This is a genomic window from Paenibacillus medicaginis, from assembly GCF_042138635.1.
Lineage (GTDB): Bacteria > Bacillota > Bacilli > Paenibacillales > Paenibacillaceae > Paenibacillus > Paenibacillus medicaginis.
Window position 1 is genome coordinate 115,344 of sequence record NZ_JBHIRY010000007.1, and the last position, 57,671, is coordinate 173,014.

Consider the following 57,671-nt stretch of genomic DNA (forward strand, 5'->3'; position numbering starts at 1 on the left):
TATGCTTTTACACCGGCTATATGGTCTGCCATTGAGAGGCTTACTCCTTCAGCGCGTGGAGAATACGAAATTACGGATGCCATCCAAATGTTAATTTCTGAAGGCGGACATGTTGCATACAGCATCACAGAAGCTCCCTTTTTTGATATCGGAACTCATGAACGTTGGCTTAAAGCCAATCGTTACAAGATGGACCATGATCCCCAAAATTTCAAGATACCGTCCGGTATGAGTTCCTCTGTAAAATGGATTCCCCCGGTTCGGGTGGATCCGACCGCCCGTGTGGAGAATAGCGTCATTGGTCCTCATGTGTATATTGGCCCGCACAGCGTCGTCGAAGAGTGTATTCTTAACAATAGTATTTTAACGGATCAGGTGCATCTGTTTAATATTCATGCGGAAGGAAGTGTGTTCGGGTCTAATGTTCAGCTCTCTGAACAAGAAATCCAGGATCTGCCGGCCCGTCACATTCTCGGCGATCGTGCATCTGTAACCAGAATCACTTCCCAATCACAGACGGATTCAAAATAAATGGAAGACCACTGGGGAATAGTCCAATCCGGTCCCAAGGGCGAACATACACTTAAAGTAGTCTTGTGCAACAGGCGACTTGCCACATGATACTTTAAGAGGTAGGTGATCCTTGAGAATGGTTGAACTGGTCTTGGCGCTCAATGACCGAAGCGGAAAATATGCACAGCATGCTGGTGTTGTTCTTGCATCCATCTTTTCCAATACTCAGCAAACGGTTAATGTACACATTTTGCATGATGAAACCTTAACCGAAGAAAACAAATTTAAGCTTGCTCAGCTCACAGAGGGGTTTAATCACAACATCTATTTTTATTCTGTTTCAATTCCTGAGGATATGCTTCAGGCTTCGGCCCAGGTTCATAAAATCGACCACTGGACCATGGCCAGCATGTATCGTTTATTGCTGCCGAACATTATTCAGGCCGAAAGAGTTCTGTATTTGGACTGCGACATTTGGGTCAATATGGATATTGATGAATTGTGGAGTACTGATTTGGGAGATCACTATCTGGGTGCAGTACTGGATCAGGGGTCAAACCTGGATGAATATTTCCTCTCCATGGGGCTAAACGGGGCGGTGTATTTTAATTCGGGCGTTATTCTGTTTCATTTGGACAATATCCGCAGTAAAGAGACGTGGTATGATGAATTGCTTTATTTCCTGCGCAATTACCCTGCTACGACCATGCCTGATCAGGATGCTTTGAATTTCATGTATAGCTCCAACTACATGCAATTAGATCAGCGCTTCAATACATTCGTTCACGAAGGTCTTGATACGGACAACAAAATTATGCATTTCGCCGGGGAAGACAACAAGTGGTGGACTGACCATTCACCCTCAGCACCGCTCTATCATTCATTCCTTGCCATGACCCCTTGGGTTGGAGCATTTACATCAGCGCCCGTGGCTTACCCGAAATCCGAGCTGCCAGCTCCGAGCATACAGCCTGTAGAAGTCCAGCCCATGGACATCCGGCTTCCGGCGCATCCGATTCCCGTACACCCTGTTACGTTCCAGCCGCCAATTCCGGTAACCCCTGTTAGACGGAAACGTCGCAGATCGTTACGGGTGCGCTTACGACCAAGACTGCGGAAGAAAAGAACAACCCGCGGCAGATACCGTTCCATAAGAAGAGTAAAACGGATCAAGCGCCAATTTTTGTTAAGAAGAAAAGTGCTGAAATCGTTAGTGAAGAGGGTGCAGATTGTAAGGAAGAAGCGCAGCTCATAATTACACTGCAGCTATTTAATGATTCAAGGGAGCAGATCTGGCTAAGCCGCCTAAAGGCGTTTTTATTGCCGAAACGCCCTCTCTAAAAATATCCTCAAACATACACTAAACCATATCATCAAACAAAGGAGGAAAAAAGATGAGTGCAATCGGAGGAGCTTGTGGTGGAGGGCTGTGGACTTCTACAGGTGCTATCTTGGTTTTGTTTATTCTGCTGGTTATTATCACCAGATCTTTCTTGATCTAAAAGTAGAAAAGTTATTCTTTTTGAGATTATAAAAGCATGAAGATGATGGCATCTGCAATATGTCCCCGATCACGCTGATCTGTGGCATACTGCAGATGCATTTTTGTGTTGTTTAAAATTTTTTCCGCTTACCCCATCTATTTCAGTGGTCAACACAGCTCAGTTTACATAAAATGCCGATAAAGAAAGCGCTTGCATTCGGGGGGTGCTTTTTTTATCAGGCAGGCTTTACCAGCATGAATTGCCACAAATGGAGGGGATATAGTGAAGCGTAAACTGAATTTCAGACTGATGTTCACAGTGTTGGCAGCTTTAACTATTGTCATTACAGGTTGTGAGAACGTACAGCCGCCGGCCGCATCCGATACAGGGAACAAGCCGGAAGCCACACAGCCTGGCACCGGGGGAGGTGCGGGCGATGTTCAGGAAACTCCACGCAATGAGACGTTATATGTGAATGGAATCCAGTGGGGTCCGCCCACCAATTTCAATCTGCTGAGCGGAAATCCTGCTTTTCCGGTAAACTACGGCAACTCCAGGGAGCTTATTTACGAAACGCTGTTCATGATTAATCAGTTGAACGGTGAACTGGAACCGCTGCTCGGGACGAAATATGAGTGGAAAGACGACACCACCCTGCATATCGAGCTAAATAAGGATGCCAAATGGAATGACGGGAAGCCTTTCACTTCGGACGATGTCGTCTATACGTATGAGCTGGGCAAGAAATACGACATTAACTGGAGCTCTTTCTGGACCTATATTTCCTCGGTCACTGCCGACGGGCCGAATGCGGTGGATATCCAATTAAACCCGACGAACCCGAACAAGCTCACGGTGCTGGACAGTATCGAGCTGATTCCGATGCTGCCGAAGCATATCTGGGAAGAAATTGAGAAGAAGACGGGCAACAACCTGTCCGCTATACGGCAGGAGGTTAATGCCGATCCGGTTGGCACGGGGCCGTATAAAATGCACTTTTATAATGACCAGAAAATTACAGTTGCTCGCGATGACAACTACTGGGGCAAGTCTTTATTTGGCAAGCTACCGGCTCCGAAGTACATTACCCATGTCATTTACAAGGATAATGCGGCTGGCGATCTTGCGTTCAAAAGCGGCCAGGTAGACATATCCCAGCAGTTTATTCCACAAGTGCAAAACATGTGGAAAGGCGGAGCTCCAGTCAAAACGTATTTGAAGGAGGCGCCGTATTATGTGCCAGGCTCCATGCCGTCGATCTTCTTCAATACGACGAAGAAAGGGCTGGACAATCCGGATGTAAGAAGAGCGATTGCGATGAGCATCGATTATCAGAAGATTGCGGAGCTGGCCATGAGCGGATATTCGGAGCCTATGCAGCCTTCCTTGACGCTGAATACAGAGGCGGAAGCCAAGTATGTGGATCAGGCGGCCATTAAATTGCTGCAATGGCAGACAGATGTCGAAGGGGCGAATGCGCTGCTGGATCAGATCGGAGCGAAGAAGGGAAATGACGGCATTCGCGTGCTGAACGGTACCAGACTCGGGCCTTATGAGATTGAGTGTCCTTACGGGTGGTCTGACTGGAACGCTGCGCTTGAGATCGTTGCTCAGAACGCCAAGGCGGTGGGTATTGAAATCCGGACCAAGTTCCCTGAATCCCCGGTGTGGACGAATGATCTGCAGACAGGCAAGTTTGACATTATTATGAACACGCCTGCCGGCAGTGTCAGCCCAAGTCAGCCCTGGAACCGGGCAATGACGATCATGTACTCCAAAGGCGTGGCTCCCATGGGCGAGATGGCGTTCTGGAATTGGGGCAGATACAAAAACGAGCGGGCAGACGAGATTATCGAGAAAATTCCGACTGTTTCGGATGAAGCAGAATTGAAAGCGCTTTATACGGAGCTGACAACCATTTGGCTGAAGGACATTCCGTCCATTCCGCTGATGTACCGTCCTTGGGTGTTCCATACGGTCAATGAATCGGTATGGAAAGGCTTCCCGGCGGAAGGGGAAGGCAGCAATATCCCGCCACAGATTGCCATGGATGGAGCAGGGGTGCGAGCATTGTACGAAATTCACAACTAACCGGATGAGAGGCCTGAGGTGAACCGAATGAACGCTTATGGCAAATATATTTTCCGCAAAGCGCTATGGTATTTGCTGACATTGATCATTGCCGTCAGCCTGAACTTTTTTCTGCCAAGAATGATTGAGGGCAACCCGGTCAGCATGATTGTATCGGAGATGACGCAGGGCATGACCGACAGCGATACGATCAAGCGGGTGTACGAGACGTTTATGGCTGAATTCGGCGTTGATCAGCCGCTCTACATCCAGTTTTTTATCTATATCAAAAATCTGTTCACAGGCAATCTCGGCACGTCATTCGGATTGTATCCGAAGCAGGTAACGGACATTCTTGCTTCAGCCGTACCATGGACCATCGGGCTGCAGCTGCCCGCGATTTTGACCGGCTGGCTGCTGGGCAACATTCTGGGAGCCGTTGCTGCTTACAAGAAGGGCGTCTTCGACAAGGTGATTTTTCCGGTAGCGCTGTTCGTGAATTCGATTCCTTTCTTTACGCTGGCGATTATTATGCTCTACGTGTTCGCGCTTACGCTGGGCTGGTTTCCGCTGCATGGCGGTTATGATTATCAGATGGTCCCACAGCTCAGTCTGGAATTTATCGGCTCGGTGATCCGGCATCACACCCTGCCTTTCCTGTCGATTGTGCTGGTGACGATTGGCGGGCAGGCCATCGGCATGAGGGAGATGTCCATTTACGAGCTGAATTCCGACTATGTCCTGTACAGTAAGTTGCTTGGGATCCGGGATTCCAAAATCTCCAGATACGTCTTTCGCAATGCCATGCTGCCGCAGATTACAGGTCTTGCCCTGTCAATCGGCACGATGGTGGGAGGCTCGCTCATTTGTGAAATCGTTTTCAGTTATCCGGGCATCGGCACCTGGCTGTTTACGGCCATCCGCCAGCTCGATTATCCGCTGATCTCCGGCTGTACACTGCTGATTGCGGTATCCGTGCTGTTGGCCAATTTCACCATCGACATTATCTATGGTTTCATCGACCCGCGAATCAAGTCTGCGCAGATGGAGGATCACTGACATGAACCAATCCTTTCGCATACTGGTAAAATCGCCGAAGTTCATGGTCGGGGCCATCATGTTCCTGTTGATGATCGGTGTGGTGACCATCTATCCGCTCATCAACAGGAACGATCCGCTGGAGATGATTGCGATGGCCTTCCAGCCGCCGGATTCCAAGCTGCTGCTGGGATCGGACAATTTCGGCAGAGATCTGTTTCTGGAGTTAATCTATGGCATCCGGACCTCCATCCAGGTCGGATTGATTGCCGGTGTATTCGCTACGTCCATCGGGCTGGTTGTTGGGCTCACTTCCGGTTATATCGGCGGCATGGTTGACAACCTGCTGACTGCGCTGACCAACATTTTTATTGTTATTCCTTCGTTCATTATTCTGATTCTGATCTCCGTAAGCATCGATTCACGCAGCTCGCTCGTCACAGCCATTATCATCGGCATCACAAGCTGGCCCTGGACCGCAAGGGCCGTGCGCGCCCAGACTACGTCGCTGCGCAACCGGGATCACGTCCATATCGCCAAAATATCCGGGCATAGCACACCACGCATTATTGTTTTTGAAATTCTTCCATATATAGCTTCATATGTAGTGATGGCCTTTGTGCTGCAAACGGCTTCAGGCATTCTTTCGGAGGCTTCCATCTCGATGCTGGGACTCGGACCCTATAATACCATTTCGCTCGGTATCATCATGAACTGGGCGCTGGTGTTTGAAGCGCCGGTGGCAGGAGCATGGTGGGCATTCATTCCGGCTGCGATTTCCATTGCTTTCATTACGTTCTCCCTGTATTTGATGAATACCGGCATGGATGAAATCTTCAATCCGAAAATAAGGAGCTGACCGTATGACAACGACCATTCTGGAAGTCAAGGATCTGAAAACCTATTACCGGACCCGGCTGAAAGAGCATGTGTACGCGGTGGATGGCGTGAGCTTTACGCTGGAGGCAGGCAAAACGCTTGGCATTGCCGGCGAATCCGGCTGCGGCAAATCGACGCTGGCGCTAAGCCTGATGGGCTTTTACTTTCCACCCCTGCATTTTGGCAGCGGCTCCATCGTTATCAACGGTACGGACATCATGAAGCTGAATAAAGAGCAGCTGCGCAAGCAGGTGTCGGGCAGAGAGATTGCCTATATTCCGCAAGCGGCAATGAATGCCCTTAATCCGACGCTGCGCATCATCCGCTTTATTGAAGATATCATGAAAGAACATCGTCCTGAGCTGAGCAAACAGCAGGTATGGGAGCTGGCCGCCGAACGGTTCGAGACCTTGAACCTGTCAACGAAGGTGCTGAACTCGTATCCGAATGAACTGTCCGGAGGCATGAAGCAGCGCACGGTGATTGCGATCTCCACCATTTTAAATCCGAAGGTGCTTATTGCGGATGAGCCAACTTCCGCGCTGGATGTGACGAGCCAGAAGGCGGTCATCAAGTTAATGAAGGATTTGCTGGATAAGGGCTTCATTCAATCACTGGTGTTCATCACCCACGAGCTGCCGCTGCTCTATCATGTGACGGATGATATCATGGTGATGTATGCGGGGGAAATCGTCGAGCGGGGGACGGCGGAGCAGATGATCTTTGATCCGGTTCATCCGTATACGAAGAAGCTGATGGGGTCCATCATCGTGCCCGAGAAAGGCATGAAGGAGCATAAGCTGGCAGCCATTCCGGGCACACCTCCCAATTTGAAAAACGTGCCTGCAGGCTGCAGATTTGCCGACCGCTGTTCGTATGTGCATGATGAATGCAGACAAGGCAAGGTTGAGAGCAGGCCGGAAGGTGATCGAATCTACCGCTGCATTTTCGAGCCAGGTACGTTAAAGGAGTGGTACGCCAATGAGCCGGAATGACGTATTGATCAGCGGATCACATATTACGAAGGTCTTTGGATATGGCAAGCAAAAAACGACGGCTGTGGACGATGTGAATTTTACCTTTCATGAGGGGGAGATCATTTCCATTGTCGGCGAAAGCGGCAGCGGCAAAACGACCCTGGCCAAAATGATTATGGGCCTGCTGAAGGAAACAGAAGGCAGCGTCAAATACCGGGGCATACCGAGGTATCTTAAACGGCATGCTGACCGGAAGAGTTACTGGAAGGATATCCAGGCGATATTTCAGGACCCTTTTTCGTCCTTCAATCTGTTCTACAGGGTGGAGCGGCTGCTGCTGGACTGCATCAAACTGAGGGGGCTGAAGCTGTCCAGGGAAGAACAGTTTCATAAAATGAAGGAAGCGTGCTCCTTCGTCAATTTGAAGTTCGAGGAGCTGTATAATAAATACCCGTTTGAGCTGTCCGGCGGACAGATGCAGCGTCTGATGATCGCCCGCATTTTCATGCTTCATCCCAAGCTGCTGATCGCGGATGAGCCGACCTCCATGGTGGATGCGTGCTCCAGATCTACCATTTTGGATATGCTCCTCAAGCTGCGGGATGAGAACAATATGACGATTATTTTCATCACCCATGATGTCGGGCTTGCTTATTATGTCAGCGATACGATTTATATTATGGAAAAAGGAAAGATTGTGGAAAGAGGCAACGCGGAGGATATTATTTTAAATCCACAGCACAGGTATACACAGCAGCTTATATCCGACGTGCCCAAAATTCATTCTGAGTGGAACTTGAGCTCATCATGAAATGAAGAGCAATACCATGCAAAAAAAGCGGATACTTAAGTCCGCTTTTTTTGAGCTTTGGAGCGTATTCGCCGGCGACGGCGCGCAGCATTGGTATTGATTGCAGCTTCCTCTTCAGCAGCGGGCGGTTTGCTGTAAATTTTTCGCTTGTGAAAGGAGAGGGAACGGTATTCCCGCGCCAGCTTGAGCATTTCCTCTTCTTTTAAATCAGCGGCGTTCATATTCAGGCTTTTATTTTTGGCATTTCTAAGCAGCATACTGTCAGAATTCAATGTATACAAATAGTTGGCATAGGTTTCATATTCCGAAAAACCGAACTGCTTCTTCTTATCAATGCTGCGGATAATGGCCTTGTACCAAGGGATATGGTGGATGGCCTCAATCTTCTTTTTCAGGGCAGTGAGTTTTGATTTCTCTAACATCATGTAATGGGTAACAAAGGAGCGGGGCCGTGGGGCCTTCATGCCCAGCAGCTTGCGGTATGTGTTGAAATATTCCGGCTGGCTCCAGTCGCGGCAGTAAAATACTGTTTTCCCATCCTTAAAAAAAGAATGGGGCCTGATCAGGATGGTGTCTGCATCCAACACCAGAAAGTGCGATGCTTTGACATACTGATCCGCGTTCATCTTGAGAAGCTGCTGATACAGCCAGCCAGACCGGTTCCAACGGAGCGATTGGTAGTTTATGTCTTTTTTAGTGATCGGAAGCACGGTTTTTTCATCCATAAAAATGCAGTTTTTACTGGAACAGAGCTGTTTGATTTTGCTGCTGGCTGGTGACACAATATAAATGCGCCCGATCGGATGCTGCACAAAACGGCGAACGTTATCGATAACGTAGGGGAGGGTGCCCAAATCTTTTTCGATCGCAGGTATAAGAACATCAATCATGGGCGTGCTTTTTAACCACATTCCGCGGATTGCCGGCATATCTTCAACTCCCTGCACAAAAGTATGACGTCTTGTTCATGATATGTGTACATAGGAGGTTTGGTCAGGGCAGGTGCCAATATATCATTTTGCTCCTGCTGCAGCGCTTTTATTGTAGCTCCAAAGAGCTATTTTGTTGCTTGCCGATTTCATGTAAGGTGAATGGAGAAGTTTTAGAAAAATTAAACTGGATAGGATGTTGTATGATGACCAAATACATTGCGAAATGGTGGCCGCTTCTGGTTCTTGGACTGGCTGTCTTGAGCGTCGCAGCAAGCCTGCTTATTTATTTTAACATCAGCACTGCACCTGCTTCACTGGACGAGCAGCAAGTCTCACAAGAAGAAGACCTGGCCAATTATGATATTGTGACCGTTAAAGTGGAGAATGACAGCTTCACCCCTGCTCATATCGAAGTAAAGCAAGGCGTGCCGACCAAAATCGATTTCAAAAAATTGACGAACCTAACGCATATTAGAAGCATCGTTTCGCAGGATCTTGATATGATCGTTTATCTGGAGAATAAGGATAATTATTTTACACTCGATGAAAATTTAAAGCCAGGAACCTATAATTTCAACTGCGGAATGTATATGACTTACGGCACGATAACCGTAAAATAATGTAATATCATATATTGGATTTGCCTAATCGTACATGAGGAGTTTGTCCTTATGTACGATTTTTTTTGTGAATTCATGGAAAATTGACATGGGCTTGCAAGCAGATGTATACTCATAATGAACAGTTGTTCAATAAATATCGGGAGGAATCAGCCATGAGATTGGAAGGCAAAGCAGCGGTGGTTACGGGAGCAGCATCCGGCATGGGTAAAGAGATTGCGGAGTTATTTGCGCGAGAAGGAGCAAGTGTCGTCGTTTCAGACCTGAATATCGAAGGTGCGGAAGCCGTTGCGGCTGGAATTAAAGCAAGCGGTGGTACGGCCATCGCAGTTAAAACTAATGTTGCCGATTTGAACGATATTCATACCATGATTGATACGGCTGTCCAGGAATTCGGTACCCTCGATATTTTGGTCAACAATGCAGGGGTTATGGATAATATGGCACCTGCAGGCGAAGTGGATGATGAGAAATGGGATTTTATTTTTGATGTCAATACAAAAGGGGTAATGCGCGCCATTCGCAAAGCGATTCCGATCTTCCTGGAAAAAGGAACAGGTGTTATCGTGAACACGGCATCGACAGGCGGTTTCAGCGGTGCGCATGCGGGGGTAGCTTATACCGCTTCCAAGCATGCGGTGGTCGGCATTACGAAAAATACGGCTTTCATGTACGCGCAAAAAGGCATTCGCTGCAATGCCATTGCGCCAGGGGCGACGGCTACGAACATTGCTTCAACGATGAGTAACTGGAATGAATTTGGCGCTTCCCGAACCAAAGTTACCCAAGGCGTCATTCCTCGCATAGGACAAGCGGAGGAAATCGCAAAAGTAGCTCTGTTTCTGGCCTCAGACGAATCGAGTTTTGTCAACGGAGCCGTGATCGCCGCTGACGCCGGCTGGACGGCAGGCTTCTGATCTGCTGCATAACCGGTGCCATATAACTAAAAATGGATTAAATCAAAGGCTATCAGCAGCCCTCTGCCGGTAGCCTATTTTAAAATATAGCTTAACCTAATAATCAGTGCTTGAAGGGCGTTGAAAGCTTGAGGACAGGGAAGGTCAGTGGGTTGGGCGGCAGATCAACCTTCACTTTCCGGACGCCTTGCATCATTATCCCGTTTGATCAGGTAACAGAGAAACAGGGAAACGGACAAGCTCGCGAGAAGAACATTTTTAGTGAAAGAGCAGTTAGGTTTGGGTCATTAGACGGGTTCAGGATCATTAGACGAACTTAGGACAAAGAAGAGAATTCGAGAGAAATCATAATATTCAGGATAATAAATCATATTTAAAAATATAAAGACAATTCAAGGTAAGTGGAGCGAGCCGGGCAGGAGATGAAGGACAAGACAGGAGAAAAAAACGCGATTTGGCTGCAGCCTGAACCCAGAACCCTTACGTTTGCAGCAACTCCGCACCGCTTATGCTTACCCACACTAATCAAGTTGATCTACCTCAAGCTAACCCCTACCGTTCAAACGCCTCAATCAGGCCACAGCCGCAAGGGGCTGATTCGATTGGCACGCAATCAGGCACCGGTAAGAGATCGCCGGAATCGCCATACACATCCGCAGCAACTTCTGCCACATCGTTGCTTCCGCTCCGGGCAAGCGCAGCTGGCGGCGTCCGGTGTACTCGTTCAGATATGCCTGCAGATGCTTCAGTCCTACGGCTATATACGTACGCTTCAGTGATGTCCACGCCTCTCTCACCACTTTCCGCAAGGGCTGATACAGCCGATAGGCCAAAGGGAAGGACTGCACCGACGATGTATCGAGATCCACATGTTTACGGATGAACGCGGCAAGGTCGGAACGGTTGACCCTTGTCCCGTCCCCTCTCTGCTGCGGTACCAGGCGGATTTTGACGTGCTCCGGCTCGTCCGCCTCCGTGACCGTACAGCCCGCTACAACCGCCGAGGCATGCGGATGTGAAAGCTCATACCGGGACGGATTACACGCGTACAAATCGCTGTTCACCTTGACATCTCCGCAGAGCAGCTCCAGGGCATCGAACTCCCCGACGGCATGGCGTATTCTCTGTAGCACGTGCCAGGCGGTCTTGTAGGTGACTTGGATCACCTCGCTCAACTGCATGGCCGAGATGCCGTCCGGGAGCAGGAACAACTCCAAGGCCTGGAACCACTTCACCAGGGGGAGATGTGTTCGTTCAAAAATCGTGCCGACCAAAGCCGACGTTTGATGCGCGCATTTTCCGCACTCAAACAAGGGGATGCGCCGGGAAGTCAGACGACTGCAGCGGGTGTGAGCGCAACGCGGGCAGATGAAGTCGTTCGGCCACTTCATCGCGATCAGCGCCTCCATGCAGTCCTGCTCGCTGTGATAACCGCTGCTGAATGGTTGGATATCTGTTCCTACATGGACTTTCATAGACGCCTCGCCCCCAAATCAAGATTAAGAACATACGTTCCTTTCTCAAGCAGAAAATCTCACTGGAACGCCGCCTTTTTTTCTTTATCCCTTACCCTAACCATTAATACGTACTCCCTGAATGAAAGGGATAATCGTGCAAAGTATCGTGCAAGAGCACCAGAACACGCAACTCTAGCTACCGTCGTTATTCCCTGTACGAAGGGGATAATCATGCAAAGTATCGTGCAGGGGGCAGGGACATCACGACACGAACCCTATAGACAGCCACCTCTCTATGATCGTAAGAAAAACTACTATACACTTCGCAGATGACGGTATACAATATTTTTTATTAGGTTATTGAACAAGTATGGTCAATAATGTTGATTAATAAATCTGACAACCGATTATACGAAAGGGAAATAGGAGATATGAATGAAAATGATGTAAGAGTCATCAAAACCAAAAAAGCACTGCACCAGTCACTCTTGACTTTATTAAAAACAACGGCGCTGGAATCGATATCAGTGTCCGCCCTTTGCCGAGAGGCTGCTGTGAATAGAGGAACCTTTTACCTGCACTATAAGGATATTCGCGCTTTATTTGATGAGCATCTGCACTATCTGCTTCAAGATTTGGAGGATTCCTATTACGAGCCTTACCGGCATGCCCCCCGTCTAAATTCAAGCCATCTCGATCCTTCTACCATACGAATCTTCCATCATGTGAAAAAATATCAGGCATTCTATGAAATCGTCTTTGATAAAAATTCTTCGTTATCTTACTACTATTCTCTTTTTGAGAAAATAAAAAGCTTAATTCAGGGCGGTTCTTCGGAATTGGATTGGGGGCAAATGGACGTCACCTTGCTGGCGGCTTATCAGACCAACGCAATGATGGGACTGCTTATAGAGTGGAGTAAGGACGGCTTTGCCCGCAGCCCGGAATATATGAACGAGCAGCTTGCTTGTATTTTAAGAGCATTCGGCAAAGAATCAGCTTCTGGATGAATAGGATAGTGCAGGGGAAAAGAGGCTGTCCCATAGTCATGAAAGATGACGATAGGGCAGCCTCTATTTGTTTTACTTGCTATCAACAACTGGTTGGCATACGACATGTCCTTATGCTCATGGTATTATGCTTCTTTACTGATTGCTCTTTTCAACGCTGCTTTAGGTTCTTCCTCAACCTCAGCGGCTTGTTTGACACGTTTAATGAAAAAGGAAAGCAGCAATGCGACGACACCGATCCCAACAATGACAAGGTAAGCATCATTGATCCCCTGAATATTGGCTTGCAACATCAAGTGCTCTTTCGTCGTATCTTGTGCCGCGCCTGAAGCGATCATATTCTGCATATGCGTGCTTGTCCGGCTAGTCATCACGGTGACAAGAAGGGAAGTGCCCACCGCTCCCGCTACTTGCCGAACGGTATTTGAGATGGCCGTACCATGTGCATTGAGTCTATTTGGCAATTGGTTCAAACCGGCGGTTTGCAGTGGTGTCATCAGCAATGCCATCCCGATCCGGCGGCCTGTCGACATCAGAAGCAGATAGGTGTAGCTGGTCGATTCCGTCAAGTTAATAAAACCAAGTGTAGTGACAATCGTAATAACCAGACCGATAATGGACAGCCACTTCGCGCCAAAACGATCGAACAGCTTGCCCGTAACCGGCATCAGGAAGCCCATCACCAAGGCCCCGGGCAGCATCAGCAGGCCGGATTCCAGAGCCGTATATCCAAGGGCGTTTTGCAGATAGAGCGGAAGCAGCATCATATCCGCATACATGACCATCGTAACTGCGATATTAATGATCGTCGTTAAGGTGAACATATTATATTTGAAGGCCCGGAGATCCAGCAAAGGATTGCGGGATACTAACTGGCGCCAGGTGAACAAAGCAAGAGCAGCGAGACCAGCGATGATGGAGCCTAATACCTCCGGGCTTGTCCATCCTTTGCTGCCTGCCAGGCTGAAGCCATATAGCAAAGCGCTCATTCCAATTGTGGAAAGGAGCACGCTGAGCATGTCAAACTTGATCACTTTTGGCTCCGATACATTCCGCAGAAAGATAAATCCGCACAGGATAACTATAAGAACAAGCGGGATCATGCCGTAAAACATCATTTCCCACGCATAATTTTCCAGGACATAACCGGCCAGAGTAGGTCCAATTGCCGGAGCGAAAATAATGGCAAATCCCATCATGCCCATGGCCGACCCCCTTTTCTCAGGAGGGAATAGCGTCAGGATGACATTCGTGAGCAGCGGCATAATAATGCCGGCCCCGGCTGCCTGAATCATTCTCCCGGTTAAGAGAACGGGGAAGCTGCCTGCAAAGGTGGATATAACCGTTCCGATTAAAAAGAATAACATCGAAGCTTGAAAAAGCTGTCTGGTCGTAAATCGCTGCATTAAGTAAGCTGTAATCGGGATCAGCACACCGTTCACGAGCATGTATCCTGTTGTCAGCCACTGGGCGGTTGCTGCCGAAATATGAAGATCGGTCATCAGCTCCGGGGTGGCAACACTCATAATCGTTTGATTCAGCGTTGCAAGAAAGGCGCCTAAAATCATGGTAAACAAGATGGGGCCCTTTTTTATGGTGCGGTTGGTTTGTATGGCTGTACTCATTTGGCTCCATCCTTTCATATCTCTGTCTGTACTTATTTTACAAAGTGTAGGATAATTTACACTGTATAAATTAAATAATAAATTTAAATTTTGCAGTATTCAAGCGACGTTTCCTGCCAATATGTAAATTAGTTAACATAACATCTTTCTTATGTATTTTAAATTTTATATAAACGACAATAATCGAAAAATTGTAAATCACCAAATACAGGAGCTGAAACCAACCTATGAATGAACATGAAAAACCTCGCATGGATCCCAGGATCATAAGAACACGCCAACTGCTAAAGGATGCGCTTATTGATCTGCTGCAGGAAGTTGATGTTGAAAAAATATCTGTCAATCGTATTGCGGAGCGGGCCACCATTAACCGTGTAACCTTTTATCTGCATTATCGTGATATCCCGGATATGTTGGAGAAGATGGCAGATGACATGGTTAAGGACATTCAGCATGTACTGAGTCATGGGTTGCCTGTGAACAACCATTCAACTGAAGAGATTCGTTTTGATCAATTGGTAGCTTTGCTTGAGCATATTTCCGAAAACTCCAAATTTTATAAAATCATACTTGGGACAAAAAGAATTCCTATTTTCACGGAACGTTTATTGCAACTGCTAACGGAAATGATCTCTCTCCGGATCCATCACTCAGAAAGCGACACCATAATCTCAAAGTCAGGGGTTCCCAAAGACATTGCTATCTGGCATTATTCCTCCGCATTAATTGGCACGATTGTCGGCTGGCTGCGAAATGATCTGCCGTATACACCGCATTTTCTTGCCAAACAAATTTCAGTGCTGTTAGGGCATCGTCAAGAAATAGAATGAATTTAGATATTTCAATAGATATCTTGCATATTTATATTGACAATCCGTCCGGAGTTGGATAAAATTCTCATCGGTTGTTACTCTGTACAAAGTAATATGTTTAGATTAAAAATACATAAGAAAAACCTCTATCGACGCACATTCCCAGAAGCCAGACCGCGTTTAGCAGTAGTTTTTCTTGCGATTCCAGGAAGCTTATACCAAGGGGTTTATACTTTCTGGAATCTAAAAAAAAGGAGGTGTTCCTTAAGGGATCTGCCAATAAAAGGTGGTTCCAGCCATTCGCGAGGGGTTTTTAAAGTGAATTTGCCAAAAAAATTCAGCCTACTGAGGTGGAGTTCGTGAGTAAGAAGAAAATTTATGCAGTGCTTATTGTCTTGCTTATCGTAAGCGGTGGGGCGCTGGGCTACTATTACTGGTACCAAGGCGCACATTATGTGACAAGCGATGATGCGCGTATCGCCGCGGATCAATATAAAGTGATGCCGCAAATCACGGCCAAGCTGGATCAGATTTATGTCGAAGAGGGTGATGTGCTCAAGAAGGATGAGATGATTGCCGCGCAGGACGTGTCCGGTTTGGACCCCGCTTCTGTCAGCAAAGCCGTACTGCGCGCCCCCATTGACGGTTCAGTGATTAAAATTTACTCCAGGGAGCAGGAGATTGCATCACCAAGCTCCGTGGTAGCGGTCATGGTGGATATGAACAATCTGTATGTTTCAACCAATATTGAAGAAACCGACATCGGCCGCATCAAGCCGGGGGCAGCCGTAGAAATCACACTGGACGCAGCGGGTGGTGAGGTCATTCAGGGGAAAGTAAGTCAAGTCGGGCAAGCGTCCAACTCCGTATTTTCTGCAATTCCTGCGACGAACACGAGCGGCAACTTCAACAAGGTAACACAGCGGATTCCCGTGAAAATTGCCCTAAACGTACCGGAGGGAATGCGATTGATTCCGGGGACTAACGTTGAAGTCAGAATTCATACTCCATAGAGGGGGATTGGCATGGATTCGAATACAATAACCGCTGCTCCTCCTGACGATTCATCGAGAGAACGCTGGCTGGCTTTCTTTGCCATTGTGCTGGGTGCCTTTGTTGCCGTCTTGAATAACAGCTTGATTAACGTGGCGATTCCGCAATTGACTACAGATTTAGGGTCTACGACCACACGCATTCAGTGGGTTATTACCGGTTATACCCTTGCTTCAGGCATTATCGTTCCCATTACAGGCTTCATGGAGCAGCGATTTGGCTATAAAAAGTTTTTGATCGGCGCACTTTCCGTTTTCACTTTAGGCACAGCTTTGTGCATATTTGCCTGGAATGACATGGCCTTGATTGTGGCCCGTATTATTGCCGGCCTTGGCGGCGGCGTTATTATTCCGCTCAGTATGACCATTGTGTATAAAATCATTCCGCGTGAGCAGGTGGGGATGGCAATCGGGATCTGGGGCATTTCCTCTATGGCCGCGCCTGCCATTGGTCCGACGTTAAGCGGTTATTTAATTGAATGGTTTAACTGGAGATTTCTGTTTATCGCTTGTGTTCCGGTGGCATTATTCGCCATTCTGATGGTGGTACTACTGATCAAGGAACCGCCAAAAGGTGCTCCCATCAAGTTTGACGTGACAGGGTTTATATTAGCTGCTACCTGTGCAGGCACGTTGCTGTACGCGCTTTCGAGCGGCTCATCGGACGGATGGGGGTCTTTTAAAATTGTTTCTTTATTCTTTATCGCTTTCTGGTCATTGATCTTTCTCATCGTTGTTGAGAGCGGCAAAGATAATGCTGTTATCGATATTTCATTGTTCAAAAATTATAAATTTACCGTGAGTGTGATTGCCTCCAGCTTTGTCATGATGGGCATGTATGGAGGGACTTTTCTGGCGCCGTTATTTTTGCAAAATATTCAGTCTATATCCCCTGTAGATACAGGGATCATTTTACTCCCGCAGGCTGTGGCCATGGCCCTTATGATGCCGATCGCCGGCAAGCTGCTGGATAAGGTGGGAATTGTGCCGATCGGTCTCGTGGGACTGACATTAACCAGTGTAATGACCTATCATCTGCATTTATTGACACCTCAGACCTCACGTACCTGGTTCGAAATTGTAACCGTACTGCGTGGAATGGGGATCGGGTTATGTCTGATGCCTCTGTCTACGATCGGAATGAATGCCGTAGAAAGCCATAAGGTCGGAAATGCTTCAGGCGCTTCCAACCTGGTCAGAACGATCGCCGGTTCGATGGCGATTGCGATTCTTACATTTCTCATGCAGAGCCGTACGGCGCTGCACACCCAGCATATTGCGGAATCGATCACACCGGATGGCGCACAAGTCTTGCAATCGACACTTGGCAGCTCATGGGCTTCAACAGTATCAGGCTTAATTTCTCTGGATGCTTATTCCCGGGGGATTGCGGACACCTTCCTGTTATCATCCATACCGCTATTTTGTTCGATACCGATGATTTTCCTGTTTATTACCGGACGAAAACGAAAAGCAGCAAAGGACGAAGCAGCGGAAATTCAAGCATAAGCACGGAAAGAAAGGGGACGGAGCATAGATGAAAGAGTGGAAAGCGACTGCTGCTGTATTGCTGCTAGGAACCGGCATTTTATCCGGTTGCTCGCAAGGCAGCCAGGCTGCTCAGGATATAAGCATCAATGTAAAGGTCAGCGAGGCGCAACAAGGAGTCATTGGAGGAGAGGAGATCTACACGGGAAAGACCACCTCATCTGAAACGGTGAATATTACTCCTAAAATTGCCGGCAAGGTGGCTGCCATAACAGTCGATGTCGGGAGCGAGGTAAAAAAAGGGCAGGTGCTGTTCAAGCTTGAAGATGATGATCTGAGCAATAAATTAAAAATTGCCAAGTCCGATGTAGCGGCTGCACAGGCAGCCATTGCATCCGCGGAAGATTCGCATAAATCCGGCGTGGTGTCTGCGAACTCCGGCATTGTCAGCTCGCGGAACGGTGTCATCTCCTCCAAAAGCGCCATTACACAGGCAGAGCAGGGAATCAATCAGGCTGAGGCGGCTATCGATCAGGCCCAAACCGGATTGAGGCAGGCACGGACAGCTGTCTCTACTGCCGGCAATACGGTAAAGCAGACACAGGAGGCGCTGCAGAATGCGAAAAAGAACTTGAGCCGCACGCAATCACTTTACGCCAGCTCACTGGCGACACAAGTGCAATTGGAAGAAGCACAAGCTGCTCAAGTTAGCGCACAGACAGCCTACGATAATGCGCTGAATGCGAAAGCCAATGCGGAAAATCAGCTGACCGCTGCAGAAAAATCATTAAGCACTGCCCAAAAAGCGTTGTCCACGGCCAAGTCCGCCTACGAAAATGCTAAAAACAGCTATGAAAACGCCAATAGTGGTTACCAAAATGCCCAGCAGCAATTGGAAGTAGCAGAGAGCACGGCAGGGGTGGAAGCGAGCCGGCAAAAGCTGGAGCAAGCACAGCTTAACGTTGAAATCGCACAAAATTCACTGGATAATGCGGTCATCACTTCGCCTATAACAGGCATTGTTAAAAGCAAAAATATTGAAGCTGGTGAATTAGCTTCCACTTCATCTCCGGCGCTTGTGATCCATAATTTGGACAGTGTTAACCTGGAGATCTACGTGCCTGCCGATCGGATTAATGATATCAAGGCTGGCGATGCTGTGCAGGTTCGCGTAGCTGCTTCAGGCATATTGACGACAGGCAAGGTCAAAAGCATAGGCTCCGATGATGCGAATGGCAACGGTTTTCCAGTGAACATAACTGTCGCCAATACGAGCGGCAAGCTGAAATCCGGGATGCTGGCAGATGTAAGCTTTGTGGATGCAAATGCAAAGGAAGGAATCATTATTCCAACGAAGGCGATTGAAAAAGACGACGACCAGTCCTACGTGTACGTGGCTGTTGATGGTCATGCTGTACGTAAGGAGATTACCGTAGGAGAAGAATCCGGCACACAAACATTGGTTGCCAATGGCCTTGAAAATGGTGACCGGGTGATCGTCAACAACCAGGCGCTTCTTGCTGACAATGCAGCGATCACCGTTTCACAGCCTTAAGTGTGAAGTGTAAAAGGGGGACCAGCCGCCATGATATGGGCACAAGCTGGCGCCCTCTTTTTCATATCAGGCGTACGATTCGGCATCTTATGACTTTATAGTGTAAAATAATAATATATAGCCAAAGGGGGTAGACAACCTTGTCTCTTCAAATCTTCATCCTGGGCATGCTGCACAAAGGCGACTATCATCCCTATGATGTCAAGAAAAGGATTGTACAGGGCACGAATAATACAGTCAATGTTACGGATGGCAATCTGTATTATAATTTTGAGGCCTTGCTGAAAAAGGAGCTTATTCAAAAATCTCAAATCATCCACGCGGAGAACCGACCTGATAAAATAACCTACAGTATCACGGCAAAGGGCCGGGAAGTTTTTAAAGAAGAGATTTATAAAAGCTTTAAAAACGCCAAGTCCATCAGATCCTTGTTTGCAGCATTACCATTTATTGAATATGTTGATCCTAAAAAACTGGTTTTTTATGTGGAAGAAATCATAGAGCGCTTTGAAAAGAAATTAAAGGAATTGGAAGAACGAGTGCTGGCAGCCGAGTTCGAGTCCGTTGATCCCAACTTTAAATTGCTGATGAGTGAAGTAATCACGGAAAGCTTGCAGTTGGAAATCCGGATGTTTAAAAAGCTCCTGATTCTTTTACAAAATCAGTAGTCTATTGCCGTCTTATACCGTTTCATCGAGCTGGACAGGCATTGTCAGATTGCCGGTTTCTTCCGAAAACCCGGCAACCGCATCAAAGCCAAGATAGGAAAAGCAAAGCAGTGTTGCACCGGAAATCAGGGTAGCCGTGCTGATATCGGCGGAGAAGAAAGCTTCCGGAAACCAGATCCGTCCCGAGCCTTTGCCCTGGGTCAATCCCCATACGGCTACGCCGATAAAGATGAGCACCACGAACAGCTGTAGCAGCACGAAATAACCGTTCAGACGGGCAGTTCCTTTAACAGTAAGTAAATTGATGGCCGTAACGATGGCGACGAACAGTACGACGAAGATCCAGGCAGGGGCTTGCGGAAACAGGGATGTGAGGTAAATTTGCGCGATCAGGGCATTCACCATGGGCAAAAACATATAATCCATAAGGGCGAGCCAGCCGATCATAAATCCCAAGTGCGGGTTGAACGATTTTTGCGTGTAAGTATATGCCGAGCCGGCATTGGGAAAAGCTTTGATCATAAAACAGTAGCTGCCGGCCGTGAAGAGCAGCGCGACAAGAGCTGCAACATAAGAAGCCGGAACATGCCCAGCCGTCTCCTCCGAGGCGATCCCAAACGTGTCGAACACCACCATGGGAGTCATAAATCCAAGTCCGAGAAGAATGAGCTGCCAGGAGTTCAGCGAGCGTTTCAGTGTCATTTGATTTTCCTCTTTCATACCATTCCACCTTCCATTTGTGAACAGCATTAGATCAAGGTTCTCCGTAATTTCATGTCAAGAAACATTTCGTTATTGGCGCTAAAATCACTCCCTTACCCGTTTTGAGTTTATGAGTCATAGTATATACTGCAGTTTTTTTCTTTTTCAAGATGATTTTTTTGTTTTTATGTTATATAAAATGACATTTATGAAGGGGGTGTCATCCATGGCAATCGATCCATCAAAAATGAGCGGTCAGCCAGGTTATGAGGAAGAGACCAAAGCCTATATCAAACAGGTGCTTGACCTGGTTGCGAAAAAGGAAATCACGAAGGAAGAAGCGGCCTGGATTACAAAAGAAACGGTCGAGGGCTTTCGTGAGAACGTTAACCCGGGATTCCTTGAGTACCGGAAGACGGTAACGCAGGGGGGACAGTTCGCCGCGGTGGAATGGTCTGATGAAGGCTCGTGCTTTAAGGATGTCAATGGCAAGGAGTACATTGATTGTCTGGGGGGCTTTGGCATCTACAATGTCGGGCACCGGCATCCGAAGGTCATCAAGGCGGTCGAGGATCAGCTCCGGCGGCAGGCCTTGCACAGCCAGGATTTGCTGGACCCTTTGCGCGCGATGCTGGCCAAAATTTTGGAACGCATAACCCCTGGCGATCTTAAATATTCTTTCTTTACAAACAGCGGCACGGAAAGTGTGGAGGCGGCCTTAAAGCTTGTCAAAATGTACAGCGAGCGGACAACGATCATCTCCACAACGAGGGCATTCCACGGCAAAAGCCTGGGCTCGCTGTCAGGCACGGCCAAAGGCATGTTTCGCAAACCGTTTCTGCCGCTGATTTCCGGCTTCCGCCATATCCCGTTCGGCGATATCGACATGATGCGCAAAACGTTCGAGACCTGCGAGCTGGTCGGGGAGGATGTCGCCGCCGTACTGCTTGAGCCGATACAGGGCGAGGGCGGAATCATCCTGCCGCCGCCGGATTATTTGCGCCAGGTGCGCGAGCTGTGCGATCAATACGGTGCGCTGCTTATATTTGACGAGGTGCAAACCGGCATGGGACGCACGGGTCAAATGTTCGCCTGCGAGCTGTACGGGGTTGTGCCGGATATTCTTTGTCTTGCCAAAGCTTTTGGCGGCGGTGTCATCCCGGCAGGTGCGGTTGTTGCTACTGAAAAAGTGTTCCAAAGCCTGTTCCCCAATCCGTTCATGCACACAACGACCTTCGGCGGCAATCCGCTGGCCTGCGCCGCAGCGATTGCGACCATTGATGTGCTGCTTGAAGAAGAGCTGCCTGCACGGGCAGGCGAGTCGGGCCGTTACTTCCTGGATGGTCTCCACCAGGCGGCTGCGGGACATGAAGACAAGGTCATGGAAATACGCGGCATCGGTCTGATGATCGGCATTGAATTTCATCGAGACGAGGTAGGTTACGAAATCTCCAAAGGCATGTTTGACGAGGGCATTCTCGTGGCTGGCACGCTCATTAATTCCAAAACGATCCGGATCGAGCCGCCGCTTACCATCAGCAAGGAGGAAATGGACCGGGTCATCGCAACCTTCCGCAAAGTGCTGGAGAAAACAAAAGCTTAAGCAAGAGGTGTTGGTATGCCAAGAACGATCAACAGCACACCGAGACGGGACGGGTTCCGCATGCCTGCCGAATATGAACCGCATCGCGGCACATGGATGCTGTGGCCCACGCGTACGGATACGTGGAGAATGGGTGCCAAGCCGGCCCAGGACGCCTTCGTGGAGGTGGCGCTTGCCATCTCCCGGTTTGAACCGGTGACGATTGGAGTGGGATCGGCACAGTATGAGCATGTCCGTGCCGTTTTCCCGTCCCCGATCCGGGTTGTGGAGCTGTCCTCCAACGATGCCTGGATGCGGGATATCGGCCCGACCTTTGTCAAGAACGACCAAGGTGAAGTCCGGGGGATTGACTGGGGCTTTAATGCGTGGGGCGGACTGCAGGGCGGACTGTATTTTCCATGGGATAAAGACCTGCTGGTCAAGCAGAAGGTGCTGGAGATGGAATACAAGGACCGCTATGATGCCCAGCATTTCATTCTCGAAGGAGGCTCCATTCATGTGGATGGGGAAGGCACGCTGCTGACGACGGAGCAGTGCCTGCTGAATCCGAACCGGAATCCGGGCTTATCCAAAAATGACATCGAGGAGTTGCTGAAGGAATACCTGAATGTTGATACGATGATCTGGATCAAGGAAGGCATGCGCTTTGACGAAACAGACGGCCATATTGATGAAGTGGCCGCCTTTGTCCGGCCCGGCGTTGTGGCGATGAGCTGGACGGATGACCCGGATGATCCGCAGTATGATGCTTTGCAGGCGGCATACCAAACACTGAGCGCAGCCGTCGATGCACGCGGCAGGAAGCTGGAAATCCACCGGATTCCGATTCCGTCACCGCTGACGATTACGGAGGAGGAGGCGCGACGGATCGACAGAGCGCGGCGCAGCTACAGCCGGGCGACGGGAACGTGCTTTGCTGTTACTTATGTCAATTTTTATATTTGTAATGGAGGCGTGATCATCCCGGCTTTTGGCGACCCGCGCGATCAGGATGCCCTTAAACAAATTAGCGCATTGTTCCCGGACAGAAAGGTGGTCCAGGTGAACACGCACGAAATTGCGCTTGGCGGCGGCAACATTCACTGCATTACGCAGCAGCAGCCCGCTGGCGGACATTAACATGATCTGCAGCAACCCGCTGCTAATCGTTGATAATACCTTATTTGCAGTCCGTTAATTCGTTATTTGGAGGCTTGACCGTTTCACATTTCTTGGGGGCAGGAGGAATGTTCATGTTACGGATGTATATCGGCGGACAGTGGGTGGAAGCCGTATCAGGGGAAACGAGGAAAATTGTCAATCCGGCGAATGGGGAAACCATCGCGCAGGCGGCAGAAGGCGGTATCGCGGATGCGCGGAGGGCGATTGCCGAAGCGCGCAGCGCGTTTGACGAAGGCGGCTGGCCTGAGACGCCGGCAGTGGAGCGGGCGCGGCTGCTGTTCAGGCTGGCGGATTTGCTGGAGGCGGAGAAGGAGGAGTTCGCACGGCTGGAGACGCTGGACAGCGGGAAACCGCTGCGGGAAGCGGAGGGGGATGTGCACGACACCATCGCCTGCTTCCGCTATTACGCCGGACTGGCAACGAAACCGCACGGGCAAACCTATGAAGTGGCCGACCCGATGCAGGCCATCGTCGTGCGCGAGCCGATCGGCGTGTGCGGCCAGATTGTGCCGTGGAATTATCCGTTGCTGATGGCCGCCTGGAAGCTGGCCCCTGCGCTCGCGGCAGGCAATACGGTTGTGTTCAAGCCGTCGGAGCTTACGCCGGTAACTGCCGTCAAGCTGTTCGAGCTCATTGAGCGCACCGGTTTTCCGGCCGGAGTGGCCAATCTTGTGCTCGGAGCAGGCTCTACGGTCGGCCATGAGCTGGCGGTAAGCGGGGATGTGGACAAAATCGCCTTTACCGGCGGTACGGCCACGGGGCGCAGCATTATGCAGGCTGCTGCCGGCAATATGAAGAAAATATCGCTGGAGCTTGGCGGCAAATCACCGAATATCGTATTTGCTGATGCCGATTTCGAAACAGCGGTGGAGTATGCCATGTTCGCCATCTTCGCTGGCCAGGGGCAAATTTGCGCGGCCGGTTCGCGCCTGCTGCTGGAAGAAAGCATTTACGAGCGCTTCTTGGCCCGGCTTGTGGAGCGGACGAAGCGCATCGTCGTTGGCAGCGGCCTCGACGAAGGCACAGAGATGGGACCGCTCGTATCGGAGGCGCATTTGCAAAAAGTGCTCAGCTATATTGAACTGGGCAAAGAAGAAGGCGCAACGCTGGTATGCGGTGGGGAAAGGCTGACGGATGGCGAGTATGCCAGGGGCTACTTTCTGCAGCCGACCATTTTTACGGATACGAATCCGGATATGCGCATTGTACGCGAGGAGATTTTCGGCCCGGTGCTCGTCGTGCAGACGTTCAAGGATGAAGCGGAAGCGGTCCGCCTGGCGAACGACACAGTATATGGACTCGCCGGCGCGGTGTTCACGAATAACGGAGCAAGGGCGCAGCGGGTCGTTCGGAAGCTGCGGGCAGGCATCACGTGGATTAATACGTTTCATCCTACCTACAATGAAGCCCCCTGGGGCGGATACAAGCAGAGCGGCATCGGCAGAGAGCTGGGAACCTTCGGCTATGAGGCCTATACGGAGGTTAAGCAAATCAACACCAATCTGCAGGTTGAGCCCTTAGGCTGGTACCGCAATTAAGGAGAGCGATGAGGTTGGGGAAAGAGCGCAAGTATGCCAGGATTGAGGGTCCGCTTCCCGGGCCGAAGACGGCTGAGCTACTCCGCAGAAGAGAAGCGGCCGTAGCGGGCGGTGTCGGCAATAACTTTCCGCTGTTTGTGGAGAAGGCCAGCGGTGCACTGCTGACGGATGTGGACGGCAACGTGTTTCTCGATTTCGCCGGTGCGATTGGCACGATGAATGCCGGCCATTGCCCGCCGGCGGTCGTGCAGGCCGTGCAGCGGCAGGCGGAGCGGTTTCTGCATACATGCTTTCATGTCGGCATGTATGAGCCATATGTTGAGCTGGCCGAGAAGCTGGCGACGCTTGCGCCGGGCTCCTTTGCCAAAAAAGCGGTGCTGCTGAACAGCGGGGCCGAAGCGGTGGAAAACGCCGTGAAAATCGCCCGCAAATATACGGGAAAGCCCGGGATCGTCTCCTTTACACGCGGCTTTCATGGCCGTACGCTGCTGGGCATGAGCTTGACCAGCAAGGTGCGGCCGTATAAATTTCAGATGGGCCCGTTCGCTCCGGCTACGTACAAAGCCCCTTATCCTTACCCGTACTATCGTCCGGAGACCATGAGCGAGGAGGATTATGCGCGTTTCTGTCTCGACCAGTTTGCGGACTTTCTGCTGACTGAGGCTGCGCCTGAGGAACTGGCGGCGGTCATTATGGAACCGGTTCAGGGAGAAGGGGGCTTTATTGTACCGCCGAAGCTTTTTGTCCAGGGCGTGTATGAACTGTGCAGGCAGCATGGCATTCTCTTCATTGCGGATGAAATCCAGACCGGTTTTGGCCGCACGGGTGCGATGTTTGCCAGCACGCATTTTGGCATCGAGCCTGATCTGATCACTTTGTCCAAATCGCTCGCTGCGGGCTTGCCAATCAGCGCAGTTGTCGGAAGGGCGGATATCATGGATGCGCCCAATCCTGGTGAAATCGGGGGGACTTACGGTGGCAGCCCGTTGGGATGCGTGGCTGCTCTTGCCGTTATTGACCAGATGGAACGGGAAAACCTTTGCGAACGGGCCGGGCAGATCGGACTGCGGATCAGGGAACATTTTGACAAGCTGCAGAAACAGTACCCCATCCTCGGTGATGTCCGTGGCCTCGGAGCGATGTGCGCCGTTGAATTTACGGATCCATCCAGTGGCAAGCCTGCCGCAGCGTTTGCGGCCAACCTGGTCCGCTCGTTTTATAACAAAGGTGTTATTTTGCTGACCGCCGGCGTTCACGGCAATGTGATCCGCTTCCTGACCCCGCTGGTCATTACCGACGAGCAGCTGGAGGAAGGCCTTGACATTATAAGTGAATCGCTTGCGGAAAGGTATGCTTGACCCTTTTGGCGTTGTTTAAAGAAATGGACATCCACATCTGTTCATGCTAACATTGTATTGTTTTTATCTCATATTTTAATATTTTAAAAGAGCAGGTGACGAGGTGTGTGAAAACGCAGCCCCGTCTTAAAAGGGAAGCCGGTGCAAATCCGGCACGGTCCCGCCACTGTATGCGAGGAGCCTGTCTGCAAGTTCATGGTCACTGTCGTTATTCGATGGGAAGACCGCAGACGGCGACGATCCGCAAGTCAGGAGACCTGCCTGCTTCTTGGATTGTCACGAACCTACGCGGATAGGGGGTGGCCGGCACGGTTCACGATGATGTCGTCGGGCTTTTCTTACTGCTGCTTTCATTTCCTGGCAAGGTGATGAAACTGGCAGGCTGGAAACGGCCCTGCGCGTTTCACTGATCCAGTACAGGCACTCTCATAAACTTGAGGGTGCTTTTTTGCTGTGCATTCTTATAATCTCCTTTTTAGCACAAAGGAAGGAAAGGAGTTCAATGAACGAACAACAAAATGGAGGACTCAGGGCTGAACCGGCATGGTTTGTGGTTCATTTGTTCGTATGGACGGTTGTTCTTACCGCTTCCATTACCATCGCTGTCATGCTTGGCCCCGTACAGATTCATCCTGTACAGGTGTGGAACATCGCCTTTTCCCATCTACCTCTCCTGGATAGCTGGATGGATGGATCGTGGACGAAAGCGCAGGAGCATATTGTGTGGAATATCCGGTTCCCCCGAGTTTTGCTGGGAGCTGTCATCGGAGCGGGTCTGGCTGTCACAGGAGCGGCTATTCAAGCACTGACACGAAACTCGCTGGCTGATCCCTACATCCTGGGTGTTTCTTCGGGGGCGTCCACAGCGGCGGTGCTTGTGATTATTTTCGGCGCCTTCCGCTTTCTCGGGACATACACGCTACCCCTTTCCGCATTTATTGGTTCATTACTTGCAATGGTGCTCGTGTTCGTCCTTGCCAAAGTCGGTGGAGAGATTTCAACGACGAGGTTGCTGCTGTCCGGTATTGTCACTTCCATGATGCTGTCAGCTGCCACTAACTTTATCGTCACGTTGGCCCCCCATGCGGATGGCATCCGCTCCGCAATGTATTGGATGATGGGCAGTCTGACCGGTGCGAAATGGGAGCATCTGACCGCTCCTGCCCTTATCATTGCTCTGGGGGCTGCAGTGCTGCTGTCCCTGCATCGTTCGCTGAATTCCCTGCTTATGGGGGAGGAGGCGGCAGTGACCCTGGGTGTCAACATTGCCGCGTTCCGTATTTTACTTGTCGTTATTGCGGCTCTGATGACAGGCACGATTGTCTCTGTAAGCGGTTCTATCGGCTTCGTTGGGTTGATGATTCCACACATCGCCAGGATGATGACCGGTTCCGATCATCGCCGGGTACTGCCGTTAAGCATGCTGCTTGGTGCGATATTTATGATCTGGGCTGATGTGGCCGCACGGCTCGTGCTGGCACCGGAGGAGCTGCCGATTGGCATCGTCACAGCCTTATGCGGGGGGCCGTTCTTCATCTGGCTGCTGCGCAGAAGTACATACTCATTTGGAGGGAACGGTAAATGAATGTGTCGGTTGAAGGAGTCTCCTACAGTGTGCAGGACAAGCGGTTGATTGATTCAATTCTGCTGCATGTGCGGAAGGGCGAGCTTGTCGGGCTGATCGGGCCAAACGGCAGCGGGAAATCCACTCTTCTGAAAAATATTTACCGTGTCCTGCAGCCTGATTCCGGCCGGATTTCGATTGACGGACAGAACCTGCATTCCATATCGCATCGAGAGACAGCCCGGCAGATCGCTGTAGTGAGCCAGGAAGCGCCGGTCGCCTTCGATTTCTTCGTCAAGGACATGGTCATGATGGGACGTAATCCTCATAAAAAGTGGTATCAGCCGGATAGCGGGGAGGATTTGAGGCTGGTGGAGCAGGCGCTGGAACGTGTCGGAATGCTGCAGGACGCGGGCCGCAGCTTCTCAACTCTGTCAGGTGGAGAAAAGCAGCGTGTTCTTATCGCGCGGGCGCTTGCCCAGCAGGCCAAATTTCTCATCCTGGACGAGCCTACCAATCATCTGGATATCAAGCATCAGCTGCAAATCATGGATCTGGTAAAAGGGCTCAACATTACTTCATTGGCGGCGCTGCATGATCTGAACATCGCAGCCTGCTACTGTGACCGCCTGGTTGTCATGAAGGATGGCAAAGTGATTGTAACCGGGCCACCGGAGGAAATCCTCAAGCCCGAGCTGCTGTTTACCATTTTTGAAGTGGCGACTGAGGTGGTCAGGCATCCGATTACAGGCAAACCGTCAATAACATTTCTGCCAGAGATGAGCGGAATGGAAAATATCAGTCCAAAGGATTGGACAAGCGGAGGAAGTCATGATTAAGTTAAAAAGATTATTCAGTCTGTGCATGGCTGGCACAGCATTGATTTGCCTGCTGTCTGCATGCGGCAGCGCTTCTCAGGGAACGGCAGCCATCTCACCAGCCAATGAACCATCAGACCGACAGAGCTCGGAGAAAGCGCCGGTTGTCATCGAAAATATGGGGGAAAAGCTTGTGTTCACTGAGCCTCCGCAGCGTGCCGTTGCGCTGAATCAGCATGCCACTGAGGTCATGCTGGCGCTTGGCCTGGAGGATTCCATGGTGGGGACGGCTTATTTGGATGATCAAATCCTCCCGGAGTACAAAGAACAATATGACAAAATTCCTTTGTTATCGGAACAGTATCCATCCCAGGAAGTATTTTTTGCGGCGAATCCGGATTTCGCCTACGCGGGCTGGAAAAGCGCTTTTACCGAAAAAACGCTTGGTTCCAGGGCTGAACTCGCCGGGCAAGGCGTGCAAACCTATGTTCAGGAATCTTCAAACAAGGCCGGGCCGTCACTGGACGATGTGTATCAGGACATCCTGAATATCGGCCGGATTTTTCAAGTCGAAGCGAGGGCCCAGGCTCTTGTGAATGATATGAAACAGGAGGTCGGGCAAATTCAGGACAGCATCGGTACGGTCAGCGAACCCGTTAAAGTATTTGTCTATGACAGTGGCGATGATACCGCGTTTACGGCCGCCAACACCTACTTGACGAGCTTGATCAACATGGCAGGCGGAAAAAACATTTTTGATGATATCGATAAAAGCTGGGCCACAGTCAGCTGGGAGGAGGTTGTGAACCGCAACCCGGATGTCATTGTCATCGTCGATTATGGGGACACAAGCGTGGAACAGAAGAAAGCTCTGCTGCTGAACAATGCTGCATTAGTGGATGTTACCGCCATCAAGAACAAGCGTTTTGTTGTGATGCCTCTTTCGGCGGCGGCAGAAGGGGTACGCGCACCGATGGCGTTAAGGACGCTTGCCAATGGATTTTATCCTGATAAAGCAGCAGATATGAAATAGTTGTTTGTTTTTCAAAATCAAAAGAAGCCTTTCCTGGAATTGAAGCGATGAGCAGCAGTTCCGGAGGAGGGCTTCTTTTACGTAATTTTAACAAGCGGGGAATTATGTAAATACTTAATCATTCACTGTAAGTAATGTAATCAGGTGGTTCATTGGCGCCGTAATATGTTTGTTTTTGGACAAAAGGATTTGCGAATAAAACGGCAGGATAGCTCCCCGCGTAATAGAAAAGCCGGACAGGGCATGCTGAAGAAGCTGCTGCTCAACGGCAATTCTGGGAATCATCGCGATTCCCATACCATAGATGACACATTGCTTGATCCCCTCAATACTTCCCATTTCAGACACGGTTTCATAAGTCACGCCATGATCGTTCATGGATTGCTCCAGCGCTTCCCGGTATTTGCACCCTTTCTCTGTAAAAATAAATGAGCTGTTGTGCAGCTCATGAATCGATACATCATCCCTGCCGCTCAGAGGATGGTTTTGCGGGCAAATGAATATAAATTCCTCATTGCGAATAGGAAAAGCTCTTAAGTCAGGAGCTGAAACGGGAGTGCTTAATACGATCGCCAAATCAATCTCATTATTTTTTAGTTTACGAATGTTGTCTTCATCAGATGCAGGAAAAAAAGTGACATTCAGCTTTGGATACGTCTTACGGAACAATTGAAAATACGGAGGAAGTAAAAAAGCGGCAAGTGTCTCCGTCGTGCCAATTCGCAGGTCTACGGCAGAATCCGGAATGAGCAGATTCTCTGCCCCCAGATAACCCTCAACAATCTTGTCCGCAAAGTGAAGAAGTCTGAATCCCGGCTCGGTCAGCTTTAATTTGTTGCCGTTTCGCACAAACAGCTTGGTGCCGAAATGGTTCTCAAGCTTCTTAATCTGTACACTGACCGTTGGCTGCGCATAGTTCAACTGCTCTGCTGCTTTCGTGAGGCTCAGGAAGCGTGCAGCTTCACGAAAAGTAATAAAGTATTGAATATCCATGCTTCTCCCCCACCGTGAAGTATTAAACATCGTAATTGTTCGATTACGATCGTTAGAGATAAGTAATACACCTCGTATGCTATATTATAAACTATTCCAAGTGGAAAACTATACTATAATTCGTGAAGAAGTGGAGGAGTCCTGTGAATCTATCATTTAAAAGGCTGCCTATCGTAATGTTATTAAGTTTAGTCCTTGTGCTTGCCGCATGCAGCGGCAAGCCGGAAGCCTCCAGCGTACAAGGGAATGAAGAGGGCAATCCCGTTTCCGGCGGCATATTGGAGGTAGCCTATCCCGCCAATCCTGCCACACTTGATCCTCATCTGACCACCAATCAAGCGACGAGAGACGTCTCCCGCAATATCTATGAACAGCTGCTGACCCTGAATAAAAACTATGAGGTTGTTCCTCAACTGGCCGAATCCTATGAGGTTAGTGAGGATGGGAAAACCTACACCTTTCATCTTCGTCAAGGTGTGCTGTTTCATAACGGCAAGGAGATGAAAGCTGAAGATGTAGTAGCCTCCATGGAGAAATGGCTGGCCACCTCGACCCAGGGGCAAGCCAATCTGAAAGGGGCGGCATTTTCGAAAATCGATGATTATACCGTACAGCTTACGCTGGAGGCACCATCTCTTATAGGTTCCTACATACTTGCTGACACGGCTCCCTTTCCAGGCATTATGCCCAAAGAGGTCATCGACGCCGCCGGTCCCGAAGGCGTAAAAGAGTTTATCGGAACAGGTCCTTACAAGCTGGAGGAATGGAAGACCGATCAGTATGTTCATCTGGCCAAATTTGCGGATTATGCCCCGCAAGAGACAGAGTCGAGCGGACTTGGCGGCAAGAAGAACGCTTATCTGGATGAGATTTACTTCCGTTATGTGACAGACGAGTCAACCCGTGTTGCCGGCATTATGACAGGAGAGTACGATGCGGCGTTTGGTATCCCTTTTGATAATGCCGAACAAATCGAGTCGACAGATGGGGTAAGCAATTACTTCAGTGAAGGGGGCATTGTGACTTATGTCTTTAATAAGAAAGCAGGCCCGTTCGCGGATCAGAAGCTGAGGCAAGCCTTTAACCTGGCTCTGAATTATGATGAAGCTCTTACTGCGGCATACAGCGACAGCCGCTTCTATAAGCTGGATTCTTCACTGGCGCTTCCTTCCCAGACCGATTGGTACAGCAAGGCGGGAGCGGAGCAATACAATGTAAATGATATCGAAAAAGCCAAACAATTGGTTGCGGAATCAAGCTATAGCGGGGAAGAGGTTGTCATCCTGACCACACGCGACTATCCAGAGCAATACAATCTGGCGGTTGTTGCCCAAGAGGTGCTCAAATCCATCGGTGTAAATGCGAAGCTGGACGTGTATGACTGGCCGACGGTTCAAGAACGCCGGACAGATGAAAATAATTTCGATCTGTTTGCCGTAAGCTTTGCCACACGTGCAACGATCCATCAGTATCCATTCCTGGAGTCTGGTGCGGATTATCCTGGGTGGACCAACAGTCCGGAAATTGATGAATTGCTTGCTCAAATTCAAGTAGCCCCTTCCATTGAGGCTGCCAAACCATTGGTGGATGAATTGAACCGGAAAAATTGGGAGTATCTCCCGATCATCAAGCTGGGCAACATTCAGAATCTCATTGCTGTCCGCGACAATGTAAAGGGCTTTGATGATTTAGTCGGGCCGATTCTGTGGAATGTGTGGATCGATGAATAGTGCCGGGGGTTCAGGCTAATGGCCAAATATCTGATTCAGCGGGTTCTGTCGCTGCTTCCTGTGCTGCTGGTTGTTGCAGTTGTCGTTTTTTTGCTGATCCATCTAACCCCTGGTGATCCTGCAAGCGTCATTCTAGGAGATGAGGCAAGTGCGGAAAGTGTAGCTGCGTTGCGTGAGCAGCTGGGATTAAACCTTCCGTTGCATCAGCAGTTTTTTGCCTGGTTCGGCAATGTGCTCAGGGGGGATCTGGGGAATTCCATCTTTATGGATATGAGCGTGGCCGAAGCGTTTTTCAGCAGAGTGCCGCCTACGTTGTCCCTGGCGATTCTCGCCCAGATCATCGCTGTTGCCCTTGCTTTATATATGGGCATTATGGCTGCGAGAAAAAGAGGCACACTGGCAGACCAAGCTGTGATGGGCATATCCCTGCTCGGGATATCCGTGCCCAGCTTTCTGCTCGGTTTATTTCTGATCCTGATCTTTGCCGTCGAGTTTAAATGGCTCCCGGTCGCGGGTTACCGGCCTTTAAGCAACGGTTTGTGGGACCATCTTCGTTACCTGCTGCTGCCGGCGATCGCGCTTGGGGCGATGCAAGCAGCGCTGATCGCACGCATGACCCGGTCGTCACTGATCGAAGTGCTGAGTGAACAATACATCAAAACAGCCCGGGCGAAGGGGCTTAAAGAGAAAAAAGTCGTGTACAAGCACGCCCTGAAGAATGCTTTTATTCCTATATTAACGGTAATTGGTGAAACCTTCGGAACCTTGATTACCGGAGCGGCTGTTATTGAAACCGTCTTTAACATACCGGGAATCGGGCAGCTCATCATCAATTCCATTGAAAGGAGAGACTTTGCGGTCATTCAGGGCAGCATTTTGCTGATCACGATCACCTATGTATTGCTTAATTTATGGATTGATTTGCTTTATGGTCTTCTCGATCCACGTATCAAGCTAAATCGGCATTAGAAAGGGGGATTCATGTGCCGAAAATTACGCGAAACAGCAAAGCGCCAACTTCCGGCAGGTATAGCATCGCTCTGCGGAGATACTGGTCGAACCCCCTGCTGGTTACGGGGACCGTTTGTATCAGCTTGCTGACCCTGGCAGCGCTCTTTGCTCCCTGGATCACATCCTATGATCCGTATTCGATTGAAGCGCTGAACCGGCTTAAGCCGCCAAGCGGCGAGCATTATTTCGGAACCGATAACCTTGGGCGCGATGTATATACACGCATCCTATTCGGTTTAAGGGTATCTTTGCTCGTTGGAGGAGCGGTAACGATCATCTCGGGCCTTATCGGTCTGGCGGTTGGACTGTTAGCGGCTTATTATGCCGTATGCGATCATATTTTGATGAGAATTTGCGACGGTTTATATGCTTTCCCGTCCATTTTGCTGGCTATATCTATCGTTGCCATTATGGGGCCGCGAACGATAAATGTCATTATTGCTCTGTCCATCGTCTATGTTCCGTCGATTGCCCGGATTGTTCGATCGGCAGCGCTCGTTGTCAAAGAGAAAACCTACATCGAAGGATTAAAGGCTCAGGGGGCGGGACCCTTTCGCATTATCGGCCTGCATATTTTGCCGAACGTGCTCTCGCCTTTGGTTATTCAAGCCTCATTTATTTTTGCGGTATCCATCTTAACCGAGGCTTCTTTAAGCTTCCTTGGTGCGGGTATCCCTGCTCCGGCGCCTAGTCTTGGCAATTTGTTGCTTGATGGCAAGAACGTTATTTTTAACGCCTGGTGGATGACCGTTTTCCCTGGTGTTTGCATCATTTTGATGATTCTTGGTCTTAACCTGCTCGGAGACGGACTGCGTGATTTCCTTGACCCCAAAACCAAGAAGAAACGGCATGTCAAAAAGAACAAGAAGACGAGTATAGGCAGGAGAGAACGCAATGAACCAGACCTCACTATTGGAAGTTAGAGATTTAACAACCCTATTCCCCACAGAAACAGGCATCATGAAGGCGGTTGACGGTGTTTCCTTTCATATTGATCCCAAGGAAACATTAGGCATTATCGGGGAGTCCGGCTGCGGAAAAAGTGTCACCGCCGAATCGATCATGCGTCTGCTTGATGAGGAATCGACAGATTACAGAGGGCAGATACTCTACAACGGTACGGATTTATTACAGCTGCCTGAGGAGAAGATGCGGGAAGTGCGGGGGAATGAAATAGCGATGATTTTCCAGGATCCGATGTCATCACTGAATCCCGTGTTTACTATTGGCGATCAAATGATGGAAGCACTTATGCTGCACCAAAACCTGAACAAAGCCCAGGCGAAACCAAGGGCTGTAGAACTGCTGCGCTTAACCGGCATATCTGATCCCGAGGCCCGGTTTCATGCATATCCTCATGAATTATCAGGAGGAATGAGGCAGCGGGTCATGATTGCGATGGCTTTATCCTGTGAACCCAAGCTGCTGATTGCAGATGAGCCGACCACGGCGCTGGATGTCACGATCCAGGCGCAAATTCTGGAATTGATGAATGAGCTGAAAGCCAAGCTTGGCATGGGCATCATACTCATTACGCATGACCTGTCGGTAGTTGCCCAGATGTGCTCACGGGTTATCGTGATGTATCTGGGTGAGGTTATTGAAGAAGCGGATGTTGTAACCCTGTTTGATAATCCTTTGCACCCGTACACGGTTGGTCTGCTGAAATCCGTGCCTCGGTTGGACGGAGAGCGCAAGGGCAGATTATATGAAATCAGAGGTACTGTGCCTTTAATGAAAGAAGTGAGCGGCAGCTGCAGATTTGCGCCCAGATGTTCTTTTGCCACCGACATTTGCCGTTCACAACCGCCTCGTTTGGAAGAAACCGCACACGGACAAAAAATAAGGTGCTGGCATTACGCTGCCATTGCTGAAGAAAGAAGGGGGAGTCCGGGACAACCATGAGCGAACAACCGATTCGTGAACAGCCGATTCGTGAACAGCCTCTGCTGCAGGTTGAACAATTAACGAAATATTTCACTGCCAAATCCGGACCTTTCTGGAGAAAAAATCAGGTGAAGGCGGTGCAGGATGTCTCTTTTTCAATACATGAAGGTGAAACCTACGGTTTAGTCGGAGAATCGGGAAGCGGGAAAAGCACAACCGGCAGGACGCTGCTTCGTTTAACGGAACCTACAAGCGGCAGAGCCTGCTTTCAGAATCAGGACATTTTTACGCTTCGGGGAAGAGAGATCCAAGCGTTAAGAAGAGAGATGCAAATGATCTTCCAGGACCCTCTTTCATCACTGGACCCCAATAAAAGGGTCGGCTACAGCATTGCTGAGCCGCTGGCCATTCATGGTCAGGGCTCCAGACATGAAAGGCATGAGCGCGTACTTGAATTATTAAGCCGCGTAGGATTGGCCGCCAGACATGCGGACAGGTTTCCGCATGAATTTTCCGGGGGGCAAAGACAGAGGATTGGTATTGCCAAAGCGCTTGCGCTGCAGCCCAAACTAATGATCTGCGATGAACCGGTGTCCGCACTTGATGTATCCATCCAGTCGCAGATCCTAAATTTATTAATTGAGCTTCAAGCCGAGTACGGTTTATCCTATTTGTTCGTTTCCCATGACCTCAGTGTAGTCAGGCATATTGCGGACCGGATTGGAGTAATGTATCTCGGGCATTTGGTCGAGCAAGCCCCGACGGATGAATTGTTTGCCCGCCCTTTGCACCCGTACACGCAATTTCTGCTGTCCGCCATCCCGGCACCCCATCCCAAATTAAAGAGAGAGCGGATTCTGTTACAGGGGGATATCCCTTCACCTGCCAACCCGCCGTCAGGCTGCGTGTTTTATACACGCTGTCCGTATGTGATGGATGTGTGCAAGCAGATTAAGCCTGCTGCCATGGAATTATCCCAGGAGCACAGTGTGCAGTGCCATTTATATCATGACGAGCTGAGAGCAGAGACTATTTTAAATTAGAAAGGAATGACAGTTCATGTCAAGTAAAGATTGGAAGCAGAAAGAAGCGGCGATGCTGCTGCTCATTGAGGAAATCGTCAATATTGAAAGCGGAACCTTTGTGAAATCAGGGGTGGATTTAGTAGCGGCCAAGCTAGGCAGCCTTTATAAAGAGATCGGCTTTCAGGTGGATGTGCAGGAACAGAAGGAAAGAGGGAACAACCTTGTGATCACTCATCCGGAGGCGCAGCATCCGGAAATTCTCATTATTGCGCATATGGATACGGTCTTTCCTGCCGGAACCGTTGCGGAGCGGCCTTTTTCAAGAGACGAGAAGTATGCCTACGGACCGGGAGTATTTGATATGAAAGCCAGCCAAATCACAACCTTGTATGCCATCAAATATTTGCAGGAGAAAGGAAGCGACAGTTATAAAAATGTGCGGATTATTCTGAACTCTGACGAGGAAGTGGGCTCAGTTCATTCCCGTTCATTGATTGAGCAATATGCGGAACTAAGCAAGTATGCTCTGATTGTCGAGCCGTGCGATGAGGACGGAACTCTGGTTACGGGAAGAAGAGGGGGCGGAAAATACTATTTGACCGTAACCGGAGTCGCTGCCCATTCCGGAGCCGAGCCTGAAAAAGGACGCAGTGCCATTGCCGAACTGGCACATAAAATCATCAAGCTGCACGCATTGACGGATGCCGAGGCGGGCGTGCATGTCAATGTTGGGGTCATCGGGGGAGGCACCTCAAGCAATACGATCGCACCGCATGCTTTTGCCAATATCGATGTGCGGATGGAAACGAAAGCACAGGCGGAAGAGCTTGACCGCAGCATTCGGGAGATTTGTTCCCGCGTCGATGTTGTAGGCACCTCCTTAGAGCTGCAAGGCGGTATTACCCGGCCGCCGATGATCAAGAACGAGCTGACTGAAGAGTTGCTGAGCATTGTTCAGGAGGAAGCGCTGAAGCTGGGAGAAAAATTGCATGACAAAAAGGTCGGTTCCGGGTCGGACGGCAATATTACCTCCTCTGTGGGCATTGCAACCATCGATGCATTGGGTCCGAAAGGCGGCAAGGCGCACAGCAAGGATGAGTATCTGGTTATTGAATCGCTCGTTCCGCGAACGAAGCTGTTAGCCCATGTGATTGAACGTCTGACAAACCGTGAGCAGTGAAGGAGATAACAAATGACAAAAGCGTATATTATCCACGAAAATGAAAGCTGGATTATCCCGCTTCGGGCGGCGCTTGAGGAATTGGATGTGCCGCACGAATTCTGGCATTTGGACGAAGGTCGGCTGGATTTAAGCCAGCGCCCGCCAAGCGGCGTGTACTACAATCGCATGAGCGCTTCATCCCACTCACGGAATCATCGATACGCCCCCGAATACACCGCGAATGTGCTGGCATGGCTTGAGCATCATGGAAGAACAGTACTTAACACCAGCCGCGCACTGGAGCTTGAAGTCAACAAGGTGAAGCAGTATCTGGAGCTGCAAAAGTTCGGTATTGAGACGCCTGTTACCGTTGCCGCGGTGGGCAAAAAAGCAGTGATGGAAGCCGCGAGAAATTTTCCCTACCGGACCTTTATCACGAAGCATAATCGCGCGGGAAAGGGGCTCGGCGTCTATCTGTTTGACAGTATAGAAAATTTGGAGGTCTACGTAAACAGCGCAGTCTTTGAGGATTCAGTGGATGGAGTAACCTTGATCCAGCAGTACATCAAAAACGAGGATCAGGTGATTACCCGCTGTGAATTTATCGACGGCAAGTTCTACTACGCGGTCAGAGTGGATACCTCGGAAGGATTTCAATTATGTCCTGCGGATGCCTGCCAAATCGGGGAGCAGCTTTGCCCGGTTGGGGAAGGAACCTCGTCACGTCCGAAATTTGAAGTCATCGAAGGTTTCAGCAATCCGCTCATAGCCAAATATGAAGCATTCCTGCAGCAAAACGGAATCAGCTTTGCCGGCATTGAATTTATTACCGATTCAGCAGGCAGGACCTATACGTATGATGTCAATACAAATACAAATTACAATCCGGAAGCCGAAGGTCTGGCCGATGTCTCGGGGATGAGGGAAATTGCAAGAATATTGAAAGGGTATCTGGAGAAAGAGAGACAATTAGCAGAGGATTCATTTTAGCATTTTTCAATCGAGGAATAGAGAAAGTCTATTAGCGCGCTCATGAAACGGATGGTACATTAGTAACACATTAATCCTCATTATACGCATAGGAATTATAAATTTAGAAAGAGGGGTTCATTCATGAGCGAGCAATTTCGTTTGGCAGTAATGAATGATGCAGAACGGCTGCAGGTTTTAATATTTGAGGCTTATGCCACGATCCGCGAGTTGGAGCTGCATTGGCCGGCTGCCAACGCCAATCTGGAGCAGATCCAGGAGAATATTTCGCAAAATGAATGTTATGTGCTGGAGGCAGACGGTACGATCGTTGCAACCATTACCCTTTCAAAGGGTGACGATGTGAAGCATATTACGAATTTGCCTTTCATTAAATGGTTTGCCGTTGACACGACCGAGCAGGGCAAAGGATATGGCGGCAGACTTCTCGATTGGGTGGAGAGCCGTATCATCCGCGATAAGCTCGGCGCGCCTGCCGTAACCCTGGGGACCGCCGAGAAGCATCCTTGGTTGCTTCCCATGTACGAGCGTCGAGGGTATGAAAGCATCTATTCCTTTGATCCCGGCAACGGTGACGGTATTGGCCATTTGCTGCGCAAAATTGTGAACCCTGAATTGTTCGGGCAAGCCCATAGCGGTGAGCGGGAGGAAGCGATAAAGCAGCGTTAAATCAGGTGCGAAGAAGCGTTTATCTAAAGGAAATGACGGAGGGGACAACAGGATGAAGAAAATGCGGCTGCTGTCTGCAGCACTGGCTCTTGCAATCGTGACCGCTGGTTGCGGCTCAACGGCTGACAGCAATAACGGAAGCGTGGAAAATGCGGCAAATACAGCCTCGGGAAGCTCAGGAGGGGGCGCTAAGATAAAAAAGATTATCGTCGGTACAGGAACAGGCTTTCCCCAGGTTTGCTTTATCGATGAAAACGGCAAACTGACCGGCTATGACGTCGAACTGGTAAGAGAAATTGATAAACGCCTTCCTGAGTATGAATTCGAGTTTCAAACGATGGAGTTTTCCAATCTGCTGTTAAGCCTGGAAACGAACAAAATTGATTTTGTGGCTCATGAAATGGAGAAAAACCCGGAGCGTGAGCAGAAGTATCTGTTTAACAAAGTACCTTATGCTCACTGGAAAAACAAAATTGTCGTCGCCAAGGATGACAACTCCATCCGGACGCTGGACGATTTGGTTGGCAAGAAGGTGCTGACAAGCGCAACAAGCGCCGCTGCGCAAATTCTTGAAAATTACAACAAGCAGCATGAGCGGAAAATCGAGCTTGTGTACCAGAACGGCGGTGCAAACGATACGGTCAGCCAGATTACGAGCGGGCGGGTCGTAGCCACCGTAAGTGCGGATTTTACACTTTCTTTGACCGATCCTCAGGGCAAGCTGAAAACCGCAGGCGACAGCCTGTCTGAGGCGGATATTTTGTTCGTATTCCGCAAAAATGATTCCGATGCGCAAAAGCTGGCGGATGAAATCGATGCTGCGCTGGAGGAGATCAAAGCTGACGGTACGCTGGGCAAGCTGAGCACGGAGTGGCTAGGCGATGACTTTACAGCCAATGCATCGTGACTTTTTACAAGGACTTTTAAGGGAAAGGTGAGATCGTAAGATGGAATACGGCTTTGATATCACCTACGTATTTAAGTTTATCCCCAAGCTGCTGGACACGTTGGGCATTACATTGCTCATCGTCGCGGGAGGCATTGTGCTGGGTCTGGCGGCAGGGCTGCTGGTAGCTCTGCCCCGGCTGTACAAGGTGCCTTTTCTCCAGCATTTATCGGTACTCTATGTTTCTTTTTTTCGCGGAACGCCGATATTGATCCTGCTTTTTTTGTTCTACTACGGCCTTCCGGAGGTTCTGAAGCTCATCTCGATAGATATCACAAAGCTGCCTGTGCTGTGGTTTGTCGTGATCACGTTCGGGCTGCATGCGGGGGCTTACATTTCGGAAAATATCCGGGCGGCGGTGCTGGCTGTCAACCGCGGACAGGTAGAGGCGGCTTATGCGGTCGGAATGACGGGTTATCAAGCATTTACCCGCATTGTTCTCCCGCAGGCCTTGGCCATCGCTGTACCCGTATTTTCCAATCTGGTGCTTGCCATGCTGAAGGATACTTCTCTTGCCTTTACGCTTGGCGTCATGGAGCTGACGGGGAAGGCGCAAACGCTTGGATCGTTAACCCAGCATTTCATCGAGACCTACCTTTCGCTCGCTCTAATTTACCTGGTGATCAGCATGGTCCTGGAACGAATTCTGCTTCTCGCGGAACGAAAGCTGCAGCGGCATATGCGCCCGGATGAAGGAAGCGGCAGCCGGTCTGCCGGCCGCAGAGGATTGTCGCTCGGTCGCCTGTCCGCCAAGCCTCGTCCCGGGCAAGAAGGAGGTGTCCGGTTATGAATCTTGATCCGGGATTTATCTGGACAGCGTTCGTTCAGCTGTTATCCGCCATCCCAACTACGCTGTACATCACCGTCGTCTCGGTCTCATGCGGTTTCGTGATCGGTACGGTTACAGCACTGTTCCGCATGCGCCGTATTCCGGTTCTGTCCCAGCTATCGACGGCCTACGTGACTTTTATCCGTGGAACGCCAATGCTGACCCATCTGCTGTTAATCTATTTCGGCTTGCCGGTGATTGTCGATGGACTGTCGGCTCTGCTGGATCTGGGCTGGAACTCAGCGAAAATTCCGATGATCGCTTTTGCATTCATCTCGTTCTCGATCACCTCCGGCGCTTATATGTCCGAGGTTGTCCGCTTTGGGCTGCAGGCTGTCGACCGCGGGCAGTTGGAGGCAGCCTGGTCTGTTGGTATGACCACTGCTCAGGCCTTGCGCCGCATCGTTTTTCCACAGGCGTTTGCGGCCAGCCTGCCGAATTTGTCCAACTCGGTCATCGGTATGCTGCATGGGTCAACACTGGCTTTTACGGTATCGGTCGTCGACTTGAACGCACAAGCTCAGATCGTAGCTTCAACCAACTGGAAATTTTTCGAGGCATACCTCGCCGCAGCCGTCATTTTCTGGGGATTGACCATTCTGATTGAGCGCATTACCGGGATGATTGAACGCAGGATCAATATGTACAGAAAAGGAGGCGTAGCATGATCCGTCTTAGCGGCATTCGAAAATCGTTCGGACGCAGTGAGGTTCTTAAAGGAATCAATCTGTCGGTCGGCAAGGGTGAGGTTGTGGCTATTCTTGGACCAAGCGGCTCCGGGAAAACGACGCTGCTCCGCTGCATCAATTATTTGGAGCGGCCAAGCGACGGGACCATACACATTGGTGATTTTACTCTGGACTGCAAGCATGCCGGGAAGAAGGAGGTTCATGAGCTGCGTCAGCGCTCGGCGATGGTATTTCAGCAATACAATTTATTTGCTCATAAAACCGCCCTTGAGAATGTCATGGAGGGGCTCATTGTGGTGAAGAAGCTGAACAAGGCTGAGGCTCGTAAGCGCGGAATCCAGCTGCTGGAGAAGGTTGGACTCGACGCAAAGCTTGACGCTTATCCGAGCCAGCTTTCGGGAGGGCAGCAGCAGCGGGTCGGCATCGCAAGGGCCTTGGCCATGGAGCCAGAAGTGATTCTGCTCGACGAACCAACTTCAGCCCTTGATCCGGAGCTTGTAGGGGAGGTGCTTGCAGTGATCCGTCGAATCGCCAGGGAAGGCATTACGATGATCATTGTGACACACGAGATGAGCTTCGCGCAGGAGGTCGCCAATCACGTGGTCTTTATGGACGGCGGGGTGATTGTGGAAGAGGGCAGTCCTGCCGAGCTGTTCGGCAGACCGAAGGAAGAGCGGACAAAGCAGTTTTTGAAGCGGTTGATTCCGGAAGCAAGCTATTCCATCTAGGAGGCAGGAAGCAATGACGATTACAATAAGCGTTTTGGATCAAAGCCCGATTTATGAGGGTGAGACAGGGGCAGAAGCTCTTGCGCATACAGTTGCTTTGGCGCAAAAAGCGGAAGAGCTTGGCTTCAAGCGTTTCTGGGTAGCGGAGCATCACGATTCCGGGCAGCTCGCAGGATCGTCGCCGGAGGTGCTGATCTCTTATTTGCTGGCGAAGACGTCGCGTATCCGCATCGGCTCGGGAGGCATTATGCTGCAGCACTACAGTTCCTATAAAGTAGCGGAAAATTTCCATGTGCTTGCTTCGCTTGCTCCGGGCCGCGTCGATCTGGGTATCGGACGCGCGCCGGGCGGACTGCCGCGCAGTACGCAAGCCCTGCAGCAGAATGTCGTAAATCCGCTATCGCTGACGGATAAACTTGTTGAGCTGCGCAGGTATCTGGCCGTTGAACCGGACGAAGACGGTGCGCTCGCCGGATTGAAAGCAACGCCGATTCCACCGCTGGCTCCTGAGCTTTATCTGCTTGGAGCAAGCAGCGGCAGCAGCGAGCTGGCCGCAAGCCTGGGACTGCCCTACGTATTCTCATTGTTCATTGGCGGCGATGAGCAGGCTGCTGTAGAAGCAGTGCATCAATATCGGACCAGCTTCAATCATGGGGCGGGAACGAAGCCACATGTTATATTGGCGCTGTCCGCTATTGTGGCGGGCACCGATCAGGAGGCACAGAGCCTGATTCCGCCGCAAAGGCTGGTGAAGGTTCATTTGGCCAGCGGACGCACGGTTACGGTCAGCACGCTGGAGCAAGCAGAAGAGTTCGGACGCCAGGCTAGGGAGCCCTACACGATTGAGGAGAAGGAACCGCTGATCACGGCAGGCTCCAAGGAGACCGTTCGCGATAAATTGCTTGCTCTGCGGGAGGCGACAGGTGTTGAGGAGTTTATCGTCACCACCAGCGTGGCGCCGTTCGAACAACGGCTGCGCTCGTACGAACTGCTTAGCGAAGCTTTTGCGGAGGTCAGAGCTTGATGCCGGAAGGGGGAAATGTATGAGCAAGGAAACGGAGGTATGGAGCGCAGCCCTTCTGGCAGGCCGTTTGACGGAAATCCGGAGGGAACTGCACCGCAATCCGGAGCTGTCGAACGATGAGTTCGAAACGACAGCGAGAATCAGAAGATGGCTTGAAGGGGCAGGAATCCGCATTGCGGAATACCCGCTGCGGACAGGTGTCATTGCAGAGGTTGGTGGAAGACACGGGGGGCCTGTTATCGCGCTGCGGGCGGATATTGATGCACTTCCGATTCAAGAGGAGACAGGACTGTCCTTCGCCTCTGCCGTTCCGGGCAAAATGCATGCCTGCGGCCATGATTTCCACACAGCTTCGCTTATTGGGGCCGCCTATTTGTTGAAAGAACGCGAGGAAGAACTCAACGGCACTGTTCGATTGATATTTCAGCCTGCGGAAGAAAAAGCGGCCGGCGCCCGCCAGGTGATTGAAAGCGGCGCTCTCGAAAACGTACGGGCTATCTTCGGCCTGCACAACAAACCGGACCTGCCGGTAGGCACGATCGGCATTAAACAAGGGCCGATCATGGCCGCTGCGGACGGATTTAAAGTGGAAGTGCAGGGAAAGGGTTCGCACGCGGCAGTGCCGGAAGCGGGCATCGATCCCATTGTAATCGCCGCACATATCATTACTGCGTTGCAATCCATTGTCAGCCGCAATGTCAGCTCTCTCGATAGTGCGGTGATCAGTGTAACGAAGCTGCACAGCGGCTCGACCTGGAACGTGATCGCCGACAAGGCTGTGCTGGAGGGAACAGTCCGTACCTTCGATGAGGAAGTGCGCAGCCGAGTGCTGGCCCGCTTCGATCAAGTTGTCGAAGGCGTCGCAGCCGCTTTTGGAACGAGCGCAGCCGTGCGCTGGATTGAGGGGCCGCCTCCGGCTATCAATGATGAAACTTTGGTAGAGCTGGCCTGGCAGGAGGCGGAGCATTTGAGACTTCTGCCGGTTGTCCCCGCGCCATCGCCGGCCGGAGAAGATTTTGCCGTTTACCAGAAGCTTGTGCCGGGCTTGTTCGTATTTTTGGGGACATCGGGCAGTCAGGAGTGGCATCATCCGGCATTTGATCTGGATGAACGCGCACTGCCGGTCGCAGCGGATTATTTGGCCAGCATAGCGATACGCGCTCTGGGTTATTATGCAGAAGGCTCTGGCGGGAAACAGGTATTATAACATATTGCCTGGAAGCGGCAGGAACTACAGAACACATAAATAAGAGCAGCCTCAAAATTCAGGTGATGCTCTTAACATACGAGGAGGATGGAACATGGTGAAGCAGAAACAGCTTAAACTGGGGGCACTCCTGCACGGAGTAGGTGGAGGAACGTCGATGTGGCGTCATCCGGATGCCCGGCCTGACGCAAGTGTTAATTTTGAATTGTACAAACAATGGGTTCAGAAGGCGGAGGAAGGCAAATTTGATCTTATCTTTATTGCCGACGGTTTGTATATTAACGAAAAATCGATTCCCCACTTTCTGAACCGGTTCGAGCCAATCACGATTCTGAGCGCATTGGCCGCTGTCAGCAAAAATATCGGGCTTGTCGGCACATTGTCGACTACGTATAGCGAGCCTTTTACCGTAGCCCGTCAATTCGCCTCCCTGGATATGATCAGCGGAGGACGCGCCGGGTGGAACATCGTTACATCCCCGCTGGAAGGCTCCGCCCTGAACTATGGCGGCAGGGAGCATCCCGAGCATGACAAGCGATATGAGATCGCAACCGAATATCTTGAGGTCACCCGCGGCCTGTGGGATTCGTGGGAGGATGATGCTTTTGTGCGGGATAAGGAAAGCGGGGTGTTTTTCGATCCCGAGAAGCTGCACACTTTGAATCACACAGGCAAGTTTTTCTCCGTTAAAGGTCCCCTGAATATTGCCCGCTCCAGGCAGGGGCAGCCTGTTGTTTTCCAGGCCGGGTCATCCGAGGTTGGCAAAAATTACGCCTCCAAGGAAGCGGATGCGGTATTTACCGGTCATGAGACGCTGGAAGAGGCAGCGGAATTTTATCGGGATGTGAAAGCGCGCGCGGCTGTGTTCGGACGAAATCCGGAGCAGGTGCTGATCTTTCCGGGCATCTCGCCGATCATCGGCAGTACGCCGGAGGAAGCCGAGCGCAAGTATCAGGAGATTGCCGGGCTGGTGACCATTGAGAATGCGCTGAATTATCTGGGCAGATTTTTCGAGCACCATGATTTCTCGCAATATCCGCTCGACGAACCGTTCCCGGATATCGGGGATCTCGGTAAAAACAGCTTCCAAAGCGGTACGGACAAGATTAAAAAGAACGCCAGAGAGCAAGGGCTGACGCTAAGACAGGTAGCGCTGCAAGCCGCGACACCGCGCAGCGGTTTCACCGGAACTCCTGAGCAGGTAGCGGACCAGATTCAGGCGTGGTTTGAAGGGGAAGCCGCTGACGGCTTTATGATTGCATCCGCTGTCCCTACAGGGCTTGAGGATTTTATAGATCAGGTTGTGCCGATTTTGCAGGAAAGGGGCATTTACAGAACCGAGTATGAAAGCGACACGCTGCGCGGCAATCTTGGACTGCCCGTGCCGGAAAACCGCTATACGAGAAAGAAGGCGGTTGCAGGGCAAGCTTAACGTATAAAAAGAGTCCAGTCGCTGATGAGGAGGAGTAAAATGAGCAGGATCGTTTTTATTATTGGGAGCCCGAAGGAGGGCTCCCGTTTGTTCGGACTGACAGACTATCTGGAAGAGCGGCTCGCGTTTGCCGGTTACAGCGTTGCTATCGTATCAGCAACAGAGCTGCCTGCCGAGGAATTGCTGAGAGCCGACTTCAGCCATCCGGCTATCCAGCATGCTGTTGAGTTGATTGAGGAGGCGGATGCCATTGTGATCGCCAGTCCGATCTATAAGGCCACTTATTCGGGGGCGCTGAAAACAATATTGGATCTGATCCCGCAAAAAGGCTTTGAGGGTAAAGCCGTGCTGCCTTTGTTCATTGGACAGTCGGTCATGCATCTGCTTGCTGTTGATTACGCGCTGAAGTCGGTGGTTGCCGCTTTGGGGGGAACCCGCATTCTCGGCGGTGTATTTTCCGTGGATCAATGGGTGAGCCGCTTGGAAGACGGTGGGTTCAAGCTAACGGAGAAACTAAAAGAGCGTCTGGATGAAGCATTTGCCGACCTGGTGGCCGAACTGGGCGGATATGCCCCCAGGAGGCCAACTTTAATGCATTAAAGGAGTTGTGAATCATGACTGGGATTTATGGGTATGCTGGCTTGACGTACATTTTATTTAAGAATATACTGTGCATGTAATAGCACAGAAATTATGAGGAGGAGAGAAGCATGTCCGTTACAGCGTCGTCCCAACCCGTGGAGCAGCAGTTTTTTAACGTTATTCAAGAGCGGCGGTCCGTCCGCAGCTATGATTCCGAAGTAAAGATCTCACGGGAGGAAATGAACGAAATCTTGCAGCAAGCTGCGTTGGCTCCTTCAGGCGCCAATCTGCAGCCGTGGCGTTTTCTCGTCATCGACTCGCAGGAGCTGAAGCAAAAACTGCTTCCGATCGCCTTCAATCAACAGCAAGTGATTGAGGCTTCAGCTGTCATTGCGGTACTCGGGGATTTGGAATCCTATAAATTAGCCGAGAAAATCTACGGTATGGCGGTTGATGCGGGTTACATGCCTGCAGAGACAGCTAAATCGTTCGTGGAACGCTATCAAGGGATGTTCGCGAGCATGCCTCAAGAGACGGTTCTCCAAAAAGTATCTATTGACGGTGGATTGGTATCCATGCAGCTTATGCTTGTCGCCCGCGCTAAAGGCTATGATACGGTCCCGATGGGCGGCTATGATCAGGCCAAATTTGTAGAAGCGTTCGATATTCCGGAGAGATACGCCCCTATTATGCTCATCGCCATCGGTAAGGCGGCAGAGCCGGGACACCCGACGTTAAGATTGCCCATTGAAGATGTCGCTTTCTTCAACGAAATGCCTAAGGCTTGATATAAATTCAAGCAATAAGAAAAAACGCTAAGCCGGTCACATTCGAGGGCTTAGCGTTTTTTTCGTTAAAATGTTGACGGGATCCCTTCTTGCTTAAAGCGAATCCTGGGAGCCCCTTTGGTTTTGACCAAAAAACCGAAATCGGTGCTTGACCGGGGGAAAAGGTGCGAGTGCGTAAAAAAGCACGAAATTCTAACGGTTGTGAGCGGCGTTATTTGGGTGAAAATGGGGGGCTACAAAATGTAACGGTTGCCAGTAAGCTTATTTCGCTTTTTTGTAGGTAAAGGGGCTGATTCGCCTAAATAAGCGCACATACAACTGTTAGAAAAGAAATCTTCCTTTTCTCGGCCGGATAAGCGCTCTGATAACCGTTAGCAAAGAACTGTACCGGTTAGATCGATCATCCGAGGCAAGCCCATGGGTCAAGCACCGATTTCTAGATTGAGCCAATTATAATCAATGAAATTTCGGGGGTATCAGCGATTGGAGGAATGCTTCGTTCTCGGAGCGCCTCACAACCTGCGAAAGAACGCAAACACTACAGAGGCCGCTGCTTTGTCACTCCAAAGAGGCGCTGCTCCTCATAGGCAAAATAAGCATCCGCCAAAATATTCACGCCTCGTACGATTTGCTCCTCGTTCACATAGCTGAAGCAGAGCCTGGCATATTGATAGCCTTTAGGGTTTGCAAAAAAGCTTTTTCCGTCCACAAAGCTGACACCCCGCTCGGCCGCATCCCGCAGAAAATCACTCGTATTGACATGCTCGCCGAATTGCAGCCATATATAGAAGCCGCCTTCAGGCAAATGAAACGTCACATGATCTCCGAAGCTCGATTGCACTGCCTCCACCATAACATCCCTCTGCTCACTGTAATGCAGGATAAGCTGGTCCACATGCTCCTGAAAAGCAAAACCATCAAGTAACTGCGCCAAAATCTCCTGTGTAAACACACCGATGCTGCCGCCAAGATTCAGGAGTCTTGCTTTTTCAATCACACGTTTGTCCGCGATCATCCATCCCAGACGCAGACCGGGACCAATGATTTTGGAAAAGGTGTTCAGGTAGATGACCCTCTCCGGAATCAGCGTATAGAGGGGAGGGAATTTGCGGCCGCTAAAATTAAGCTCCGAGTAGGCATCGTCTTCGACAATAAAGAAATTATACGTCTCTGCCAATTGTGCCAGCCTTCTGCGCCGTTCATTCGATAAAGTGACACCTCCGGGATTGTGGTAGGTTGGCATCGTATAAACAAATTTGGGAATAGGCTTATTATTGCGGCGTGCTTCGAGCAGAGCATTTTCCAGCAAATCGACGCGCAGCCCATCCTCATCAATAGGAAAAGAGGTGATTACCGCCTCTGCCGTGCGAAACGCTTGCAGGGCACTGAAGAAGGAGGGGGATTCCACCCATACATGATCCCCTGGATCGAGCAGCATCCTGGCCGCCAAATCAATGCCCTGGGTCGAACCATAGGTGACCATAATCTGATTCAATTCGGCCTTGATTCCGTGCACGGGTGAGCGATTTTGTATCCATTCAAGGATTTTGCGCGGGCCGCCGGAGCCGGAATATTGCAGCGCTTTTCTTCCATGCTGCGCTACAGCCTCGTAAGCCGCACGGGACAGCTGCTCAATGGGAAATAAATGCGGTGCAGCAAAGCCGAAGGATAAATGAATATGATCCGGCTTCGTGACGGTTGTGCTGCCGATGGACGGCGTGGCAGGAATTCGTTTGGCAAATGAAAATAAATCGAATGGCGTGGACATCCTTTCACCCGCTTTCACAAAGTTATAATTAAATAGAGTAGGTCATTTTTCTGGACTGTAAAAGCTCTGTCTCGCGTGCGTCCCTGTTTAACACTCGATCCAGGATGTGATTCTCATAGTAAACGAAGGTGCTGTCCCGTTCTCTCGGTCGAGCCATACTTACCTTGATATCCATCGCGATTTTTCCATCCTCGATCAGAAGCACACGGTCCGCCAGGGTTACGGCTTCACTGACATCATGTGTGACGAGAATGGCGGTAAACCCTTGCTCCAGCCACAGCCGTTCAATCAATTGCTGCATTTCAATGCGGGTTAACGCATCAAGCGCACCAAGCGGTTCATCCAACAGCAGCAGCCGAGGCCGGCTTACGAGTGCCCGCGCCAGAGCAACCCGCTGTTTCTGCCCTCCGGACAGCACTCTTGGCCAATCGCCTCCGCGTTCCTCCAGCCCAACCCATGCGAGCGCCTCCGCGGCACTTGTTTTGTCATTGCCCGCGGCGGCGATACGAACGTTATCAAGCACCCGTTTCCAGGGAAGAAGACGCGCCTCCTGAAACAGAACGCGCGTATCTTCATGCATTGTCCCGACGTTTTGGTCATCAAGCTGGATGGAGCCGGCAGAAGGCTGATCAAGACCCGCGATTAAGCGTAGCAGCGTGCTTTTGCCGCAGCCGCTCCGGCCTACGATGGCGATAAAATCCCCTTGCTCGATCGTAACATTCACGTCCGTTAAAACCGGATGCTCGTCAAACTGTTTCGATACCTGGTGGATATGAATGTGAGATCCGTTTGTTGTCTGAGGCATGTTACTGTCTCCCTTCACCCATTATCGTGACGCATAATTCGGATTCCACTGCAGCCACCATTTTTCCAGCAGCTTCGCTGCACTGTCCGACAGTTTTCCCAAGAGCGCATAGATCAGGATGCTGAGTACGATGACATCCATCTGAAAAAATTCACGGGCATTCATAGCCATATATCCCAAGCCGGAATTGGCAGCCACCGTTTCGGCGACAATCAGCGTGAGCCACATGATGCCAAGGGCATAGCGGACGCCGACAAGAATGGAAGGGAGGGCACCCGGCAAGAAAATATGCAAATAGAGGCTGAAGCGCTTGAGCCCGTATACCTGCCCCATCTCGATCAACCCCGGATCAATGGAGCGGATGCCGTGGAACGTGTTTAAATACATGGGGAAAAATACACCGAGCGAGACCAGTATCAGCTTGGCGGGCTCCTCAATCCCGAACCAGATAATGACCAGCGGAATCAGTGAAAGATGAGGGATGGTGCGAATCATCTGGATGGATGAATCGGTCAGCTTTTCGGCTGTGCGCCAGAAGCCGTTGATCAATCCGAGCAGAAAGCCGAGGCCACCGCCGATCAAAAAACCGCTGAAAGCACGCCTGGAGCTAATCCCGATATGAGTCAACAGCTCGCCGGATTTCAGCATGCCGATAAAAACGTTCAATACCTGAAGAGGCTGAGGCAGCACATTATTGGCAATGATCCCCGTGCCGGTGAGCGTCTGCCAGGCGAGCAGAATGAGAAGGGGAATGATCCATGGGGCAACCCTCTGGAAATAGGGTTTTGCTTTAGAGGTTTTCAATTTGCTGACTCTCTCCTTTCACAAAGTTACGATTCTACTCAGATTCCGCCGTGATTTGCTGTAACTCTTCTTCAAACTCCCTGCTCCAAATGGAGCTGACGTCCAAGTCACTCTTTAAAAGACCAAGTCCGGCTAACGTATCCGCAACCTCCTGTTGGGAAGCGATCGCTTTTTCGAAGTCGGAGGAGAGTTTGGAGGGCTGCTGCGCTTCTCCAAGCTTCAGCGTATTGAGCGCCTGCTCGACAGGCTGCTTGGTGTTGGCTGCCGTTATTTCGGCCCACTGCTGCTGATTGCTGCGCGTCCAGGCATAAAATTTGTTCAGTCGGGTCAAATAATCGACGATAGCCGCATGTTTTGCCGGGTCACTTATCGCTTCGGGGGTGGTCTCATACAAGAAATTTCCGGATAAAATGTCTTTCGCGCTCGCCAATTCCGTCGCCCCGTTCTGATGAGCGGAAATAATGGCGTTGCCATAGCTTGCCAGCGCGTCCACTTTGCCGCTGATTAATGCGCTTAAACCATCCGACGTCGATAATGGCACGGCTTCGATATCCGACCAGGACAAGCCAGCTGCCTCCAGCATTTTCGCGAGGAAATAATGAGCCGTTGTGGCATTGACATAAGCTACCTTTTTACCCTTCAGGTCCGCCACACTTTTGATCGACGAGCCTTTCGGAATGACAAGCTCCTGGTTCAGAGTGGTCGATTCGAAAGAGGCGATGATTTTAAAATTGCCCCCGTTTGCCGCCTGGGAAGCGAACAGAGGAGGGATCTCACTGGTGGAGCCCAGATCAATATTGCCCGCAGCCATCGCTTCGAGCTGCAAATTGCCGCCCTGGAACACGCTGTACTGCACTTTGTAAGGGGTATCGCTCAGACCCGCTGCTTTAAAGCCAAGCTCCAAATTGCTCCAACCTGTCTGGCCGACACGCAGGGTCACTGTGCTTAGATCTATAGAAGTCGAGGCTTCGTCTGATGATCCTGCCAATGGGGCGGAGGAAGCCGTCGTAGCGGCCTTCGAATCCTCCGTGGAGCCGGAGTTACTGCCGCAGCCGGCGGCGAATAGAAGAATAATTAAGGAAATTGAGGCAAGGGAGGCCAATGTTTTGACTTGAAGCACCGGGATTCCACCTTTCTTGTGTACGTTCATTCTATGATTTCGCAAAAACGGCTTCCTCTTGAATACGCTGCCCCCACTGATCCGCTTGCTGGATGGCTGCGGCAAGACTGGCTTCATTCACGTCAAAGCTCAGACCTTGTGCTGTTTCTTCACGCAGATGAACTCTTTGGGCGATGTCAGACACGATACTTGGCGTGACTTCGGTGATCCCTAATCCACGGAGCGTGACCGGGAGCTTCAGGCTGTGAAGCCACGCCGCCAGCTCACCGATTTCATGTTCTGCCCGCCCTTCCAGCACCGTTTGTGCAAGCAGCCCGAAAGCGACCTTTTCGCCATGCAGCGTGCCTGCGGTCTGCGGGAAAAAAGTCAAGCTGTTGTGTATAGCATGAGCGATACCGGCACGGGGCTTTACACCCTGCACCGTTCCGGCGAGACCCGCAAGGACGAAGACATCATTAACCGTCTCCGTAAGGGCCGGGGTTACTTCCCTGCTTCCGGCCGTTTCATATGCCGTCAAAGCGTGACGGCGCAGCCGGTCGAGAGCCAGCCTGGCCGTTTGGGTTGCGATTTGCACATCCAGCCCGTCAGGCTCGTCGCTCAAATTCACGGCGATTTCATACCATTTCACAATGGTGTCGCCAATTCCTGAGGCTAAATAACGTTTGGGAGCAGCAGCCAGCACCCGTGTGTCTGCAAGCACCAATATCGGCGAATGCTCATTCGCCAAATAGCCCGAGAAGCGCCCCAGTTCGTCGTAGAGGATGGAGACAGCCGCCCAGGATGCGCAAGTAGCCGCTACAGTTGGCACGGTAACAACCGGCAGATGAAGCCTGCCAGCGATCGCCTTGGCAAGATCAAGGGCCTTGCCTCCGCCGACGCCAATGACTACATCTGTTGGCTGCGCCGCAGCTTTGGCGGTATATTCTTCAATTTCCGCTGCCGTAACCTTCCCGCCGAACAGGGCGGTGGTGCGGGTAATTCCCGCTTGCTCCAGGCTTTCGAGAAGCGCGGGACCTGCCGCCTTCAGAGCTTTTTGGCCTGCAACAATAAACGCTTTCTTGCCGTAGGGCGCAATCAATGAACCGCTTTTTTGCAAAAGATTAGGTTCATTCCAATAATGATGAGGCGCTTTCAAGGTGAGCATATTTCGTTCACTCCTTTTTCATCGATCAACTCGTAAATATGATTATTCCTATGGGTCAAGTGGAATATATTGAAACCCTATCATCAGCAGTTCTGTGACGTCTAATTGATGTTTTCAATACAAGCATAGATCGATTCTATTAGTCAGATTGGAGCAAGGCTGGTAAAGTCGGTGTATAACCAAGTAAACTGGTGGGGAGAGAAGAAAGAAGTCATTTCTGGGATGCAATAGCCAGTTCATTTCAAGGCTGAATTGATAAGGAGGAAATTAAATGAGTCAGGTTGATATTGAGGCATACCTTGATACACACAGTAAGCTGGTTGAAGCGACAGCAGGATTAAATCAAGAACAATTGACATGGAAGGCGGCCCCGGAATCATGGAGCGTTACCGAGGTGCTGGCTCACCTTGCCGATCACAGTATCGTCGTCTCTTTCCGGGTTCGCGATACACTGGCAGGCACAACGGTCAGGCTGCCGGCTTTTGATCAAGATGCGTGGGTGAGCGGGCAGAAAGCAAATGACGGCCAAGCGGCCGACATTCTGGCATTATTCGAACATCAGCTTCAATACAACGCCCTTCTGTTTCGACGTCTGACCGACGAGGATTGGGAGAAGACCGCAGTGAATGCCAAGGGAGATACCGTGCGGGCCGCCGATATCGTTGCCGGTTTTACGAAGCATGTCCACCATCATCTCGGACAAATCGAGCGTATTAAACAGGCATCCGCCGCCGCACTCTCGCAGAAGGTAAAGCTGCATGAGTGAAATGATCTGTCTTGCTGTGCCGGGGGATGCCGAGAGGCTGCATCAGGCACTAAATTCTTAATTTCCGATTGACATACACGGTTATAGCGCTTAAAGTATAGGATAATCAACCGGTCAACCGGAGACCTGCAAGGCGTACAACCCAGAAAGATACATGGGCTTGCTATGCTTTGAAGGTCTCTTTTTGCTTCAGAACGATAATCCTACTCTGATTTGATCAGGAGAAATGCCCATGAATATCGAGAATATTGAAGCTTTTGTCTATGTATATCATTATGGCAGCTTTAACAAGGCAGCGGAAATATTGTTCCTGTCGCAGCCTTCCGTCACCGCAAGAATTCAAACCCTGGAACGGGAGCTGGACTGCCGCTTGTTTGACCGACTGGGCAAGCAGGTGCAGCTGACTGAGAAAGGAAGGCAGTTTCTGCCGTACGCACAGCAGGTGCTGCAGATTTACCAAAAGGGGAAGCAGCATATCCAGAAGCAGGGGACGATTCCAAATGAGCTGCGGATTGGATGTACTGTATCTGTCTCCAATTATATTATTCCGGAGCTGCTCCCCAAGCTGAAAGAGGAATATCCGGGGCTGCAAATCAAAGTGACGACGGCCGGTACAGACGACATTGCAGCAAAAGTGTTGAATAGGGAGCTGGATATCGGTTTTGTCCGCGGTATAAGTCATCCGTACCTGCAATCCGTGAAATATTATGAGGACCCGATTCGCCTCTACACGTCTGCGGATCATCCTCTTGCCCGAATGGGGGCGGTATCGCTGGACAGGATTGCAGATGAACCGTTCGTCTTCTTTGAATGCGGCGCGCTGGATTGGCTACGGATTCACCGTGTTTTCCAATCCCTGAACAAACCTCCTGCCATTCAGATTCATACCGATAATGCGGAGACAGCGAAGCAGCTTGTGCTGAACAAAGCCGGGATCTGCTTCCTGCCAGGGGTATGTGCACGCAAAGAAGTGCGGGAGGGGCTTCTTTCGCCGATCGATGTCGCCGAAGTGACAGGGGTTGCGCTGCAGACGAATGTCATCAGCCTGAACGGAGAGCATTCGGAAATTGTGCAGTACATCATCTCCAACCGTTTTTTCCAGGATGAAATACGTGAAATCAGTGCCGTCAAAGGGTAGTTGCTTAGCCTGCAGCGTTTGTTGCGGGTTTTCTTTTTTTCGGTTATATTTTGGAAAACTACGAGAATTATCCAGATAAAGTATGCTGGATGAGCAGCGCGCCAAAGGACGAATTTTTGCCAACGGCCGCTTCGCAGACGGATGGGGAGGCATGGTCATTTACCAATCCGAGACCCTTGCTGAAGTACGGGAATGGGTGGAAAATGATCCTTACGTAACCCATCAGGCAAGACGCTTCGAAATCCATGAGTGGGAAATGGTGCATTAAACCGCTGCATCTAACCTGATCCATACGGGCATAATGAGACCAATATTGTATACATATGAGGTGCTTTCCTTATGCCCAAAAATTGCGATGCCGCCCCCGTAAAAACAGAGTTGAAAAAATATCTGAATCTGATCGCCCAGGACATCCTTCGTCTCACGGAAGCCATTGATCATGAGGGAGAATGCCATTTATCAGAATTCGAAAAAATTGGCGACTCCTACAAAAAAGCGGAGTCACTGGCTGCATCGTTTTATCTGCAGTGTTATTTATCCGCTTTTACAATGAATTACGAAGCCTTGTCCATCACCATTCAGGATCTAATGAACCGCAGGCACGGCGCCCTGATTGTCATTCAGCGCAATGATTCATTAGAGGGGATGATCCACTCAGGTATACCGATTGGCGCAACCGTTACTTTTTCTTTGTTGGAAGCTATCTTTTATCCGGGAAATCCGCTGCATGATGGTGCGATACTGATCCATAATGACATTATTGTGTCTGCCGCCAATGTATTGCCTTTATCCAGCCAAATCGTGGTTGACCAAAAGCTGGGCACGAGGCACAGGGCCGCATTGGGGCTCACGGAGCGATCAGACGCTGTGGTACTGGTCGTATCCGAAGAAACGGGCAGGGCTTCCTTTGCTTATAAAGGAACGCTTCATCCCGTCAGCGGACTTGAAGCCTTGGATGAAATCGAAATATGACGGACAACAGGACGGGATGATGTATGAAAAAAATAGGTCTGGTCTTAGGCGGCGGAGCCGTTCGGGGGCTGGCGCATTTAGGGGTGCTAAAATCGTTGGAGAAGCACGCGATTCCCATTCACTGTATCATTGGAACCAGCATGGGAGGGGTTATTGGCGGGCTTTTCGCTGCGGGTATTTCCGTAAGTGAGATTGAGCATACGTTTATACATACTCCAAAATATCGGTTTATTGATGTTGGCATATGGCAGCGGGGCCTGCTTGCTGGAAACGGGATCATTCAAGTGATTGGGGATTTGTTGGAGAAACAGAATAAAGCAGGGTTGAAAATTGAACAATTCCCCATCCATTTTAAAGCGATCGCGGTGGACTTGATGGAAGGCAAACAGATTGTTTTGGACAAAGGTGATCTTGGAACAGTGCTGCGAGCGACTTCGGCTTTTCCGGGGGTGTTTGCCCCTTTAATGCTAAACGATCAAATGCTTGTGGATGGCGGGGTGCTGAATAACTTGCCAATTCCGGACATGCGAAAAGAAGATGTCGATTTCATTATTGCGGTAGATGTAGCCCGCGAACATGAAAAGAAACCTCCACGCAACATGATTGAAGTGGTCTATCGCTCTTATAGCCTGATGACGGCGGAACGCAAGCATAACAGCCTGCATATGGCCGATCTCGTCATTCGCCCTGAAGTAGGCCAATATGCGGCCTTTGATTTTACCAAAATAAAGGAATGTATTGCTGCGGGCGAAGAAGCCGCCGAATCCCTGATCCCTGAAGTAACACGGATTATTGCAGAAGGGTGAACGGAGAAGAGGACAGAGCCAGAAAAAGCTCCATCCCCTATAACAAACTACCATTCCGTTATGTCATATGCCCCGCATTGAAATAATGAACGAATCTAAACTATGAATTTAAGATGATTTTTAACTTCTGACAGCACTCCTGCAGCTCAGACACCTGTTCCAGAAAGAGCAATAAGGCTTTGACATGAGCGGTTTCGTGTAATGTTTCGGCCAGTTCGGCTTGCAGCTTCTCTAAAATACTGAAGTAATCATTTTTTTCTGCTTCCTGCCGATCAACATTTCCTATAACAGTGTACATATGCTGCAAAATCGAATCAATCTCCTGCCATTGGCTCCGTGGCCTTCCTTGTTCCTCCACAGAAGGCTTCCACATGATTTCATGATGATGATCCGGGTTGGTCATTCCCTGCAGCAGGATGTCTGTAATGCTCATGACAAAATCAGCCAGCAGCTGATGTTCGGAAGCATGGAACTCCTGACCACTCATTCGCACATAACTGATGATCATGCTTTTGATGACAAAAATAATATCGTAATAATAGTCGCTCCATTTTTCCCCGTACAGGTTCAACATCAGGTCCAGAATCCGGTTGGATAAACTGTTCTCCAGACTGTCTACAGCGTGCGCAATCTTCTCATCGGTCGAACCAAGCAGCGGTACGGAAAAAATGAGTAGATGCATTTTGTTCTGATAGACACGCTCAAGCACGATCACAAAAAATTGGGTCAACTTCTCGCGGGGAGACAGCCTGGAGTTCAGATATACCTTTTCCAGATCCTTCTCCATGTCCTCCTGAACAAAAGCAATCGTGCCCTGCAGCAGCTCTTCCTTGCTTTTAAAATATTTGTAAAAAGACGCCTTCACCATACCGCTTTGACGGGCGATCTCATCCACGGAAGTGGCCTCATAACCTTTCTCGGAAAACAGGGAAAGGGCAGCCTGAATAATATCTTCGCTGGTTACTTTTTTC

Annotated in this window: 55 protein-coding genes, 1 pseudogene and 1 riboswitch (2 of these 57 cut by a window edge); of the genes and pseudogenes, 45 read left to right on the plus strand and 11 right to left on the minus strand. The window is 50.3% G+C overall.

Annotated features, from left to right (window positions below; genetic code table 11):
• The 8 genes from ACE5LO_RS09815 to ACE5LO_RS09850 form a co-directional block, all read left to right on the plus strand.
• Positions 1-531: the 3' portion of a sugar phosphate nucleotidyltransferase gene (locus tag ACE5LO_RS09815; RefSeq protein ID WP_375519840.1), read on the plus strand. 510 nt of this gene lie to the left of the window's left edge; 531 of the gene's 1,041 nt are visible here — the last part of the coding sequence; its start codon lies beyond the left edge, outside the window; it ends in the stop codon at positions 529-531.
• 118 nt (positions 532-649) lie between these two features.
• Positions 650-1,768 (plus strand): glycosyltransferase family 8 protein, encoded by a 1,119-nt coding sequence (locus tag ACE5LO_RS09820; protein WP_375519841.1) that lies wholly within the window; start codon positions 650-652, stop codon positions 1,766-1,768.
• Positions 1,769-1,907: 139 nt separating this feature from the next.
• Positions 1,908-2,015 (plus strand): YjcZ family sporulation protein, encoded by a 108-nt coding sequence (locus tag ACE5LO_RS09825; RefSeq protein WP_375353288.1) that lies wholly within the window; start codon positions 1,908-1,910, stop codon positions 2,013-2,015.
• Positions 2,016-2,306: 291 nt separating this feature from the next.
• A complete protein-coding gene (locus ACE5LO_RS09830) occupies positions 2,307-4,088 on the plus strand; it encodes an ABC transporter substrate-binding protein (RefSeq protein WP_375519935.1) in 1,782 nt (593 codons plus the stop codon).
• Between the two features lie 27 nt (positions 4,089-4,115).
• Positions 4,116-5,126 carry an ABC transporter permease gene (locus ACE5LO_RS09835; RefSeq protein WP_375519936.1) on the plus strand — a complete coding sequence of 337 codons (1,011 nt, stop codon included), beginning with the start codon at positions 4,116-4,118 and terminating at the stop codon, positions 5,124-5,126.
• A gap of 1 nt (position 5,127) precedes the next feature.
• Complete coding sequence (locus ACE5LO_RS09840) at positions 5,128-5,964, plus strand: ABC transporter permease (protein WP_375519842.1); 837 nt, start codon at positions 5,128-5,130, stop codon at positions 5,962-5,964.
• A 4-nt stretch (positions 5,965-5,968) separates the two neighbouring features.
• The gene (locus ACE5LO_RS09845; protein WP_375519843.1) at positions 5,969-6,979 is read left to right on the plus strand and encodes an ABC transporter ATP-binding protein; all 1,011 of its coding nucleotides are present in this window, start codon (positions 5,969-5,971) and stop codon (positions 6,977-6,979) included.
• Positions 6,966-7,772, plus strand: coding sequence for an ABC transporter ATP-binding protein (locus tag ACE5LO_RS09850; protein WP_375519844.1), 807 nt, complete (start codon positions 6,966-6,968; stop codon positions 7,770-7,772). The genes ACE5LO_RS09845 and ACE5LO_RS09850 overlap by 14 nt, the downstream gene beginning before the upstream one ends.
• 35 nt (positions 7,773-7,807) lie before the next feature.
• On the opposite strand, the gene ACE5LO_RS09855 is transcribed toward ACE5LO_RS09850, so the two are convergent.
• Positions 7,808-8,701, minus strand: a complete 894-nt coding sequence (locus ACE5LO_RS09855) for a DUF6492 family protein (RefSeq protein ID WP_375519845.1) — start codon at positions 8,699-8,701, stop codon at positions 7,808-7,810.
• Positions 8,702-8,907: 206 nt separating this feature from the next.
• Between ACE5LO_RS09855 and ACE5LO_RS09860 the strand changes: the two genes are divergently transcribed.
• A complete protein-coding gene (locus tag ACE5LO_RS09860; protein WP_375519846.1) occupies positions 8,908-9,324 on the plus strand; it encodes a cupredoxin domain-containing protein in 417 nt (138 codons plus the stop codon).
• 155 nt (positions 9,325-9,479) lie between these two features.
• On the plus strand, positions 9,480-10,241 hold the full coding sequence (locus ACE5LO_RS09865; RefSeq protein ID WP_375519847.1) for an SDR family oxidoreductase: 762 nt from the start codon (positions 9,480-9,482) through the stop codon (positions 10,239-10,241).
• A 572-nt stretch (positions 10,242-10,813) separates the two neighbouring features.
• Here the strand turns inward: ACE5LO_RS09865 and ACE5LO_RS09870 are convergent.
• Positions 10,814-11,716, minus strand: a complete 903-nt coding sequence (locus ACE5LO_RS09870) for a transposase (protein ID WP_375519848.1) — start codon at positions 11,714-11,716, stop codon at positions 10,814-10,816.
• A gap of 413 nt (positions 11,717-12,129) precedes the next feature.
• Here ACE5LO_RS09870 and ACE5LO_RS09875 point away from each other — a divergent pair, with 413 nt between their 5' ends.
• Positions 12,130-12,708 carry a TetR/AcrR family transcriptional regulator gene (locus ACE5LO_RS09875; protein ID WP_375519849.1) on the plus strand — a complete coding sequence of 193 codons (579 nt, stop codon included), beginning with the start codon at positions 12,130-12,132 and terminating at the stop codon, positions 12,706-12,708.
• 125 nt (positions 12,709-12,833) lie between these two features.
• On the opposite strand, the gene ACE5LO_RS09880 is transcribed toward ACE5LO_RS09875, so the two are convergent.
• Positions 12,834-14,333: a DHA2 family efflux MFS transporter permease subunit gene (locus ACE5LO_RS09880; protein WP_375519850.1), complete on the minus strand. Its 1,500-nt coding sequence runs from the start codon at positions 14,331-14,333 to the stop codon at positions 12,834-12,836.
• A gap of 227 nt (positions 14,334-14,560) precedes the next feature.
• Here ACE5LO_RS09880 and ACE5LO_RS09885 point away from each other — a divergent pair, with 227 nt between their 5' ends.
• The 5 genes from ACE5LO_RS09885 (at position 14,561) to ACE5LO_RS09905 (ending at position 19,908) form a co-directional block, all read left to right on the plus strand.
• Positions 14,561-15,163, plus strand: a complete 603-nt coding sequence (locus ACE5LO_RS09885) for a TetR/AcrR family transcriptional regulator (protein WP_375519851.1) — start codon at positions 14,561-14,563, stop codon at positions 15,161-15,163.
• 341 nt (positions 15,164-15,504) lie between these two features.
• On the plus strand, positions 15,505-16,158 hold the full coding sequence (locus ACE5LO_RS09890) for an HlyD family secretion protein (protein WP_375519852.1): 654 nt from the start codon (positions 15,505-15,507) through the stop codon (positions 16,156-16,158).
• 12 nt (positions 16,159-16,170) lie between these two features.
• Positions 16,171-17,706 carry a DHA2 family efflux MFS transporter permease subunit gene (locus tag ACE5LO_RS09895; protein ID WP_375519853.1) on the plus strand — a complete coding sequence of 512 codons (1,536 nt, stop codon included), beginning with the start codon at positions 16,171-16,173 and terminating at the stop codon, positions 17,704-17,706.
• Between the two features lie 28 nt (positions 17,707-17,734).
• Entirely contained in the window at positions 17,735-19,240 is a 1,506-nt protein-coding gene (locus ACE5LO_RS09900) for an efflux RND transporter periplasmic adaptor subunit (protein ID WP_375519854.1), read from the plus strand.
• A gap of 140 nt (positions 19,241-19,380) precedes the next feature.
• Positions 19,381-19,908: a PadR family transcriptional regulator gene (locus tag ACE5LO_RS09905; protein ID WP_375519855.1), complete on the plus strand. Its 528-nt coding sequence runs from the start codon at positions 19,381-19,383 to the stop codon at positions 19,906-19,908.
• 12 nt (positions 19,909-19,920) lie between these two features.
• On the opposite strand, the gene ACE5LO_RS09910 is transcribed toward ACE5LO_RS09905, so the two are convergent.
• Entirely contained in the window at positions 19,921-20,628 is a 708-nt protein-coding gene (locus tag ACE5LO_RS09910; RefSeq protein WP_375519856.1) for an APC family permease, read from the minus strand.
• Between the two features lie 208 nt (positions 20,629-20,836).
• On the opposite strand from ACE5LO_RS09910, the gene ACE5LO_RS09915 reads away from it, so the two are divergent.
• The 7 genes from ACE5LO_RS09915 to ACE5LO_RS09945 all read left to right on the plus strand — a co-directional run bounded on the left by ACE5LO_RS09915 (position 20,837) and on the right by ACE5LO_RS09945 (position 29,685).
• Positions 20,837-22,213, plus strand: coding sequence for a putrescine aminotransferase (locus tag ACE5LO_RS09915; protein WP_375519857.1), 1,377 nt, complete (start codon positions 20,837-20,839; stop codon positions 22,211-22,213).
• A 15-nt stretch (positions 22,214-22,228) separates the two neighbouring features.
• Positions 22,229-23,332: an agmatine deiminase gene (gene aguA / locus ACE5LO_RS09920; protein ID WP_375519858.1), complete on the plus strand. Its 1,104-nt coding sequence runs from the start codon at positions 22,229-22,231 to the stop codon at positions 23,330-23,332.
• A gap of 107 nt (positions 23,333-23,439) precedes the next feature.
• Complete coding sequence (locus tag ACE5LO_RS09925; protein ID WP_375519859.1) at positions 23,440-24,912, plus strand: aldehyde dehydrogenase family protein; 1,473 nt, start codon at positions 23,440-23,442, stop codon at positions 24,910-24,912.
• Between the two features lie 14 nt (positions 24,913-24,926).
• Entirely contained in the window at positions 24,927-26,270 is a 1,344-nt protein-coding gene (gene gabT / locus ACE5LO_RS09930) for a 4-aminobutyrate--2-oxoglutarate transaminase (RefSeq protein ID WP_375519860.1), read from the plus strand.
• A gap of 76 nt (positions 26,271-26,346) precedes the next feature.
• Positions 26,347-26,549: riboswitch (cobalamin riboswitch) on the plus strand.
• 223 nt (positions 26,550-26,772) lie between these two features.
• Entirely contained in the window at positions 26,773-27,855 is a 1,083-nt protein-coding gene (locus tag ACE5LO_RS09935; RefSeq protein ID WP_375519861.1) for a FecCD family ABC transporter permease, read from the plus strand.
• A complete protein-coding gene (locus tag ACE5LO_RS09940) occupies positions 27,852-28,673 on the plus strand; it encodes an ABC transporter ATP-binding protein (RefSeq protein ID WP_375519862.1) in 822 nt (273 codons plus the stop codon). The genes ACE5LO_RS09935 and ACE5LO_RS09940 overlap by 4 nt, the downstream gene beginning before the upstream one ends.
• A complete protein-coding gene (locus ACE5LO_RS09945; RefSeq protein ID WP_375519863.1) occupies positions 28,666-29,685 on the plus strand; it encodes an ABC transporter substrate-binding protein in 1,020 nt (339 codons plus the stop codon). The genes ACE5LO_RS09940 and ACE5LO_RS09945 overlap by 8 nt, the downstream gene beginning before the upstream one ends.
• 114 nt (positions 29,686-29,799) lie before the next feature.
• On the opposite strand, the gene ACE5LO_RS09950 is transcribed toward ACE5LO_RS09945, so the two are convergent.
• Positions 29,800-30,678, minus strand: coding sequence for a LysR family transcriptional regulator (locus tag ACE5LO_RS09950; protein WP_375519864.1), 879 nt, complete (start codon positions 30,676-30,678; stop codon positions 29,800-29,802).
• Between the two features lie 143 nt (positions 30,679-30,821).
• Here ACE5LO_RS09950 and ACE5LO_RS09955 point away from each other — a divergent pair, with 143 nt between their 5' ends.
• From ACE5LO_RS09955 to ACE5LO_RS10035, 17 genes are all read left to right on the plus strand, one after another.
• Positions 30,822-32,408: an ABC transporter substrate-binding protein gene (locus ACE5LO_RS09955; RefSeq protein WP_375519865.1), complete on the plus strand. Its 1,587-nt coding sequence runs from the start codon at positions 30,822-30,824 to the stop codon at positions 32,406-32,408.
• A gap of 18 nt (positions 32,409-32,426) precedes the next feature.
• Positions 32,427-33,377 carry an ABC transporter permease gene (locus ACE5LO_RS09960; RefSeq protein ID WP_375353250.1) on the plus strand — a complete coding sequence of 317 codons (951 nt, stop codon included), beginning with the start codon at positions 32,427-32,429 and terminating at the stop codon, positions 33,375-33,377.
• Between the two features lie 14 nt (positions 33,378-33,391).
• Complete coding sequence (locus ACE5LO_RS09965; protein WP_375519866.1) at positions 33,392-34,342, plus strand: ABC transporter permease; 951 nt, start codon at positions 33,392-33,394, stop codon at positions 34,340-34,342.
• The gene (locus ACE5LO_RS09970; protein ID WP_375519867.1) at positions 34,314-35,324 is read left to right on the plus strand and encodes an ABC transporter ATP-binding protein; all 1,011 of its coding nucleotides are present in this window, start codon (positions 34,314-34,316) and stop codon (positions 35,322-35,324) included. Before ACE5LO_RS09965 ends, ACE5LO_RS09970 begins: the two co-directional genes overlap by 29 nt.
• Complete coding sequence (locus ACE5LO_RS09975) at positions 35,321-36,349, plus strand: ABC transporter ATP-binding protein (protein ID WP_375519868.1); 1,029 nt, start codon at positions 35,321-35,323, stop codon at positions 36,347-36,349. The genes ACE5LO_RS09970 and ACE5LO_RS09975 overlap by 4 nt, the downstream gene beginning before the upstream one ends.
• A gap of 16 nt (positions 36,350-36,365) precedes the next feature.
• Positions 36,366-37,511: a M20 family metallopeptidase gene (locus tag ACE5LO_RS09980; RefSeq protein WP_375519869.1), complete on the plus strand. Its 1,146-nt coding sequence runs from the start codon at positions 36,366-36,368 to the stop codon at positions 37,509-37,511.
• A 12-nt stretch (positions 37,512-37,523) separates the two neighbouring features.
• Positions 37,524-38,483, plus strand: a complete 960-nt coding sequence (locus ACE5LO_RS09985; protein ID WP_375519870.1) for an ATP-grasp domain-containing protein — start codon at positions 37,524-37,526, stop codon at positions 38,481-38,483.
• A gap of 123 nt (positions 38,484-38,606) precedes the next feature.
• Positions 38,607-39,152, plus strand: a complete 546-nt coding sequence (locus ACE5LO_RS09990; RefSeq protein ID WP_375519871.1) for a GNAT family N-acetyltransferase — start codon at positions 38,607-38,609, stop codon at positions 39,150-39,152.
• 52 nt (positions 39,153-39,204) lie between these two features.
• Positions 39,205-40,059 carry a transporter substrate-binding domain-containing protein gene (locus ACE5LO_RS09995; protein ID WP_375519872.1) on the plus strand — a complete coding sequence of 285 codons (855 nt, stop codon included), beginning with the start codon at positions 39,205-39,207 and terminating at the stop codon, positions 40,057-40,059.
• 40 nt (positions 40,060-40,099) lie between these two features.
• Entirely contained in the window at positions 40,100-40,888 is a 789-nt protein-coding gene (locus ACE5LO_RS10000; protein ID WP_375519873.1) for an amino acid ABC transporter permease, read from the plus strand.
• Entirely contained in the window at positions 40,885-41,595 is a 711-nt protein-coding gene (locus tag ACE5LO_RS10005) for an amino acid ABC transporter permease (protein WP_375519874.1), read from the plus strand. The genes ACE5LO_RS10000 and ACE5LO_RS10005 overlap by 4 nt, the downstream gene beginning before the upstream one ends.
• Positions 41,592-42,344: an amino acid ABC transporter ATP-binding protein gene (locus tag ACE5LO_RS10010; protein WP_375519875.1), complete on the plus strand. Its 753-nt coding sequence runs from the start codon at positions 41,592-41,594 to the stop codon at positions 42,342-42,344. The genes ACE5LO_RS10005 and ACE5LO_RS10010 overlap by 4 nt, the downstream gene beginning before the upstream one ends.
• Before the next feature lie 13 nt (positions 42,345-42,357).
• Positions 42,358-43,368, plus strand: coding sequence for an LLM class flavin-dependent oxidoreductase (locus ACE5LO_RS10015; protein ID WP_375519876.1), 1,011 nt, complete (start codon positions 42,358-42,360; stop codon positions 43,366-43,368).
• 19 nt (positions 43,369-43,387) lie between these two features.
• Positions 43,388-44,575 carry a M20 peptidase aminoacylase family protein gene (locus ACE5LO_RS10020; RefSeq protein WP_375519877.1) on the plus strand — a complete coding sequence of 396 codons (1,188 nt, stop codon included), beginning with the start codon at positions 43,388-43,390 and terminating at the stop codon, positions 44,573-44,575.
• A gap of 94 nt (positions 44,576-44,669) precedes the next feature.
• A complete protein-coding gene (locus tag ACE5LO_RS10025) occupies positions 44,670-46,007 on the plus strand; it encodes an LLM class flavin-dependent oxidoreductase (RefSeq protein WP_375519878.1) in 1,338 nt (445 codons plus the stop codon).
• A gap of 39 nt (positions 46,008-46,046) precedes the next feature.
• Positions 46,047-46,607, plus strand: a complete 561-nt coding sequence (gene ssuE / locus ACE5LO_RS10030) for an NADPH-dependent FMN reductase (RefSeq protein ID WP_375519879.1) — start codon at positions 46,047-46,049, stop codon at positions 46,605-46,607.
• A 110-nt stretch (positions 46,608-46,717) separates the two neighbouring features.
• Entirely contained in the window at positions 46,718-47,377 is a 660-nt protein-coding gene (locus ACE5LO_RS10035) for a nitroreductase family protein (protein ID WP_375519880.1), read from the plus strand.
• Between the two features lie 538 nt (positions 47,378-47,915).
• Here the strand turns inward: ACE5LO_RS10035 and ACE5LO_RS10040 are convergent.
• From ACE5LO_RS10040 to ACE5LO_RS10060, 5 genes and pseudogenes are all read right to left on the minus strand, one after another.
• Positions 47,916-49,145 (minus strand): aminotransferase-like domain-containing protein, encoded by a 1,230-nt coding sequence (locus ACE5LO_RS10040; RefSeq protein WP_375519881.1) that lies wholly within the window; start codon positions 49,143-49,145, stop codon positions 47,916-47,918.
• A 28-nt stretch (positions 49,146-49,173) separates the two neighbouring features.
• Positions 49,174-49,848, minus strand: a pseudogene (locus ACE5LO_RS10045) (ATP-binding cassette domain-containing protein); the annotation flags it as partial.
• Positions 49,849-49,971: 123 nt separating this feature from the next.
• Positions 49,972-50,754, minus strand: a complete 783-nt coding sequence (gene ssuC / locus ACE5LO_RS10050) for an aliphatic sulfonate ABC transporter permease SsuC (protein WP_375519883.1) — start codon at positions 50,752-50,754, stop codon at positions 49,972-49,974.
• Between the two features lie 34 nt (positions 50,755-50,788).
• Entirely contained in the window at positions 50,789-51,874 is a 1,086-nt protein-coding gene (locus ACE5LO_RS10055; RefSeq protein ID WP_375519884.1) for an ABC transporter substrate-binding protein, read from the minus strand.
• 31 nt (positions 51,875-51,905) lie between these two features.
• Positions 51,906-53,018: an iron-containing alcohol dehydrogenase family protein gene (locus ACE5LO_RS10060; RefSeq protein WP_375519885.1), complete on the minus strand. Its 1,113-nt coding sequence runs from the start codon at positions 53,016-53,018 to the stop codon at positions 51,906-51,908.
• 271 nt (positions 53,019-53,289) lie between these two features.
• Between ACE5LO_RS10060 and ACE5LO_RS10065 the strand changes: the two genes are divergently transcribed.
• From ACE5LO_RS10065 to ACE5LO_RS10085, 5 genes are all read left to right on the plus strand, one after another.
• On the plus strand, positions 53,290-53,784 hold the full coding sequence (locus ACE5LO_RS10065; RefSeq protein ID WP_375519886.1) for a DinB family protein: 495 nt from the start codon (positions 53,290-53,292) through the stop codon (positions 53,782-53,784).
• Positions 53,785-54,016: 232 nt separating this feature from the next.
• On the plus strand, positions 54,017-54,922 hold the full coding sequence (locus ACE5LO_RS10070; RefSeq protein ID WP_375519887.1) for a LysR family transcriptional regulator: 906 nt from the start codon (positions 54,017-54,019) through the stop codon (positions 54,920-54,922).
• Between the two features lie 82 nt (positions 54,923-55,004).
• Positions 55,005-55,190 carry a YciI family protein gene (locus tag ACE5LO_RS10075; RefSeq protein WP_375519888.1) on the plus strand — a complete coding sequence of 62 codons (186 nt, stop codon included), beginning with the start codon at positions 55,005-55,007 and terminating at the stop codon, positions 55,188-55,190.
• A 71-nt stretch (positions 55,191-55,261) separates the two neighbouring features.
• Positions 55,262-55,894, plus strand: coding sequence for a sporulation-specific diadenylate cyclase CdaS (gene cdaS / locus ACE5LO_RS10080; protein ID WP_375519889.1), 633 nt, complete (start codon positions 55,262-55,264; stop codon positions 55,892-55,894).
• 23 nt (positions 55,895-55,917) lie between these two features.
• Entirely contained in the window at positions 55,918-56,700 is a 783-nt protein-coding gene (locus ACE5LO_RS10085) for a patatin-like phospholipase family protein (RefSeq protein ID WP_375519890.1), read from the plus strand.
• Positions 56,701-56,800: 100 nt separating this feature from the next.
• Here the strand turns inward: ACE5LO_RS10085 and ACE5LO_RS10090 are convergent, their stop codons facing one another.
• Positions 56,801-57,671 carry the 3' portion of a TetR/AcrR family transcriptional regulator gene (locus ACE5LO_RS10090; protein WP_375519891.1) on the minus strand. The gene runs 2 nt beyond the window's last position, so the window shows 871 of its 873 coding nt (coding positions 3-873); the start codon is cut by the window's right edge — 1 of its three bases falls inside, at position 57,671; the stop codon is at positions 56,801-56,803.

Coding starts and splice junctions, on each gene's coding strand:
- ACE5LO_RS09820 (WP_375519841.1), top strand. CDS start 650: ATGGTTGAACTGGTCTTGGCGCTCAATGACCGAAGCGGAAAATATGCA.
- ACE5LO_RS09825 (WP_375353288.1), top strand. CDS start 1,908: ATGAGTGCAATCGGAGGAGCTTGTGGTGGAGGGCTGTGGACTTCTACA.
- ACE5LO_RS09830 (WP_375519935.1), top strand. CDS start 2,307: ATGTTCACAGTGTTGGCAGCTTTAACTATTGTCATTACAGGTTGTGAG.
- ACE5LO_RS09835 (WP_375519936.1), top strand. CDS start 4,116: ATGAACGCTTATGGCAAATATATTTTCCGCAAAGCGCTATGGTATTTG.
- ACE5LO_RS09840 (WP_375519842.1), top strand. CDS start 5,128: ATGAACCAATCCTTTCGCATACTGGTAAAATCGCCGAAGTTCATGGTC.
- ACE5LO_RS09845 (WP_375519843.1), top strand. CDS start 5,969: ATGACAACGACCATTCTGGAAGTCAAGGATCTGAAAACCTATTACCGG.
- ACE5LO_RS09850 (WP_375519844.1), top strand. CDS start 6,966: ATGAGCCGGAATGACGTATTGATCAGCGGATCACATATTACGAAGGTC.
- ACE5LO_RS09855 (WP_375519845.1), bottom strand. CDS start 8,701: ATGCCGGCAATCCGCGGAATGTGGTTAAAAAGCACGCCCATGATTGAT.
- ACE5LO_RS09860 (WP_375519846.1), top strand. CDS start 8,908: ATGACCAAATACATTGCGAAATGGTGGCCGCTTCTGGTTCTTGGACTG.
- ACE5LO_RS09865 (WP_375519847.1), top strand. CDS start 9,480: ATGAGATTGGAAGGCAAAGCAGCGGTGGTTACGGGAGCAGCATCCGGC.
- ACE5LO_RS09870 (WP_375519848.1), bottom strand. CDS start 11,716: ATGAAAGTCCATGTAGGAACAGATATCCAACCATTCAGCAGCGGTTAT.
- ACE5LO_RS09875 (WP_375519849.1), top strand. CDS start 12,130: ATGAATGAAAATGATGTAAGAGTCATCAAAACCAAAAAAGCACTGCAC.
- ACE5LO_RS09880 (WP_375519850.1), bottom strand. CDS start 14,333: ATGAGTACAGCCATACAAACCAACCGCACCATAAAAAAGGGCCCCATC.
- ACE5LO_RS09885 (WP_375519851.1), top strand. CDS start 14,561: ATGAATGAACATGAAAAACCTCGCATGGATCCCAGGATCATAAGAACA.
- ACE5LO_RS09895 (WP_375519853.1), top strand. CDS start 16,171: ATGGATTCGAATACAATAACCGCTGCTCCTCCTGACGATTCATCGAGA.
- ACE5LO_RS09900 (WP_375519854.1), top strand. CDS start 17,735: ATGAAAGAGTGGAAAGCGACTGCTGCTGTATTGCTGCTAGGAACCGGC.
- ACE5LO_RS09910 (WP_375519856.1), bottom strand. CDS start 20,628: ATGAAAGAGGAAAATCAAATGACACTGAAACGCTCGCTGAACTCCTGG.
- ACE5LO_RS09915 (WP_375519857.1), top strand. CDS start 20,837: ATGGCAATCGATCCATCAAAAATGAGCGGTCAGCCAGGTTATGAGGAA.
- aguA (WP_375519858.1), top strand. CDS start 22,229: ATGCCAAGAACGATCAACAGCACACCGAGACGGGACGGGTTCCGCATG.
- ACE5LO_RS09925 (WP_375519859.1), top strand. CDS start 23,440: ATGTTCATGTTACGGATGTATATCGGCGGACAGTGGGTGGAAGCCGTA.
- ACE5LO_RS09935 (WP_375519861.1), top strand. CDS start 26,773: ATGAACGAACAACAAAATGGAGGACTCAGGGCTGAACCGGCATGGTTT.
- ACE5LO_RS09940 (WP_375519862.1), top strand. CDS start 27,852: ATGAATGTGTCGGTTGAAGGAGTCTCCTACAGTGTGCAGGACAAGCGG.
- ACE5LO_RS09945 (WP_375519863.1), top strand. CDS start 28,666: ATGATTAAGTTAAAAAGATTATTCAGTCTGTGCATGGCTGGCACAGCA.
- ACE5LO_RS09950 (WP_375519864.1), bottom strand. CDS start 30,678: ATGGATATTCAATACTTTATTACTTTTCGTGAAGCTGCACGCTTCCTG.
- ACE5LO_RS09960 (WP_375353250.1), top strand. CDS start 32,427: ATGGCCAAATATCTGATTCAGCGGGTTCTGTCGCTGCTTCCTGTGCTG.
- ACE5LO_RS09970 (WP_375519867.1), top strand. CDS start 34,314: ATGAACCAGACCTCACTATTGGAAGTTAGAGATTTAACAACCCTATTC.
- ACE5LO_RS09975 (WP_375519868.1), top strand. CDS start 35,321: ATGAGCGAACAACCGATTCGTGAACAGCCGATTCGTGAACAGCCTCTG.
- ACE5LO_RS09980 (WP_375519869.1), top strand. CDS start 36,366: ATGTCAAGTAAAGATTGGAAGCAGAAAGAAGCGGCGATGCTGCTGCTC.
- ACE5LO_RS09985 (WP_375519870.1), top strand. CDS start 37,524: ATGACAAAAGCGTATATTATCCACGAAAATGAAAGCTGGATTATCCCG.
- ACE5LO_RS09990 (WP_375519871.1), top strand. CDS start 38,607: ATGAGCGAGCAATTTCGTTTGGCAGTAATGAATGATGCAGAACGGCTG.
- ACE5LO_RS09995 (WP_375519872.1), top strand. CDS start 39,205: ATGAAGAAAATGCGGCTGCTGTCTGCAGCACTGGCTCTTGCAATCGTG.
- ACE5LO_RS10000 (WP_375519873.1), top strand. CDS start 40,100: ATGGAATACGGCTTTGATATCACCTACGTATTTAAGTTTATCCCCAAG.
- ACE5LO_RS10005 (WP_375519874.1), top strand. CDS start 40,885: ATGAATCTTGATCCGGGATTTATCTGGACAGCGTTCGTTCAGCTGTTA.
- ACE5LO_RS10010 (WP_375519875.1), top strand. CDS start 41,592: ATGATCCGTCTTAGCGGCATTCGAAAATCGTTCGGACGCAGTGAGGTT.
- ACE5LO_RS10015 (WP_375519876.1), top strand. CDS start 42,358: ATGACGATTACAATAAGCGTTTTGGATCAAAGCCCGATTTATGAGGGT.
- ACE5LO_RS10020 (WP_375519877.1), top strand. CDS start 43,388: ATGAGCAAGGAAACGGAGGTATGGAGCGCAGCCCTTCTGGCAGGCCGT.
- ACE5LO_RS10025 (WP_375519878.1), top strand. CDS start 44,670: ATGGTGAAGCAGAAACAGCTTAAACTGGGGGCACTCCTGCACGGAGTA.
- ssuE (WP_375519879.1), top strand. CDS start 46,047: ATGAGCAGGATCGTTTTTATTATTGGGAGCCCGAAGGAGGGCTCCCGT.
- ACE5LO_RS10035 (WP_375519880.1), top strand. CDS start 46,718: ATGTCCGTTACAGCGTCGTCCCAACCCGTGGAGCAGCAGTTTTTTAAC.
- ACE5LO_RS10040 (WP_375519881.1), bottom strand. CDS start 49,145: ATGTCCACGCCATTCGATTTATTTTCATTTGCCAAACGAATTCCTGCC.
- ACE5LO_RS10060 (WP_375519885.1), bottom strand. CDS start 53,018: ATGCTCACCTTGAAAGCGCCTCATCATTATTGGAATGAACCTAATCTT.
- ACE5LO_RS10065 (WP_375519886.1), top strand. CDS start 53,290: ATGAGTCAGGTTGATATTGAGGCATACCTTGATACACACAGTAAGCTG.
- ACE5LO_RS10070 (WP_375519887.1), top strand. CDS start 54,017: ATGAATATCGAGAATATTGAAGCTTTTGTCTATGTATATCATTATGGC.
- ACE5LO_RS10075 (WP_375519888.1), top strand. CDS start 55,005: ATGCTGGATGAGCAGCGCGCCAAAGGACGAATTTTTGCCAACGGCCGC.
- cdaS (WP_375519889.1), top strand. CDS start 55,262: ATGCCCAAAAATTGCGATGCCGCCCCCGTAAAAACAGAGTTGAAAAAA.
- ACE5LO_RS10085 (WP_375519890.1), top strand. CDS start 55,918: ATGAAAAAAATAGGTCTGGTCTTAGGCGGCGGAGCCGTTCGGGGGCTG.